The organism is Streptomyces sp. NPDC006261 (genome assembly GCF_040613515.1).
Classification (GTDB): domain Bacteria; phylum Actinomycetota; class Actinomycetes; order Streptomycetales; family Streptomycetaceae; genus Streptomyces.
Genome location: NZ_JBEXSI010000004.1, coordinates 1 through 57671, shown reverse-complemented (window position 1 = coordinate 57671; position 57671 = coordinate 1). Strand labels below are relative to the sequence as shown.

The window sequence follows — 57671 nt, the reverse complement described above, 5'->3', positions numbered from 1 at the left end:
GAAGCCGCTCCGAACGCGCGTAAGGGGCGCCCTCTCTCAAGGGCGCCCCTTACGCGTGTCCTGCTGTCGCCGGTCAGCCCATGAACTTCTTGAACTCGTCCGGCAGCTCGAAGTTCTTGTCCTCCTGCGCGGGCAGCCCGAACGCGCCACCCTGGGCGGCCGCCTGCTCGCGGCGCTCCGCGGCAGCGGCCTCCTCGGCCTTGCGCTTCATCGGGTTGCCGCTCTTGCGCTTGCCCTTGGCCTGCTTGATCTGCTTCTTCTGGCGGCCGGGGCCACCGCCCATGCCGGGCATACCCGGCATCCCGGGCATACCGCCACCCTGGGCCATCTTCGACATCATCTTGCGTGCCTCGAAGAAGCGCTCCACCAGGCTCTTGACCGCGGAGACCTCGACGCCCGACCCCTTGGCGATCCGGGCCCGGCGCGAGCCGTTGATGATCGTCGGCTCGTTGCGCTCCTTGGGGGTCATCGACTTGATGATCGCTGCGGTGCGGTCGATGTCACGCTCGTCGATGTTGTTGATCTGGTCCTTGATCTGCCCCATGCCGGGCAGCATCCCGAGCAGCTTGGAGATGGAGCCCATCTTGCGGACCTGCTCCATCTGGGCCAGGAAGTCGTCAAGGGTGAAGTCCTTGCCGCCCTTGCTCGACTGGAGCTTCGAGGCCATTTTGGCGGCCTCTTCCTGGCTGAACGTCTTCTCCGCCTGCTCGATCAGGGTGAGCAGGTCACCCATGTCGAGGATGCGGGAGGCCATCCGGTCCGGGTGGAACGCGTCGAAGTCCTCCAGCTTCTCGCCGTTCGACGCGAACATGACCTGCTTGCCCGTGACATGGGCGATCGAGAGGGCCGCACCACCGCGGGCGTCACCGTCGAGCTTGGAGAGGACCACGCCGTCGAAGCCGACACCGTCGCGGAACGCCTCCGCGGTGTTGACCGCGTCCTGACCGATCATCGCGTCGACGACGAAGAGGATCTCGTCGGGGCTGACGGCGTCGCGGATGTCCGCGGCCTGCCGCATCAGCTCCTGGTCGATACCGAGGCGGCCGGCGGTGTCGACGATCACGATGTCGTGGACCTTGGCCTTGGCGAACTCGATGGAGTCCTTGGCGACCTGGACCGGGTCGCCGACGCCGTTGCCCGGCTCGGGGGCGTACACCGCGACGCCGGCGCGCTCGGCGACGACGCTCAGCTGGTTGACGGCGTTGGGGCGCTGGAGGTCGCAGGCGACGAGCAGCGGGGAGTGGCCCTGGCCCTTGAGCCAGAGGCCGAGCTTTCCGGCCAGCGTCGTCTTACCGGCACCCTGGAGACCGGCGAGCATGATCACGGTGGGCGGGTTCTTGGCGAACCGCAGCCGCCGGGTCTCGCCGCCGAGGATGGAGACGAGCTCCTCGTTGACGATCTTGACGACCTGCTGGGCGGGGTTCAGCGCCTGGGAGACCTCGGAGCCGCGCGCGCGCTCCTTCACGTTGGCGATGAAGGCCCGGACCACGGGCAGGGCGACGTCGGCTTCCAGCAGGGCGATACGGATCTCGCGTGCCGTGGCGTCGATGTCCGCCTCGGACAAGCGGCCCTTGCCCCGGAGGTTCTTGAAAGTCGCGCTAAGGCGGTCGGAGAGAGTATCGAACACGGCGCTCGTCGGTCCTCAGGGTCGGGGGCGGGGCAGGTCAGTCGCCCTCCAGGGTATCCGTCCCCCGGAGAACGCCAAGCCCTCGCCCGGATCCGGTGCCGGGCGAGGGCTGTGCAGAAGCGCCCTACGCGTCAGCCGAGGGCCTTCTCGACCTCCCGGGCGACCTCGGCGGCCCGGATCTCCGGCAGCGGTTCGCCGTCGGTCCCGGTGACGTAGAAGGCGTCCACCGCGTTGGCGCCGAGGGTGGAGACATGGGCGCTGCGCACCCGTACCGCGCAGCCCTCCAGGGCGTTGCCGATCCGGTGCAGCAGCCCCGGGGCGTCCTGGGACCGGACCTCGATGACGGTGGCCCGGCGGGAGCCGGCCGCCGCCACGGTGACCCGGGGCGGCGGGGCCTGCACACCCCTGCGGCGCGGGTAGGCGGCCTCCCGCTCCGCGAGCCGGGCCCGGATGTCCAGGGAGCCGTCCAGGGCCCGTACGAGGTCGGCGCGGAGCCTGGCGGCCTGTGGGAGGGACCCGTACTCGGCCGCCACCCGCCAGCTGAGCAGCAGCAGGTCCGCCCTCTCCCCCACCTCGTTGGGGAGCTCCACCGCGCGGAGGTCGGCGGCGCGCACGGTGAGGCGGTGCAGGGCGAGGACCCCGGCGGCGGCCGGCAGGACGCCGGGGCGGTCGGGCAGGGCGATGAGCAGCTCGACGCCGACCGGTTCCACCTCCCCGTCCCCGGCGGGCTCCTCGGGGTGGGAATGCAGGGTGAGGGCGGGTTCGCCGGTGCGCAGGGCCTCGATCGCGAGGCGTTCGTGCTCGGCGCTGGGCGCGGCCTCCGCCGGCTCCTCGGGGGCCTCCCCCGCGAGGACGGCGGCGACGCGCTTGACGAGGTCGGTGACGAGGGAGGCCCGCCAGGTGGACCAGGCGGCGGGGCCGGTGGCGAGCGCGTCGGCCTCGGTGAGGGCGTGCAGCAGCTCCAGGGTGGAGGCGGTGGAGACGGCCTCGGCGACCGACCGCACGGTGGCGGGGTCGTCCAGGTCGCGCCGGGTGGCGGTGTCGACGAGCAGCAGATGGTGGCGTACGAGGGTGGCGATGACGCCCACGTCGTGCTTGTCGAAGCCGATCCGGGTGGCCATGTCGCGGGCGATGACCTCGCCGGCCACCGAGTGGTCGCCGGGCCAGCCCTTGCCGATGTCGTGGAGGAGGGCGGCGACCAGGAGGAGGTCGGGGCGGTGGACGCGGCGGGTGAGGGAGGCGGCGCGGACGGCGGTCTCCACCAGGTGCCGGTCGACGGTCCAGGTGTGGACGGGGTTGCGCTGGGGGCGGCAGTGGACGCGTTCCCAGTCGGGCAGCAGCCGGGTGATGATCCCTTCCGCTTCGAGCGCCTCCCAGACGCCGACCGTGGGCTCCCCCGCGCCGAGCAGCGTGACCAGCTCCTCGCGGGCGGCGGGCGGCCACGGGACCGGCAGCGGCCGGACCGTGGTGGCGAGGTGACGTACGAGGTGGCGGGAGAGCGGCAGTCCGGCCTCGGCGGCGGCCGCGGCGGCGCGCAGGGTGAGGACGGGATCGCGGTCGGGGCGGGCGGCGCGGGCGAGGACCACTTCGCCGTCGGCCTCCACCACGCCGTCGGCGAGCGGGGCGCGGTCGGGGGCGGGTTTGGCGGACACGCGGCCGCCGCCGAGCATGGCGCGGAGCCTTGGGCGGACCGAGCGGGCGCGCAGCACCCGGTTGACCTCGCGCCAGGTGACGTCGGTGGCGTACGAGACCGTCCGTGCGGCCTCGTACACCTGGCGCAGCAGCGCGTCCGCGTCCATGAGGCCGAGCGCGCCCGCGACCTGGTCCTGCTCCTGGAGGGCGAGGCGGTCGGTGGCGCGGCCCGTGGTGAGGTGGAGGGCGTCGCGGGCGTCCAGGAGGACACGGCGGGCCTCGGTGAGCCCTTCGCGGGGCGCGTCGGCGACCCAGGAGGCGGCCACCGCGCGCAGGGCGGTGGCGTCGCGGAGGCCGCCGCGGGCCTCCTTGAGGTCGGGTTCCAGGAGGAACTGGAGCTCGCCCATCCGCTCCGCGCGCTCCTGACAGAGCTCATGGAGGGCGGGGAGGCGCTTGGGGGCCTGGTTGCGCCAGTCGGCGAGGATCGCGGTGCGCAGGGAGGCGACCAGGCCGAGGTCGCCGGCGACCGGCCGGGCGTCCAGCAGGCCGAGCTGGACCTTGAGGTCATCGCCCGCCGTCTTCCGGGCCTCGCCGGGGGTGCGCACGGAGTGGTCCAGGGCCAGGCCCAGGTCCCAGACCGGGTACCAGATGGCGTCCGCGAGGGCGGAGATCGCCGCCGCGTCGGCGCTGCCGTCGTGCAGGAGCAGCAGGTCGAGGTCGCTGCGGGGGGAGAGTTCGCCGCGGCCGTAGCCGCCGACGGCGACGAGGGCGGCGCCGCGGACCCCGGCGTGTGTCGCCGCCGACGTGAACAGGCCGGTGAGCCAGTCGTCGGTGAGGCGGGCGAGGGCCGCACGGCGCGGCGGCCCGGACCGCGCCTCCTGCTGGAGGAGGCGCAGCCGGGCCGCCGCGTAGCCGCTGGGTCCCGAGTCTTCGCTTTCGGTGATCGCTTCGGTGCTCGTCACCCAGGTGCCTTCCGTTCGGTGGGGCCGTCGGTCAGAGGGCGTCCGGGCCGCGTTCGCCGGTCCGCACGCGGACGGCGGTCTCGACCGGGACGCTCCAGACCTTCCCGTCACCGATCTTGCCGGTACGGGCGGCCTTGACGACGACCTCGATGAGCTGTTCGGCGTCCTCGTCCTCGACGAGGACCTCGATGCGGATCTTGGGGACCAGGTCGACGGTGTACTCGGCGCCCCGGTAGACCTCGGTGTGGCCGCGCTGACGCCCGTAACCGCTGGCCTCGGTGACGGTGAGCCCCTGGACGCCGAAGGCCTGGAGGGCTTCCTTGATCTCGTCCAGCCGGTGGGGCTTCACGACCGCGGTGATGAGCTTCATGCGTCCACCTTCTTTGCCTTCGGTGCTGCCGTCGGGTCCGTCGCGGGGGCGGTGGTGCGGGAGACCGTGCCGCCGCCGGCGCCGCTGAAGTCGTATGCGGTCTCGGCGTGCTCGACCTGGTCGATGCCGGAGATCTCGTCGTCCTCGGAGACCCGCATCCCGATGGTCTTGTGGAGCACCAGGGCGATGAGGCCGGAGACGACCAGAGAGTACGCGAGGACCGCGACGACTCCGACGACCTGCTTGCCGAGCTGGTCGACACCGCCGCCGTAGAAGAGGCCCTTCGCGTCGGACTGGACGCCGCCGGTGGCGAAGAAGCCGACCAGGACGGAGCCGATGATGCCGCCGACGAGGTGGACGCCGACGACGTCCAGGGAGTCGTCGTAACCGAACTTGTACTTCAGGCCGACGGCCATGGCGCACAGGACACCGGCGATGGCACCGACCGCGATGGCACCGAGCGGGCTGACCGAGCCACCCGCGGGGGTGATGGCGACCAGGCCGGAGACAGCGCCGGAGGCGGCGCCGAGGGTGGTGAAGGAGCCGTGGCGCAGCTTCTCGTAGACGAGCCAGCCGAGGACGGCCGCGGCGGTGGCGACCTGGGTGTTCAGGAACATGACGGCGCCGACGCCGTCGTCGTTGCCGAGCCAGGATCCGGCGTTGAAGCCGAACCAGCCGAACCACAGGAGGGCCGCGCCGAGCATGACGAGCGGCAGGCTGTGCGGCCGCATCGGGTCCTTCTTGAAGCCGATGCGCTTGCCGATGACGAAGATGACGCCGAGGGCCGCGGCACCGGCGTTGATGTGGACGGCCGTACCGCCGGCGAAGTCGATGACGCCCATCTCGAAGAGCCAGCCGCCCGAGCCCCAGACCCAGTGGGCCACGGGGAAGTAGACGATGGTGACCCACAGGACGATGAACAGCGCCCACGCGGTGAACTTCACGCGGTCGGCGAGGGCACCGCTGATCAGGGCCGGGGTGAGGACGGCGAACATCAGCTGGAAGGCGGCGAAGACGTACACCGGGATGGTGGTGCCGTCCCAGAGCTCGTTGACTCCGATGTCACCGAGGCCCACGTAGTCGGAGCTCCAGCCGACGACCGAGCCGACGTCGGAGCCGAAGGCGAGGCTGAATCCGTAGAGCACCCACAGGATCGTGACGATCCCGAGGCTGATGAAGCTCATCATCAGCATGTTGAGGGTGCTCTTGACGCGGACCATGCCTCCGTAGAAAAAGGCCAGGCCGGGGGTCATGAGCATCACCAGGGCCGAGCAGATGAGCATGAACCCGGTGTTGGCGGCAGACAGCTCGGGGGCGTCTGCGGCAAGCGTCGTGATGCCTGGGGGCATCGGCGTCTCCTCGTCGTCGGAGCGGCCGCGGCGTGCGGGGGAAAGCTGCGGGACCACTGGGCAAAGGTGCGGGCCGGTCAGGGGGTGTCCGGCGGATCATGGCCGGAGACCGCCTGTGCGCCATGAGATTGACGGAGCGCCGTTTCCGGGGATGCCGCACGATGTTTCGCGAGCGTGACGAAGAGGTGGTGCGTGTTACGTCGGAATGAATCCCGGGTGGCGGGTCCGGTGCGCTGCCTACCATGCGGCCCACGCCGCATACGGTCCGGTTGAAACGCCGCGGGGGTACCCCTGAGGGCGGTACGACGCGAACCGGCCACGGCTCCCCTCCGGATGACCAGGCGATGGGGGAGCCGAGTCGGGGTGTACGGAGGCGTGCCGCGGCCGGGGCCGGTGGTGCCGGATCAGACCGTTTCGGCGGACTCCGGCAGCTGTTCGCTGAGCAGATCGGTGAGCCGGGCGACATCGGCCACGTCGCCGAAGTCCCTGGCAGCGGTGTCGACGGTCTTGCGCAGCCGGGTGTTGACCCGCTCGGAGCGGACCTTCTTGGCGATCTTCAGGGCCTGTCCGGCGAGCACGGTGGACTGCTCGGGCTCGCGCTGGAGCAGATGGACGGTGGCCATGCCGATCAGGTTGAGCGCGTAGGAGCGCTGGTGCTCGTCGTCCTCGCCGAACAGCTCGACGGCCTTCTCCATGACGGGCTCGGCGAGCGAGGCGTAGGTGGGGCTGCGGCCGGCGACATAGGCCAGATCACGGTAGGAGTGGGCGTTCTCCCCGTTGAGCTCGGCCTCGGAGAAGAAGCGGATCCAGTCGGGCTCGGGCTCGCCGTCCAGTCCCGCGTCGAGGAAGGTGTCCTCGGCCATCCGGACGGCGCGCTTGCACTTGCTGGGCTGGCCCATGTTGGCGTAGGCGCGGGCCTCCATCGCATACAGCATGGCCTGGGTGCGGGGGGTGGCGCAGTCGCGGCTGCCGTACTGCGCCAGGTGGATGAGCTCCAGGGCGTCGTCGGGGCGGCCCAGGTGGATCATCTGGCGGCTCATGCTGGAGAGCACGTAGCTGCCGAGCGGCTTGTCCCCGGCCTCCTTGGCGGCGTGCAGGGCGAGCACGAAGTACTTCTGGGCGGTGGGCTGGAGGCCTACGTCATAGCTCATCCAGCCCGCCAGCTCGGCCAGTTCGGCGGCGCAGCGGAAGAGGCGCTTGGCGGTGGCCGCCGGCTGCGGCTCCTGCAACAGGTCGGTGACCTCGTGGAGTTGCCCGACGACGGCCTTGCGGCGCAGCCCGCCGCCGCACTGGGCGTCCCACTGCCGGAACATCGCGGTGGTCGACTCCAGCAGGTCCAGCTCGGGTCCGGAGAGCCGGGAGGGCCTGCGGGCGGCGGCCTCCGTCTCCGGTTCGCCGGGGCCCTTGGCCGGGACGGGCACCAGCCAGCGCTGCATCGGCTCGATCAGGGCGGGCCCGGCGGCCAGCGCGAGCGAGCTGCCGAGGAAGCCCCGCCGGGCGAGCATCAGGTCGCTGCGGGAGAACTCGCTGAGCAGGGCGACGGTCTGCGGGCCCGCCCAGGGCAGGTCGACGCCGGCCACCGAGGGTGACTGGTGCGCGGTGCGCAGCCCGAGGCCCTCGACGGCGACGACCGCGCCGAAGCGCTCGGAGAACAGCTCGGACAGGATGCGCGGAATCGGCTCGCGCGGCTGCTCGCCGTCGAGCCAGCGCCGCACCCGGGAGGTGTCCGTGCTGATGTGGTGGGCGCCCATCTGCCGCGCCCGCCGGTTCACCTGGCGCGCCAGCTCGCCCTTCGACCAGCCACTGCGTACGAACCACGTCCCCAACTGCCCGTTGGGACGCTTACCGGCATCCGTATCGCCTGCGCCGCTGCCGCTCACCGGAACGCCCCCATTCCCCGTCATTCCCGCTGAATCCTTCATCGTGCGAACCACTATCAGAATGCCGTGCATCGGTGCTGTTCGTACGGGAGTTGCACGCGATCGAACAGGAAGCCGGGTTGCCCGAGGCATACCCGTGACCGCACATGCTCCCAGGGTTCGTGTACCGACGGTAATCCTACGATCACCCCTCTCGCGAGGGGGATTGCGGAAACGCCACCATTCGCCACCCCTTCGAATGAACCCGACTGCCGCTGGGAGCGCTTGACTTGAGGCATCGCGACCCATGACGAGCGTACGGAAGCACGTGGGGGCGCGCGCACCGCGCCGCACCACCTCGCGCACCACGGCGCACGCCACTCGATCGAGTTGCAGCGACGGAGGGTTACCCGAGCGCTCCGGGCCGTAACCACCGATGAGTCGGACCCGTTGGAGGGGGCATGGGCTTCACGATCGGCGGCATCCGCGAGAAACGTTCCGGTGTACGGCGGCGCGGCCGCGGTGCCGAGGCCACCGCGGTGGCCGAGTACACCGGGCTCTGGGGCTGGGCCGTGGCGCCCGGCACCCGTGCCCGCGACGGCGCCTGCTCGTGCGGGCAGCGGGCCTGCCCCGCCCCCGGCGCCCACCCGCTGGGCTTCGCCCGGGAGGTCCCGGCGGGCACGGGCCTGGACAGCGCGGCGGACGCCTGGGCCGAGACGCCGGGCGCCTCGATGCTGCTGCCGGTGGGCCGGACCTTCGACGTCCTGGACGTGGCGGAGCAGGCCGGGCGGCGGGCGCTGGTGCGGCTGGAGCGGATGGGGCTGCCGCTGGGGCCGGTGGCGGTGACGCCGACCGGCCGGGCGCAGTTCCTCGTCGCCCCCGGAGCCGCCGCGGAACTGCCCGGCCTGCTCTACCGCATGGGCTGGGACGACGCGGACCTGGACCTGCGGGCGCTGGGCCCGGGCGCGCACATCACCGCCCCACCGTCCGACCTCGGCGGCCTCGGCCCGGTCCGCTGGCTGCGCCCACCGGTGCTGGACACCGCCGCCGCTCCCCCACCGGCGCGGCTGCTGCTGGGGACACTGGCGTACACCTGCCACCGGTCGTGAGCAGGAAGCAGGAGTACGGAAACGGCGGACGGGCGGCAGGCTCCTCGGGGGAGCCGCCGCCCGTCCGCCGTACGGAGTGAGGCGCGTCAGTCGCCGATCAGGGCGTCCACGAAGGCACCGGGCTCGAACGGAGCCAGGTCGTCCGCCCCCTCGCCGAGCCCGATCAGCTTCACCGGTACGCCCAGCTCGCGCTGGACCGCGATGACGATGCCGCCCTTGGCGGTGCCGTCGAGCTTGGTGAGGACGATGCCGGTGATGTCCACGACCTCGGCGAAGACCCTGGCCTGGACGAGGCCGTTCTGCCCGGTGGTGGCGTCCAGGACGAGCAGGATCTCGTCCAGCGGACCGTGCTTCTCCACGACCCGCTTGACCTTGCCCAGCTCATCCATGAGACCGGTCTTGGTGTGCAGCCGGCCGGCGGTGTCGATGAGGACCACGTCGGCCCCCTCGGCGATGCCCTCCTTGACCGCGTCGTACGCGATCGACGCCGGGTCGCCGCCCTCGGGCCCGCGGACCGTACGGGCTCCGACGCGCTCGCCCCAGGTCTGGAGCTGGTCGGCGGCGGCGGCACGGAAGGTGTCGGCCGCGCCGAGGACCACGCTGCGGCCGTCGGCGACGAGCACCCGGGCCAGCTTGCCGGTGGTGGTGGTCTTGCCGGTGCCGTTGACGCCGACGACCATCACGACGCCCGGGGTCTCGGCGCCGCCCTCGGTCCTGACCTCACGGTCGAAGTCCGGGCCGAGCAGGGTGATCAGCTCTTCGCGCAGCAGGGCGCGGAGGTCCTCGGGGGTTCGGGTGCCGAGCACCCGGACCCGCTCGCGGAGCCGCTCGACCAGCTCCTGGGTGGGGGCGACACCGACGTCGGCGGTGAGGAGGGTGTCCTCGATCTCCTCCCAGGTGTCCTCGTCCAGGTTGTCCCGGGACAGCAGCGTGAGCAGCCCCTTGCCGAGCGAGTTCTGAGAACGGGCGAGCCGGGCCCGCAGCCGGACGAGCCGGCCCTCGGTGGGCTCGGGGATCTCCAGCGCGGGCGGCGCCGGAGCCCCGACGACCGGGACCTCCTCGACGGGCGCGGTGGCGTCCGGGAGGCCGACTTCGTCGATGGTGCGCCGCGCTTCGTCGCGCGGCGTCTCGGCCTCCTCGCCGACCTGCGGCTCGGCGGGAGGAGTGATGGTCGGCGTGGACGGCGGCGGGGGCGGCAGCTTCCGCTTCTTGCGGCTGCCGACGACGAGCCCGCCGACCAGGCCGACAGCGGCCAGGGCGATGATGACAGCGAGGATGACGATTTCGACGAGTTCCATAACCCGTCCAGTATCGGCCACGGCCGCCGCACGGGCACGGCCCCGCACGCCACCCGGCGATCCATCGAAGCCGTATACACCTTTTGGCGGTAATGCCCGCTACGGATCCCTACCCTTCTGACGATACGTCAGGTACGGTGCGCCCCGCCCTGCCCATCCGGCGAAAGGGACACGTGTCATGGCCTTCACCGTGGTCCGGTTCAATCTCGTCGACCCCGAAGCCACCCCCGCAACCCTCTCGGCCCGCTACCGCGCCGCCCTGGAGATGGCGGCGTACGCGGACGAGCACGGCGTCGACACCGTGCAGACCGAGGAGCACCACGGGGTGGCGAACTCCTGGCTGCCCTCCCCGTTCACCTTCGCCGGTGCGGTCTTCGGCGCCACCCGCCGGATCGCGGTGACGGTGTCGGCGATCATCGGGCCGCTGCACGACCCGCTGCGGCTCGCGGAGGACATCGCGGTGCTGGACCTGCTGAGCGCGGGGAGGCTGGTGACGGTCGCGGGGATCGGCTACCGCCCCGAGGAGTACGAGCGGGCGGGCGTGGAGTGGCGGCGGCGCGGCAGGCTCCAGGACGAGCTGCTGGAGACGCTGCTGACGGCGTGGACCGGGGAGCCGTTTCCGTACCGGGGGCGTACGGTACGCGTCACCCCGCGCCCGTACACGCGGCCGCATCCCCTGCTCCTGGTCGGCGGCAGTTCCGGAGCGGCGGCGCGGCGGGCGGCCCGACTGGGGCTGCCGCTCTTCCCCAGCGCGCACCTCCCGGAGCTGGAGGCGTACTACCACCAGCAGCGGGAGCGGTACGGGACGGAGGGGTTCTGCATGATGCCCGCGGCCCGGACGCCGCTGCTCCATGTGTCCGAGGACCCGGAGCGGACGTGGGCGCTGTACGGGGAGCACCTGCTGCACGAGGCCCGGACGTACGCCTCCTGGCAGTCCGAGGACATCCGCTCGGCGGTGCGCTCGGCCGCCACGACGGTGGCGGAGCTGCGTAAGGAGGGGGTGTATCGGATCGTCACGCCGGAGGAACTGACCGGGCTGGACGCGGACTCACTGGTGCTGCATCCGCTCTGCGGCGGAATGCCGGTGGAGGAGGGGTGGCGGAGTCTGCGGCTGTTCTGCGGAGCACCGAAAACGCGGGCCGCCCCGGCTCAGCAGTGAACCAGGGCAGCGCGTGAGCACAGAGGAGGGCTAGCCCATCTCCTCCAGCGCCTTGCCCTTGGTCTCCTTCACGAACTTGAGCACGAAGGGGATCGAGAGCACGGCGAAGCAGGCATAGATGATGTACGTCCCCGAGAGGTTCCAGTCGGCCAGGCTCGGGAAGCTGGCGGTGATCGCCCAGTTGGCCATCCACTGCGCGAAGACGGCGACGCCCAGAGCGGCCGCGCGCAGGCGGTTCGGGAACATCTCGCCCAGGAAGACCCAGACGACGACACCCCATGACAAGGCGAAGAAGAGCACGAAGGTGTGGGCGGCGACCAGGGCTACGACGCCCTGGGTCTCGGGCAGCTTCCCGTCGACCAGGTCGGCGGAGAAGGCCCACGCCTCGACGGCGAGCGCGAGCGCCATACCGACGGAGCCGATGAGGGCAAGCGGCCTGCGCCCCACCCGGTCCACCAGCACCATCGCGATCACCGTACCGATGATGTTGATGATCGAGGTGGTGAACGAGTAGAAGAACGAGTCCGTGGGGTCGATGCCGACGGACTGCCACAGCGTCGCCGAGTAGTAGAACGCGACGTTGATACCGACGAGCTGCTGGAACATCGACAGGCCGATACCGACCCAGACGATGGGCAGGAAGAAGAAGCGGTTGCCGAGCAGGTCCTTGAAGGAGGACTTGTGTTCACGGTGCATGGCGGTCTCGATCTCGGCCACGCGGGCGTCGAGGTCGATCTTGTTGCCCTCGACCTCTTCGAGGATCTTGCGGGCTTCGACCTTTTTGCCGACCGAGATGAGGAAGCGCGGGGACTCGGGAATGGCGAAGGAGAGGAGCCCGTAGAGGATGGCCGGGACGACCATCACGCCGAGCATCCACTGCCAGGCCTCCAGGCCGAGGATCTTGCCTCGCTGGTCACCGTCGGCGATCTGCAGGACCGCGTAGTTGACCAGCTGGGAGACGGCGATGCCGATGACGATCGCGGCCTGCTGGAAGGAGCCGAGCCGGCCGCGGTAGGCGGGCGGGGAGACCTCGGCGATGTAGGCCGGGCCGATGACGGAGGCCATGCCGATGGCGAAGCCGCCGATGATGCGCCACATCGCCAGGTCCCAGAGCGCGAACGGCAGTGCGGAGCCGATGGCGCTGGCGGTGAAGAGCACCGAGGCGATCTGCATGCAGCGGATGCGGCCGATCCGGTCCGCGATCCGGCCGGCGGTGGCGGCGCCGATCGCACAGCCGATCAGCGCGATGGCGATGACCTGGGCGAGGGTTCCGGAGCCGATGTCGTACCGGTCGCGGATCGCTTCGACGGCCCCGTTGATGACGGAACTGTCGTAGCCGAAGAGGAAGCCGCCCATCGCCGCGGCCGCCGTGATGAAGATGACATGGCCGAGGTGGTCCGGATGGGCCGTTCGGGCTCCGGACTCCGGTCCGTTCGCTGCGCTGGTCACATGAACTCCTGATGCCTGGCCGCAAGTCAGACGTGGGGGGTGAGCCTTCCCAGTGGGGCACACCATCGGGCTCGCCACCACTTGAAGGTGAAATCAACTTTGCAGAGGTTATGCGTTCAAGAAACGAAGTCAAACAGCGGGTCTCAGCGCGTGTACCCAGGCACGCACGGAAGGTGCGTCGAACCTCTGATGATTCGGTAAAAAGTCAGCGGATACGCCGACCGGGTCAGCGCAGCCGCTGACTGATCACCTTCGATACGCCGTCACCCTGCATGGAGACGCCGTACAGAGCGTCGGCGACCTCCATCGTCCGCTTCTGGTGGGTGATGACGATCAGCTGGGAACTCTCCTGGAGCTCTTCCATGATCCCGATCAGCCGCTGCAGGTTGGTGTCGTCGAGCGCCGCCTCGACCTCGTCCATCACATAGAAGGGACTCGGGCGGGCCTTGAAGATGGAGACCAGCAACGCCACGGCCGTCAGGGACCGTTCACCGCCCGAGAGCAGGGAGAGCCGCTTCACCTTCTTACCCGGCGGGCGGGCCTCGACGTCCACCCCGGTGGCGAGCATGTCGTCCGGGTCGGTCAGGATCAGCCGCCCCTCACCACCGGGGAAGAGCCGGGCGAAGACGCCCTCGAACTGACGGGCCGTGTCCCGGTACGCCTCCGTGAACACCTGCTCGACCCGCTCGTCGACCTCTTTGATCACCTGGAGGAGATCGGCCCGGGTCTTCTTCAGGTCTTCGAGCTGCTCGGACAGGAACTGATGCCGTTCCTCCAGCGCCGAGAACTCCTCGAGGGCGAGCGGATTCACCTTCCCGAGTTGCTGGTACGCCCGTTCGGCCGACCGCAGCCGCTTCTCCTGCTCGGAGCGGACGAAGGCCTTCGGCTGGTTGCGCGGGTGCTCCGGGTCCTCCGGCAGTTCCTCGCCCTCGGCCGCGGGCGACGGGGGCACGAGCTGGTCGGGACCGTACTCGGAGACGAGCCCCGCAGGCTCCACGCCGAGCTCCTCCAAGGCCTTCGTCTCCAGTTGCTCGATGCGCAGGCGCTTCTCGGCGCCCAGTACCTCGCCCCGGTGGACAGAGTCGGTGAGCTTGTCCAGCTCGCCCTTGAGGTCGCGGCCCCGGCCCCGTTCGGCGGCCAGCTCGCGCTCCCGCCCGCCCTTCGCGGCCTCCGCCGAGGCCCGCTCCCGATCGGCCCGTACGAGGGACACCTCGACGTGGGCCAGGAGTTGACGGGCGCCCGAGGCGACGGCGGAGGCCACGGCCGCCTCGTGCCGCAGGCGGGCCCGGCGCTGCTCGGCGCGGGCGCGGGCCTCGCGTTCGGTGCGGGCGGCCCGGTCCAGGCCGTCGGCACGTCCGGCCAGCGACTTGACGCGCTCCTCATGGGTACGCGCCTGAAGCCGGGCCTCCATCTCGGTCTGGCGGGCGTTGGCCCCGTCGGCGGCGAGCCGGTCCCGTACGGAGGTGTCGGGCTCCTCCTCCACGGGGGCCTCCTGAGCCACCAGCAGCCGCTCGGCCAGCTCCTCCGCCTCCTCCACCGCCCGCTCCAGGGCCTCCTGGGCGCGGGCGGCGGAGGAGGTCATCCGCTCGGCCTCGCCCGCCGCGGCCCTGGCCTGCCCGGAGAGCCGGCCGAGCTGCTGGGCGACGCCCGACTTCTCCCGCTCGGCCGCCCGCCGCCGCTCCCCCAGCTCCTCGACGAGCGCGGCGCCCTCCGTGCGGCGCTCCGCCGCCAGCCGCTGGGCCTGCGCCAGCTCCTCGCACCGCACGGCGAGGTCGGCCAGCTCGGCGGCGGCCTCGTCCACGGAGGCCCGCACCTCCAGGAGGCTGGGCGCCCCGGCGGAGCCGCCGTGCGCGAAGTGGGCGGAGAGCACGTCCCCTTCGCCGGTCACCGCGGTCAGCCCGGGGTGCGCGGCGACGAGGGCCTCGGCGTCCTCCAGGGCGGGGACGACGACGGTGTCCCGTACGAGACGGCGTACGGCGTCCATCAGGGGGGCGGGGCCGGTGACCAGGTCGGCGACGGCGGGGGCGGCGCCGGTGAGGGTGGTGACGCTCTCGGTGCGGAGCTGGGCGCCGGCTTCCGTATCACCGGAGGGCACGCTGCGGGCGGGCACCTGGGCGGCGGCACGGCCCTCATCCGGCGCGTGTTCGCCGCTCTGCCCCGGAACGTGAGGCGGCTCCGGGGCCGCGGCCCCGCCCTGCCCCGGTACGTGGCAGGGCCGGACGCCGTCCGCCGGCGCCCCCTCCCCCAGCAGCATCGCCGCCCGCCCCGCGTCCTGCTCGCGCAGCAGCCGGATCGCCTCGGCGGCCGTGGCCGGGTCCTTCACCGCCACCGCGTCCGCCGCGGCGCCGAGTGCGGCGGCGACCGGTACCTCGTATCCGGGCCGGACGGTGAGCAGTTCGGCGGCGGGGCCCAGCAAGCCCGCCAGCCGGTCCCGGGCGCCGAGCAGCGCGCCCGTTCCGTCCTTGCGGCGCAGCCCCAGGGCCAGCGCCTCGTGCCGGGCCGCGACCGCGGCCCGCCTGCGCTCGGCGGCCGTCGCCTCCTCGCGGGCGGCACTGTGGGCGGCCTGGGCCTCGGCGAGAGCATGCTTGGCCTCCTCGTGGCGGGCGGTCAGCTCCTGGTCGCCGGCGTCCAGGCCCTCGACCTCGGCCCTGAGCTGCTCGTACTCCTCCTGGGCGGTGTGCGCGCGGTCCTGGGCCTCGTCACGGGAGGCGGCCAGCCGGTCGATCTCGGCCTGCGCCGAAGCGGCCCGGCTGCGGGCCGCGTTGACCTGGCCGTTCAGCCGGGCCAGCCCTTCGCGGCGGTCCGCGATGGCGCGGGCTGCGTCCTTGAGCCGGCGCTCCTCGGCGGCCAGGTCGCGCTCCAGGTCGGCGCGGTGGGCGATGGTGTCCTCCAGCGCGTGTTCGGCCGCCTCCAGGGCCGCCGTCAGCTCCGCCTCCTGCTCGCGGATCCGGGCGGCCTCGCGCTCCATGTCCTCGGGGTCGCGGCCCCGGCGCTCCTCGGCGGGGGCCTCGGTGGCGCTCCTGACGCGGGCGTGGGCCAGTGAGACCGTGCCCCGGACCCGCTCGGCCAGCTGCGAGAGCTCGTACCAGGTCTGCTGAGCCCGCTGGAGCCGGGGCGCGAGGCGGCGCACCTCGCCCTCCAGCTCGGCCTCCCGGGCGAGGGCCGCCTTCAGATCGGCCTCCGCCACGTCCTTGCGCTTCTTCAGCTCGGCCTCGTCGGCGATCTCGTCGCGCAGCGCGTCCCGCAGGGTCACCAGGTCGTCGGCGAGGAGCCGGAGCCGGGCGTCGCGCAGGTCGGCCTGGATGACGGCGGCCCGTCGGGCGACGGCGGCCTGCCGGCCGAGCGGCTTGAGCTGGCGGCGCAGCTCGTCGGTGAGGTCCTGGACGCGGGCGAGATTGGCGCCCATCGCGTCCAGCTTCCGGAGCGCCTTCTCCTTCCGCTTGCGGTGCTTGAGGACTCCCGCAGCCTCCTCGATGAAGGCCCGGCGGCCCATCGGGTCGGCGTGCAGGACGGAGTCCAACTGGCCCTGGCCGACGATGACGTGCATCTCGCGGCCGATTCCGGAGTCGGAGAGGAGTTCCTGGATGTCCAGCAGCCGGCAGGTGTCACCATTGATCTGGTATTCGCTGCCGCCATTGCGGAACATGATCCGAGTGATCGTCACTTCGGCGTACTCGATGGGCAATGCGCCATCGGAATTGTCGATGGTCAGTGACACTTCGGCGCGGCCGAGCGGAGGCCGCCCGGTCGTCCCGGCGAAGATCACGTCTTCCATCTTGCCGCCGCGCAGGGATTTGGCTCCCTGTTCTCCCATGACCCAGGAAAGGGCGTCCACCACATTGGACTTTCCCGACCCATTGGGGCCGACGACACAGGTGATCCCCGGTTCGAACCGCAGGGTGGTGGCGGACGCGAACGATTTGAAACCACGCAGGGTCAGGGCCTTGAGGTGCACGCCGCCGGACTCTACCTTTCCCTCTCGGTTTCGGTCATGAAGGTGCAGGGCACATCAGACGGTAAGCGAGAGGGGGTCGGCGGGGGCCGGGGGGTTCGGGCAAAGAAAAAGGGACGCCGAGGCGTCCCTGTAGATCTTGGTGCGTAGCGCTTGGTGCTCTTGGTGCGTAGAGCGTGGTGCATAGAACTGCTCGATCCTGCACGGCGCGTCGCCATGGCAACCACCGGGTGGTGCGTTGCCGGTGTGCCGGACGCAGGGCGGCCCTGTCGGTCAGGGACCCGGTCGTCCGGGGACGGCGATCCGTGACGCAGGACGGATCAGATATGAAGAGATGTTCCGAGGCTGTTGAGACTGCTCAGCCCGACCGGCCCGACGGGGCCACCGGTCAGGTCAGCGCAGGCTCGCCCTGGGGTACGTCGATGTCGATGCTGTCGAGCAACGATTCCTGGTGCTGAGCGGCGGCGTTGAGCGCGTCGTTCTCGTCCTGGATCCGGTTGAGCTCGGATTCCAGGTCCTGGACGCGCTGCTGGAGCCGTCGCATCTCGGCGAGGAGTCGCGGGTCGGAACCGCCGACGTAACCGAGAAGCGCCTTTGCCATGAGGATGGTCCTCCACAATGAGTGACCGACCGATGCGGTGTGGGTCGTCAGGGGGTCGCACCCGCGGTGCTCGGCAGGGCTCTGTCATCACTGCGGTTCTGCTGCATACCAGCTCTACCGAACAGCTAAGGTGCGCGGGGTTTTCAGCGTCTCACCAAAAAGTTTGACGGTCAACACGATCACACCCCGTGGAGCCAGGTGTCCCGGGGGCGCGCGGCCCGACGTTCATGCGGCGCGACTCTCCTGCGGGACCCCGACGAGTGTGGGGATCTTCGTCAATGCCGCAGCCTTGCACGACATCCCGCATCTGGCAACCATCGGGCGCCGCGCGGTCCTTTCGCAGGTCATTTCGGGTGGAGGGCCCGACGGGGGCGGCTCGTGACCATTCGTTCCGGCACGTTCACCGAGCGGAACGGGGGCGCCCACGCGAGCCCGTATCAGCGGATGGCGAATCCGTCGTAACCGCCGCGCGGGGTGTCCCAGATCTCAGTCACTCCGTCCACGCGCCCGGGTGTGTCGTCGGAGCGCAGCCAATCCAGCAGACGGTGGCAATGGTCACGTGATCCTTCGGCGACCACCTGCACCCGACCGTCGTCGAGATTGAGTGCAAAGCCCACGAGTCCGCCGATCTCCAATGCGTTTGCCCTGGTGAACCAGCGGAAGCCTACTTGCTGTACTCGGCCGCGTACCCAGATGACCAGCCGTGCGTCTTCGCTCATGCCCGAACGCTAACCGGCCAATTGCTCCAAGAGCACGGCGGCCCCTTTGAGCCATGGCGTACAGTCCCGTCGCAATAGCCTCACTCGTTCGGGTGAGTACGGGGACCAAGATCGACCGGTATTCGGGTGACGTCGCTGTCGACGTCCGGAGCATCAGGAAGGCACAGCGCATGGGACGCCATCGACGATCCGCCGCAGGCCCCGCCGCTGAAGAACCCGCGGCCGGAGCGGCTTCGCGGCACCGGGGCACGCGCCGGAAGAAGAAGTCCGCGGTGCCCGTGCGCACCGGGCTCCTCGGAGCGTCGGCCGCGATGGCGGTCGGCGCGGTCGCCGTCGCCTCGGGCCTGATTCCCGGCGGCGACACCTACACCACGGGTGGCGGGACCGCCGCGGACCAGGTGCGCACCGGCGGCGCCCCCGACCTGCTGACCCAGCAGGGCGGCTCCAGTGCCCCGGCCGACCGGTCCGCCTCCCCCGCCAGCCGGGGCAGCGAGCGCCCCGAGGCTCCGTCGAAGGCCCCATCGAAGTCGCCGTCCACGACCCCGGCCAAGACGCCGTCGAAGTCGCCCTCCAGCAGCGCCTCGAAGACCCCGTCGAAGCCGGTCACCCCCTCCCGGAAGCCGGCCGCCACGCCGTCCAAGGAGTCGAAGGCGCCCATCACGGCACCGAAGAAGAGCACCGCCCCGGCGAGCAAGGCCCCGGCGCCGCCGAAGACCTCGGCCGCTCCGCCACCGCCCAGCAAGAAGCCCGCCCCCTCGCCCTCCGGCACCTCGGCCCGCGCCGAGGTGCTGGCCCTGGTGAACCAGGAGCGTGCGAAGGTCGGCTGTTCCCCGCTGACCACCAGCACCCCGCTCACCTCGCTCGCCCAGAACTTCAGCCAGGACATGGCGGCCCGCGGCTTCTTCGACCACACCGACCCGGACGGCGACACCCCCTGGGACCGGGCTGCCCAGGCCGGCGTGCAGGGGCTCGGCGCGGAGAACATCGCCCGCGGCCAGGCCGACGCCCAGGCCGTGATGGACGGCTGGATGAACAGCGAAGGCCACCGCGCGAACATTCTCAACTGCGATTTCACGACGATCGGTATCGGCATCCACGAGGGCTCCGGCGGCCCGTGGTGGGTCCAGAACTTCGGCTTCTGACCCGTAGGCGGCCCGGCCACTTACGCCCGCACAGCGCTCCCTTCAGATGAGCGCTGTGCGCGCGTAAGCTGGAGACATGGCCAGCGACACGGGCGACCTCGCCTTCGACGTCTTCTCCCGGCAGTGCCCCTCACGCTCCACGCTGGAGCACGCCACCGGCCGCTGGGGCAGCCTGACGCTGGGCGCACTGTACGAGGAGAGCCTCCGGTTCAACGAGCTGCGCCGCCGGGTCGACGGGGTCAGCGAGAAGATGCTCTCCCAGACGCTGCACGCCCTGGAGCGCGACGGGCTCGTCCTGCGGGAGGCCCAGCCGGTCAATCCGCCCCGGGTGGATTACGAGCTCACCCCGTTCGGCCGCGAGGTCGCGGAGCAGCTCCTCCGGCTCATCCATCTCGTCGAGGGGCGGATGGACGACGTACTCGCCGCCCGGACGCGTTACGACGCGACGCGCGGCGGCCGCTGACAGCGTGGGCAGAAGTAGCTGGACCGGTTCATCCAGGCACGGCGGCGCATCGGCGTCCCGCAGCGGCGGCACGGCTCGCCCTCCCTGCCGTACGCGTCGAGCGAGCGGTCGAAGTAGCCGGACTCACCGTTCACGTTGACGTACAGGCTGTCGAAGCTGGTGCCGCCCTGGGCGAGAGCCGCGTTCATCACGTCCCGGGCGTGGCCGAGCAGCTCGGCCGACCTCGGGCGGGTGAGGGTCGCGGTCGGCCGGTCGTAGTGCAGCCTGGCCCGCCAGAGCGCCTCGTCCGCGTAGATGTTGCCCACGCCGCTGATCAGCGACTGGTCCAGGAGCGCGCGCTTGACCGTCGTACGGCGCAGGCGCAGGGCGGTGTGGAACGCGGCGTCGTCGAAGAGCGGGTCCAGCGGGTCCCGGGCGATGTGCGCGATGGTGTCGGGCAGCCCGTCGGCGGTGGTGTCGTGGAGCGAGAGCCCGCCGAAGGTGCGCTGGTCGACGAAGCGCAGCTCGGTGCCGAGCGCGTCGTCGAACCGCATCCGGATCCGCAGGTGCTTCTCGTCGGGCGCTTCCGAGGGCTGCACCAGCAGCTGTCCGCTCATGCCGAGGTGGCCCAGCAGCGAGGAGGCGGCCTCGTCGATCGGCACCCAGAGGTACTTGCCGCGGCGCATCGCCGTACCGAACCGGACCCCGCGCAGCCGGGCGGCGAAGTCCGGGCCGCCCGCGAGGTGCCGGCGGACCGAGCGCGGGTGCAGGACCTCGACGTCGGTGACGGTGCGGCCGCTGACCCAGCGCTCCAGACCCCGGCGTACGACTTCGACCTCGGGCAGCTCGGGCACGGTGGACCACTCCAGACACGACGACGGTAGTACGGGGGCACGGGGCCGGCTCCCCGGGCGGGACACGGGCAACAGGTCTTCCGGAACCCGCCCCCGGGACAGGGAGAACCCCCCGGCGCACAAGGCACCGAGGGGTTCTCGTCCTGCTTCAGGCCGGAGCGGCGTCCGTCTTCGGCAACGGGTCGGCAGGGGTGTCGGCGGCCCCTCCGTCGGCCGCGGACTTCTCCGCGGCCTGCCGTGCCTCTGCGGCGGCGCTGATCTCGCGCCAGGCGGATTCCGCCGCCTGCTGCTCCGCTTCCTTCTTGCTACGGCCGGTGCCGGTGCCGTACGAGACACCACCGACGCGAGCAGCAGCAGTGAAGGTCTTCTCGTGGTCCGGGCCGGTCTCCGTGACGAGGTACTCGGGGACTCCGAGGCTCTCGCTCGCGGTGAGCTCCTGGAGGCTGGTCTTCCAGTCCAGGCCGGCACCGAGGTTCGAGGACCTGTCGATCAGCGGGTCGAAGAGCCGGTGGACCAGCTCCGAGGCCGCGCCGAGGCCCTGGTCGAGATAGACCGCGCCGATCACTGCTTCCAGTGTGTCGGCGAGGATGGAAGCCTTGTCCCGGCCACCCGTGCCCTCTTCACCGCGGCCGAGCCGGATGAAGGAGCCGAGTTCGAGGCCGCGGCCCACTTCCGCAAGTGCACGCGAGTTGACCACCGCGGCCCGCAACTTGGCCAGCTGGCCTTCGGGCAGGTCGGGGTGGGTGCGGTACAGCGTATCCGTGACCACCAGGCCGAGCACCGAATCCCCGAGGAATTCGAGCCGCTCGTTGGTGGGCAGACCGCCGTTCTCGTACGCGTACGAACGGTGGGTCAGCGCACGCACCAGAAGGGCGGACTCGAGGTGATACCCGAGCCGCCCTTCCAGAAGCGTGTGGGACGAGGCTGTGTTGACGTTGTCTGCCTGCTTCTTGGCACTGGACAACTCAGACATCGGGCCTCTCACCAGCCGCTCAGACCTCGAGGACCTGGCGCTTGTTGTAGGTGCCGCAGCTCGGGCACGCAATGTGCTGGAGCTTCGGCTCCTGGCAACGCTCGCACGAAACCAGGGTGGGGACCGCAGCCTTCCACTGCGACCGGCGGTGGCGCGTGTTGCTGCGCGACATCTTCCGCTTCGGAACAGCCACGGCTACTTCTCCTGCTTCTCGTCGACGCCCGGTTCGGCGCCGCCCATGTTGTCCTTCTCGCCGTCCTGAACGGTGTCGGCGAGTCCTTGCAGTGCCGCCCAACGAATGTCGACGGCGTCGTGGTGGTGGCCCGGGTTCTCGTCCAGTCTGATTCCGCATTCGGAACACAGACCGGCGCAGGTCTCCTTGCACACCGGCTGCATGGGCAGTGCGAGCACTACCGCGTCACGCAGCACTGACTCGAGGTCGAACAAGCCGTCCTCGAGGAAGAACCTGTCCTCGTCGTCCTCGGCGTCGTCGGCCGGGTCCGCCGCACTGCTGCGGCCCCGGTCATCGGCGTCAGGGTACGAGAACATCTCCTGGAAATCCGCGTCGACCTCAATGGTCAGCGGCTCCAGACACCTTACGCACTCCCCCTCGGCGCTCGCACGGGCGGTACCTGTGACAAGCACCCCTTCCATGACCGATTCGAGTCGGAGGTCCAGCTCCAGGGGCGCGCCTTCCGGCACACCGATGACGCCGTCGATACCGAGAACCGGTGAACCGGGTGCGTCCACCGAGCGGGTCAGCCGCTTCAGGGCACCTGGACGCCGACCCAGCTCGCGCGTATCGAACACGAGAGGGTTGCGGTGGTCGAGGTGGCCGTTCAGGGCGTTTCCTGCTTTCGAAATCATGGGGTGCGGTGCTGCGAGGGAAGTGGCCGTCTACGGTCCGGAGTCAAATCGTCCCGATTCGTAGACGAAACGGGCAGGCGAGATCGCGGACCTATGTGCGACCGAGGATTCAGGATACTGGACGGACCGCTCAGCACCCAATCGGCCCAGGGCCTCCCCCGGGCCCCTACGGTCAGCGGCCCTCTTCGTAGCGGCGCAGCTGCTCCAGGTCGATCATGCTGGTGTCGAAGAGGCTGGTCTCGTCCAGCGTGCCCTGGTTCTGCTGGGCGGGCACCTGGGGCTGCTGCTGCTGCTGCCAGTCGTACTCCGGCTGGGCCTGCGGCTGGGGCGGGTACTGGTTCGGGTCGTAGGCGGGCTGCTGGTAGGCCGCGTACGGGTCCGGCACCTGCTGGTAGCCGTACGGGTCCTGCCCCTGGTGCGGCTGCTGCTCCTGGTGCGGCGGCTGCTCCTGGTAGCCGTACGACGCCTGCGCGTACTCGGCCTGTCCGTACTCAGCCTGCGCGTAGCTCGGCTCGGCCTGCGGCGGCTGGGCCGGGTACTCGGGCTGCTGCTCCTGGTAGAGCGGCCGCTGGGGCGCCTCCTGCGGCGCCGGGGCGGCCAGCTCGGCGAGGCCCGCCAGGTAGTCGGCGTCGCTGGTGTGGCCCTGGGCGCCCGCCGCGTCCTGGGCGGCCATGTGGGCCCCGAGGTCGTCGGAGGCGACCCTGCCGTGCAGCTTCTGCCGGCCGCGGCCGACCGCCTCCAGGGTCTTGGCGAGCACCGCCTCGAAGGCGCCGAACTTGGCGTCCACGTACGCGTCGGCCCGCTGCCGCAGCGTCTCCGGGTCGGCGCTGCGCTCAGGAGCCTCGGCGAAGTCGGGGTCCTGGTAGCCCTGCTCGTCCAGGCCCTGGCCGCGGCCGAGGAGCTTCTCGCGGCCGCGGTCCACGGAGCCGATGGTCTTGGTGAGGACGACCTCGAAATTGGCGAGCTTGCTGTCGACGTAGTCGTCGGCCTCGGCCCGGACCTCCTCGGCCTCGCGACGGGCCTCGGCAAGGATCCGGTCGGCCTCGCTCTGCGACTGGCGGGCGATCTCGGTCTCGGCGATCAGTGACGAGCGCTGGGCATGGGCGGACCGGATGATCCGCTCGGCCTCCTGCCGGGCCTGCTCGGCGAACTGCTCCTGGCCGCCGATCAGCTCCTGGGCGTGGGCGAGCGAGCCGGGCAGGGCCTCGCGCACCTCTTCGAGCATGGCGAGCAGCTCGGCGCGGTTGACCACGCACGAGGCCGACATGGGCATGGATCGGGCGCTCCCGACCGCTTCGACGATCTCGTCGAGCTTCTTCTGCACGTCCACCGTGTGCTCGCCACTCTCTGCTGCTCTGTTGGAGACGGACGGGACGACTGTAAGGCCAGTCGACGGCCGCCCGACACCTGCTGACGGGCCGTCAGCCGATCAGCGCTCGTCCAGCCGCTTCGTGAGCGCCTCGTGGACCGTGGGCGGCAGCAGGTGGGAGACGTCGCCACCCCAGGTCGCGACCTCCTTGACCAGCGAGGACGACAGGAAGCTGTACGTCGGGTTGGTCGGCACGAAGAGCGTCTCGACGCCCGAGAGGCCGTTGTTCATCTGGGCCATCTGGAGCTCGTAGTCGAAGTCGCTGACGGCCCGCAGGCCCTTCACGATCGCCGGGATCTCCCGCTGCTTGCAGAAGTCGACCAGCAGGCCGTGGAAGGACTCCACCTCCACGTTGCCGAAGTCGGCGGTGACCTCGCGGATCAGTCCGATCCGCTCGTCCACGGTGAACAGCCCCTTCTTGGACTGGTTGATCATCACCGCCACGTGCACCACGTCGTACAGCTTCGAGGCTCGTTGGATGATGTCGAGATGTCCGTTGGTGATGGGGTCGAAAGACCCCGGACAGACGGCGCGGCGCACTGTGATTCCCTCGCTCTCCGGTCCGGTCATCGTGCGTCTTCGCACGTAGCGGCGGCGCGACCGTACCAAAGCGTTCCCTCGCCGTAGCGACGGGCCCGCAGTGGCTCGAATCCGGCGGGCCAGCCGAATTCTCCGCCCCGGGTGCTGCGTTCCACCGTGACGAGCGCATCGGCTGTGAGCCACCCCTGAGCACGGAGTGTGAGCAGGATCTCGCGAAGATCGTCGTCGGTGACGGCGTAGGGAGGGTCCAGGAAGACGATGTCGTACGGGTCCGAGGGCGCCGGTCCTGTCACGATCTGCCCGGCTTTGCCGGTACGGACCTCGGCGCCGGGCAGGCCGAGGGTGCGGACGTTGTCCCGGACGGTGCGCGCCGCCTTCTGGTCCGCCTCGACGAGCAGGGCGTGAACCGCGCCGCGGGAGAGCGCTTCGAGGCCGACGGCGCCGGATCCGGCGTACAGATCGGCGACGCGGAAGCCCTCCAGGGTGCCGAGCAGCGCTTCCCAGGTGGAGAAGAGGCCCTCCCGCGCACGGTCGGAGGTGGGGCGGGTGCCGGTGCCGGGCGGTACGGCCAGGCGGCGTCCGCCGGCCGATCCGGCGATCACGCGGGTCATGGGTGTCGGGTCCTCGGGGTCGTGGGTGGCTGCAGGGGCACGCGGCGGGCGCGCGGCCCTTCCGTCCACGATATGGCGTGCGGCCCGCAGCGGCCCGTCCGCCTCTCCCCCGGCGCCCCTGCGCGCTCAGCCCTTGTCGAGGTACTCCTCGCGGTCCTTGTCCAGCAGCGCGGCCAGCACCGTGCGCAGCTCCGGCAGGTGCTCGAGCTCCGGGTCGGCGGCGACGACCGCGACGGCCTCCTCGCGGGCGGCGGCGATGACCTCCTCGTCGTCGATGACGGTGAGCATCCGCAGCGAGGAGCGCACCCCGGACTGGGCCTGGCCCAGCACATCGCCCTCGCGGCGCTGCTCCAGGTCGATGCGGGAGAGCTCGAAGCCGTCGAGGGTGGCGGCGACGGCGGAGAGGCGGGCGCGGGCGGGGCTCGCCTCGTGTGCCTCGCTGACCAGCAGGCAGAGCCCGGGGGCCGAGCCCCGGCCCACGCGGCCGCGGAGCTGGTGGAGCTGGGAGACGCCGAACCGGTCGGCGTCCATGATCACCATGGCGGTGGCGTTGGGGACGTTGACGCCGACCTCGATGACGGTGGTGGCGACCAGGACGTCGACGTCCCCGGCGGCGAACCGGCGCATCACGTCGTCCTTCTCGTCCGGGTGCATCCTCCCGTGCAGCACCTCGACGCTCAGCCCGGCCAGCACGCCCTCGCGGAGCTCTTCGGCGATCTCCAGGACGGCGAGCGGCGGCCGCTTCTCCGGGTCCTCCTCGGAAGCCTCGGCGGGGGCCTTCTTCGCGGCCTTCCCCTTCTTCCCGTCCGCCTCCTCCGCGTCGTCGCCGATGCGGGGGCAGACCACGTACGCCTGGTGGCCGTTCTCCACCTCCTCGCGGACCCGCTCCCAGGCACGGGCGAGGAAGTGCGGCTTGTCCTTGGCGGGGACGACGTGGCTGGCGATCGGGGAGCGGCCGGCCGGGAGCTGGTCCAGGACGGAGGTCTCCAGGTCGCCGAAGACGGTCATCGCGACCGTACGGGGGATGGGGGTGGCGGTCATGACGAGGAGGTGGGGCGGCTGCTTCCCCTTGGAGCGCAGGGCGTCGCGCTGTTCCACGCCGAAGCGGTGCTGCTCGTCGACGACCACGAGGCCGAGATCGTGGAACTGCACCTTGTCCTCGATCAGGGCGTGGGTCCCGATGACGATGCCGGCCTCGCCGGTGACCAGGTCCAGCAGGGCCTGCCGACGGGCAGCCATGCCCATGGAGCCGGTGAGCAGCACGACCTTCGTCCCCCGGTCCGAGCCGCCGAGCATGCCGCCCTCAGCAAGCTCACCCATCATCTCGGTGATGGAGCGGTGGTGCTGCTGGGCGAGGACCTCGGTGGGGGCGAGCATCGCGGCCTGGCCGCCCGCGTCGACGACGGTGAGCATGGCGCGCAGGGCCACCATGGTCTTGCCGGAGCCGACCTCTCCCTGGAGGAGGCGGTGCATGGGGTGCTCGGTGGCCAGGTCGTCGAAGATCTCCCTGCTGACCTTCTCCTGGCCCTCGGTGAGGGTGAACGGGAGCTTGGCGTCGAAGGCGTCCAGCAGGCCGTCGGCGACGGGTCGGCGGGCGACGGCGGGGAGCTGGGTGTCGGCGTACCGGCGGCGGGCCAGGGCGACCTGGAGGACGAACGCCTCGTCCCACTTGAGCCGGGCCCTGGCGTCCTCCACATCCGCCTTCGTCTTCGGCCGGTGCACCTTGAGCAGGGCCTCGGGCAGCGGGGTGAAGCCGCGCCCCTCGCGCAGGGAGGCGGGCAGCGGGTCCACCGCGTCCTGTGCGCTGGGCAGCACTGCGTCGACGGCCTTGGCGATCCGCCAGGAGTCGAGCTGCTTGCAGGCGGGGTAGATCGGCAGCAGCCGTCCGGCGAAGGCGTCCACGGCCTCGGTCGCCTCGTCGGCGCCGGAGGCGTCGAGCAGTTGGTACGTGGGGTGGGCGAGCTGCATCTTGCGGTTGAAGACGGAGACCTTGCCCGCGAACATCGCCTGGCGGCCCGGGAGCAGCTCCTTGTGCGGCTTGTGGACGCCGTGGCCGAAGAAGACCAGCTGGAGACGGCCGCTGCCGTCGGTGAGCGTGACCTCCAGGCGCTTGCCCCGGCCGTTGTTGAACATCAGGATGCGGGCGTCGGCGACCTGGGCGAGCACCGTGACGTGCTCGTCCAGCGGGAGGTCGGCCAGCGCGGTCAGCTTGCCGCGCTCCTCGTACCGCCGCGGGTAGTGGTGCAGCAGATCACCGACCGTGTGCAGGTCGAGGTGTTCGGCCATCACCTTCGCGGTGGCTCCGCCGAGCAGCGTCTTGAGAGGTTCATCGAACGAGGACACGCGATCCATTGCACACCACGGCACTGACAAGTGTCCGCCGGGCGCGACGACACGCCCCCGGCTGCGGCTACTCGACGCCGATCAGCAGCGGTGCGCGCTGATGCCCGCCGCGGTAGACCACGGTGTCCACGGCGAGATAACCCTCGCGTACGTGCTCCTCCAGCGCGTCGGCGAGCGCGTCGGGGACGTCCTCGCCGAGGACGAGGGTGACCAGTTCGCCGCCGGCCGCCAGCATCCGGTCCAGGACGGTGCGGGCGGTGGCCGGGACGTCGGCGCCGATGACGGCCACATCCCCGTCGATCAGGCCGAGGATGTCCCCGGCCTGGCAGATGCCCGCCATGGTCCACGACTGACGCTCGGCTACGGCGAGTTCGGCGTAGCGGGTGGCGCCGGCGGCGGCCGTCATGGCGACGACGTCCTCGTCGAAGCCCCGGTCCGGTTCGTGGACGGCGAGGGCGGCGATGCCCTGGACGGCGGCGCGGGTGGGGACGAGGGCGACCCTGACCCCCTCGGTCCTGGCCTGCTCGGCGGCGGCGGCCGCGGTGTGGCGCAGGGCCGCGTCGTTGGGCAGCAGCACCACCTCGCGGGCATGGGCGCGGCGGATGGCGTCGACCAGTTCGCCGCTGGCGGGGGGTTCGCCGGGGCGGGCGATCACGGTGGTGGCGCCGGCCTCGGTACAGAGCCCGGCCAGGCCGTCGCCGGGGACCACGACGACGACGGCGCGCTGGGCGGGTTCGGCCTGGACGCGGACGTCGTGGCCGCTCTCGGTGGCGAAATGGGTGATCCGGATCCGGTAGGGCCGCCCGGCCTCGACGCCCGCCTCCACAGCGGCCCCGGCGTCGTCGACATGGACGTGGACGTGCCAGAGCCCGTCGCCGCCCACCACGACCAGGGAGTCACCGAGCGCGTCGAGCCGGGTGCGCAGCCGGTCCACCTGCGCGTCGCGGGCCTCCAGGAGGTAGATCACCTCGAAGGCGGGCCCGCCGCCGTCCGCGTCCTCGGGGCATTCGGGGGGGCCCTCCACCACGGCAAGGCCGTCCGCCGGAACGCCCCCCGCCGGCGGCCCCACCACCGGCCCCCCGTCCACAGGAGCCGCGGCCTTCCCGGACCCGGTACGAGACCCCCGTACCGGAGGTTGCCCGGTCACCGCCTCCACCAGCGCCCCCAGGACCGCCACCAGCCCCCGCCCCCCGGCATCCACCACTCCGGCCCGGCCGAGTACGGCGAGCTGCTCCGGGGTCCTCGCCAGGGCGGCGCGCGCCCCCTCGTACGCGCTGCTCACCACGGCGTACAGGTCCGGCTCCTCGCCCTGCGCGGCTTCGGCGGCCGCGGTGGCGACGGTCAGCACCGTGCCCTCCACCGGGTGGGCGACGGCCTGCCGGGCGGCCGCCGCGGCCCGGGTCAGGGCGAGGCGCAGGTGGGCCGCGTCACCGCCGTCGGCCAGCACCCCGGCCATGCCGCGCAGGAGCTGGGCCAGGATCGTGCCGGAGTTCCCTCGGGCACCGATCAGGGCGCCGTGCGCCATGGCGCGTACGGCGTCGGCGGTGGCGGGTGCGGTGGTGCCGGTCTCATGGGCGGCGAAGACCGCTTCGACGGCCGCGGCGGCGGACTCGAGGGTCAGATAGAGGTTGGTGCCCGTGTCCCCGTCGGCGATGGGATAGACGTTGATCGCGTCGATCTCCGCGCGCTCGCGGCCGAGGGCCTCCAGGGCCAGTGAGCACCAGGTGCGCACCGCGACGGCGTCCAGATCGTCGGGGAGCTGCGGCACCGATGGTCCTCCTTGAAGCGGCCGTGGCAAACGGGCTGCACCGCAGGTTAGCCCGCTTGCGGGGGTCCCGTTCGGGACAGGGGGCGGGAGGGCGGTGGGCCAACCCGTGGTAGTTTCGTATCTCCGAAGCAGGCGTTGTATGCTGCTTCGGTTGCCCGATGAGAGTCGGGCCATTCCTCCGGTACCGCCACTTCATTCAATGATTCCGGCGCGCCGGAATTCACTGTAAGTGCATCTGAAGTCTTTGGAGTGACCCGTGGCTGCCAACTGCGACGTCTGCGGCAAGGGGCCGGGCTTCGGCAACAGCATTTCGCACTCGCACCGCCGTACGTCCCGTCGCTGGAATCCCAACATCCAGCGCGTGCGTGCCGTGGTCGGTCGAACGCCGAAGCGGCTCAACGTCTGCACCTCGTGCATCAAGGCCGGCAAGGTCGCGCGCTGACGTATCCGTCGTAGCGCAGCCTTCCGGTTGCCCGAAAAGCCGGTCCACCTCGGTGGACCGGCTTTTTGCTGTGCTCATCCGGCGATGAACATCCGGCTGCGCTCATCCCGCGGTGATCATTCAGCGAGGCGGGTCCGCCAGCCGTGGTCGACCGGGCCGATGCCGCCGCCGAGCGCGAATCCGCCCCGGATCGCGCCGGTGACGTATGCCTTCGCGCCCTCCACCGCCGTGGGCACGTCCTGACCGAGCGCGAGCCCGGAGGCGATGGCGGAGGCGAGGGTGCAGCCGGTGCCGTGGGTGTGCCGGTTGTCGTAGCGGGGGGCGCGCAGCCAGTGTTCCGCGCTCCCGTCGGTGAGCAGGTCGACCGCCTCGCCGGGCAGGTGGCCGCCCTTGATGAGCGCCCAGCGCGGTCCGAACGCGAGGATCTCCTCGGCTGCCCGGCGCATTCCGTCCTCGTCGGTGACCGTGACGCCCGTGAGCTGGGCCACTTCGTCGAGGTTCGGGGTGGCCACCGTGGCGACGGGCAGCAGCTTCGTCCGTACGGAATCGAGGGCCTCGGCGGCGAGCAGCGCGTCCCCGTGCTTGGAGACCCCGACCGGGTCGACGACTACGGGGGCGTCCGTCCCGGCGAGGAGGTCGGCGACGGTCTCGACGAGCGCGGCCGAGGAGAGCATCCCGGTCTTCACCGCCTGGACGCCGATGTCGTCGGCGACACTGCGGTACTGGGCGCGTACGGCGTCCACCGGGAGCTCCCACGCGCCCTGGACGCCGAGGGAGTTCTGCGCGGTGACGGCGGTGATCACGCTCATGCCGTGCACACCGAGGGCGAGCATGGTCTTCAGATCGGCCTGGATCCCCGCACCGCCGCCGGAGTCGGATCCGGCGACGGTGAGGACGCGTGGTGGTACAGCGGTACGTATGGGCATGCGCAGCAATCTAGTACGCGCACGCGCGCGCCAAGGGTTCACGCGTGAGCCCTGCGCTCGGCCGCGCTAGTAGCTGTCCTCGATCGCGCCGAAGTGGTCCCAGCCGCCCTTGCTGGTCCAGGGCGCCCCGTCGACGGTGACCTGGGGCAGGGCGGACGGGTTGAGGACCTCGCCGATCACCTTCCAGCGGGCGGGGAGCTTCACGTCGGGCGGGAAGGTCGCCACGATCGCGTGGTCCTCTCCCCCGGTCAGCACCCACTGGAGCGGGTCGACGCCGACGGCCTGGCCGATGTCGGACATCTGCGAGGGGATGTCGATGAGGCCGGAGCGCAGGTCGATCCGGACCTTGCTGGCCTCGGCGATGTGCCCCAGGTCCGCGACCAGCCCGTCGCTGACGTCGGTCATCGCGGTGGCGCCGAGGCCGGCGGCCGCGGGGCCCGCGTGGTACGGCGGTTCGGGGCGGCGGTGGGCCTCCACGAAGGCGCGGGGCGAGCGGAAACCGCGGGAGAGCACGGCGTATCCGGCGGCGGACCAGCCGAGCCAGCCGGTGACGGCGACGACGTCGCCGGGCCGGGCGCCGGAGCGGGTGACCGGTTCGTGGTTACGCAGGTCGCCGAGGGCGGTGATGGCGACGGTGATGGTGTCGCCGCCGACCACATCCCCGCCGACGACGGCCGCCCCCGCCACCTGGCACTCGTCGCGCAGCCCGTCCATCAGCTCGGCGGCCCAGGTGACCGGGAGGTCGGCGGGGACGACGAGGCCGAGGAGCAGCGCGGTGGGCACGGCGCCCATGGCGGCGATGTCGGCGAGGTTCTGCGCCGCCGCCTTGCGGCCGACGTCGTACGCCGTCGACCAGTCGCGGCGGAAGTGCCGCCCTTCCAGCAGGATGTCCGTACTGGCCACGACCCTGCGGTCGGGAGCGGCCACGACCGCGGCGTCGTCGCCGGGCCCCAGCCGTACCGCCGGAGTGGTGGTGAGCCGGGACGTGAGCTCTCTGATGAGCCCGAACTCCCCCAACTCGCCCACGGTTCCCTTCACCGAGTCTCACCTCTCATTTATCGCCCCGGACACCCGTCCGGGCCCCCGGTCGCGAGCCGTCACTGCTGTCGGTACCGTCGAAAGAGCTGTCGGCACCGCCAAGGGATACGTCAACTTCCGCACTCCGCACGCCACGCTGTGGACGTCACACGGCCCGTAGGTCTCCCCGTCACCCTCGGCGACGCGATAACGTGGCGTCCCTTTCCCCCACATGATCCTCGTGGCCGCCCTGGAGGTTCCGTGGTACAGGCGTACATCCTCATTCAGACCGAGGTGGGCAAGGCGTCGATCGTCGCCGAGACCATTTCCAAGATTCCGGGAGTCATCCAGGCAGAGGACGTCACCGGTCCGTACGACGTGATCGTGCGGGCCCAGGCCGACACGGTCGATGCACTCGGCCGCATGGTGGTCGCCAAAGTGCAGCAGGTGGACGGCATCACGCGCACCCTGACCTGTCCGGTCGTCCACCTCTGACCCCCGTCCGGTGCCGCGCGTGGGACGCGCGGTCTTCGACCACGGTTCTCCGCCCCGGCACCGTGATCCTCCGCGCGCTGACGGGGCGATCGTACTGCGCCGCGCCGCCCCGCGGTCCACGAAGACGGATGCCCCACGCCAGGAAGGCCGGGACGGCCCTCGCCGTCCCGGCCTTCCTGGTCTCTCAGCGCAGTCCGGTGGAGCGGGTCAACGCGGCCTGGATCAGCCGGTCGACCAGCTCCGGGTAGCTCACGCCGCTCTCCTGCCACATGCGCGGGTACATGGAGATCGGGGTGAAGCCCGGCAGGGTGTTGATCTCGTTGATGACGAAGGTGCCGTCCTCGGTGAGGAAGAAGTCGGCGCGCACCAGGCCCTCGCAGGAGGTGGCGTCGAAGGCGGCGACGGCGAGCCGCTGGACCTCGGCGGTCTCCTCCGCGGTGAGCGGGGCGGGCACCAGACCGGCGGCCGAGTCGATGTACTTCGCCTCGAAGTCGTAGAACTCGTGCGCGGTGACCGGCGGGATCTCGGCGGGCACGCTGGCGCGCGGTCCGTCCTCGAACTCCAGCACCCCGCACTCGATCTCGCGGCCGCGCAGCAGCGACTCCACGAGGAACTTGGGGTCGTGGCGGCGGGCCTCCTCGATCGCCGCGTCGAGGCCGGAGAGCTCGTCGACCTTGGTGATGCCCATGGAGGAGCCGCCGCGGGCGGGCTTGATGAAGAGCGGCCAGCCGTGCTCACCGGCGAAGTCCACGATCCGCTTGCGTACGGCGGAGGGGTCGCGGTCCCACTCGCGCGGGCGGACGACCTCGTACGGTCCGACCGGCAGCCCGAAGGAGATGAAGACGCGCTTCATGTACTCCTTGTCCTGGCCGACCGCCGAGGCGAGGACGCCCGCGCCGACGTAGGGCACACCGGAGAGTTCGAGCAGCCCCTGAAGGGTGCCGTCCTCCCCGTACGGGCCGTGCAGCACGGGGAAGACGACGTCGACCTCGCCGAGCGCCTTGGGCACCGAGCCGGGTTCGGTGTAGACGACCTCGCGGCTGCCGGGGTCCACAGAGAGCACGACGCTGCCCTCGGCGGACTCGGTGAGCCGGTCCACGTCGGGGACCTTGCGGTCGGTGATGGCCATGCGTTCGGGATCGTCCGCGGTGAGCGCCCAGCGGCCGTCCGTCGTGATGCCGATCGGCAGGACGTCGTACTTCGTCCGGTCGATGGCCTTCATGACGGCGCCGGCCGTGACGACCGAGATGCCGTGTTCGGAGCTGCGGCCGCCGAACACGACGGCCACACGCGGCTTGCGGCGCTGCTGCTCAGGGCTCTCGGGGCGCTCAGGGCTCTGGGGGAGGTTCTCGCTGCTCATATCGCGATGAGCGTACCTGCTGGTAAGGGAGACGTCAGCGTCGCTCGGCCTTGGCGCTCCGCGACATCAGCTCCTTGACGGCGACGACCGGGGACTTGCCCTCGTGGACGATGGAGACGACGGTCTCCGTGATCGGCATGTCGACCCCGTGCCGGCGCGCCAGATCGAGGACCGATTCGCAGGACTTGACGCCCTCGGCGGTCTGCTTGGTGACGGCGATCGTCTCCTGGAGCGTCATGCCGCGGCCGAGGTTGGTGCCGAAGGTGTGGTTGCGCGAGAGCGGCGAGGAGCAGGTGGCCACCAGGTCGCCCAGGCCCGCGAGTCCGGAGAACGTCAGCGGGTCGGCGCCCATGGCCACGCCCAGGCGGGTGGTCTCGGCGAGGCCGCGGGTGATGAGGGAGCCCTTGGTGTTGTCGCCGAGGCCCATGCCGTCCGCGATGCCGACGGCGAGGCCGATGACGTTCTTCACGGCGCCGCCGAGCTCGCAGCCGACGACGTCGGTGTTGGTGTAGGGCCGGAAGTACGGGGTGTGGCAGGCGGCCTGGAGGCGCTGGGCGACGGACTCGTCGGCGCAGGCGACGACGGCGGCGGCGGGCCGGCGCTCGGCGATCTCCTTGGCGAGGTTGGGTCCGGAGACGACGGCGATGCGGTCGGCGGTCACCTTGGTGACGTCCGCGATGACCTCGCTCATGAGCTTGGCGGTGCCCAGCTCGACGCCCTTCATCAGGGAGACCAGGACGGTGTCCTGGTCCAGGTGCGGGGCCCAGTCGGCGAGGTTGGCGCGCAGCGTCTGGGAGGGCACGACGAGGAAGGCGAACTCGGCTCCGCGCAGAGCCTCGGCGGGGTCGGTGGTGGCGCGGATCGACTCGGGGAGCTCGATACCCGGCAGGTAGTCCGGGTTGGTGCGGGTGGTGTTGACGGTCTCGGCGACCTCGGCGCGGCGTCCCCAGAGGGTGACCTCGCAGCCCGCGTCGGCGAGGATCACGGCGAACGCCGTACCCCATGAGCCGGTTCCGAAGACGGCTGCTTTTACGGGGTGCGTCACGTGGATCCCTTTCCCTGCGCCCTGCGCCGTTGTTCAGCACGGGCTTTGCGGTGATCGTAGAGCTCGGCGGGGGCCTTCTCCCCGCGTACGTCCTCCAGCTGGCGGGTGATCGCGGCCATGATGACCTCGGTCGCCTGGCGCAGCACCTCGGGCGTCGGCTCGACATCGTAGAAGCGGCTGAGGTCGATGGGGGGGCCTGCCTGGACCGTCAGCGTCTTGCGGGGGAACAACCGGAGCTTGTTCTCCTTGGCGTACGGCGGCATCGCGAGGTTGGCGCCCCACTGGGCGACCGGGATGACGGGGGCCCGGGTCATCAGCGCCACCCGGGCGGCACCGGTCTTGCCGGCCATCGGCCACATGCCGGGGTCACGGGTGAGGGTGCCCTCGGGGTAGAAGGCGACGCACTCGCCGCGCTCGATGGCGTCGACGGCGGCCCGGAAGGCGTCCAGGGCGTTGGCCGTCTCACGGTAGACGGGGATCTGGCCGGTGCCGCGCAGCATCATCCCGACGAAGGGGGTGCGGAAGAGGCCCGCCTTCGCCAGGAGCCGGGGCACGCGTCCGGTGTTGTACTGGAAGTGGCCGTAGGAGAGCGGGTCCAGATAGGAGTTGTGATTGACGGCGGTGATGAATCCGCCGTCTGCCGGAATGTGTTCCATCCCCCGCCAGTCGCGCTTGAACAGAACCACCAATGGCGGCTTGGCGATAACCGCCGCCAGGCGGTACCAGAAGCCGATTCTGCGGCGGGACACTCGGACACCTTCCTCTAGGGACCTCATCGGAACTTTCGACCTGTTGCCGGCTACCGACGGTCAAGTCTCGCCCCAGGCCCCTCCTCTGTCGAGAACACCGTACGCCTCACCCTCCGGCCCGGCGCTCCGGGTTGTCGTACCGGCAGGCGAGAATAAGTCCTCATGGTCACGGAGGGGGAGATCACCACGAACACCGATCCGGCGGAGCGCTGGTCCCTCGTCGTTCCGCTGAAGCCACTCGCGCGGGCCAAGAGCCGCCTGGGGCGGGCCGCGGGCGAGCTCGCCCGGCCACGCCTGGCCCTGGCCTTCGCCCAGGACACGGTGGCCGCGGCGCTCTCCTGTTCCCGGGTGCGGGATGTGGTGGTCGTCACGGACGACGCGGCGGCCGGGGCCGCCCTTTCGGCGCTCGGCGCGCGGATCGTGCCGGACGTCCCGGCGGCCGGGCTCAACGCCGCGCTGGCGTACGGGGCGCGCTCGGTTCGTGCCCTCGCGCCCGCCCTCCCGGTGGCCGCCCTCAACGCGGATCTGCCGGCCCTGCGCGCCCAGGAATTGGCTCGGGTGCTCGATTTTGCCTCCGCTTTTCCCCGGGCATTTCTCCGGGACGCGGCGGGAATCGGAACGACATTTCTGGCCTGCGCCGGGGAAACGGAATTGCGCCCGGCTTTCGGCGGCCTCTCCGCCGCCCGCCATCTGGCTTCGGGCGCGGTGGAAATAACGCTGCCCGCGGTCGACTCGGTGCGCCGGGACGTGGATACGGGGGAGGACCTGGAGGTGGCCCTGGCCCTCGGAGTGGGGACGTACACGGAGCGGCTCGGAGCCGCGCTCCCCCTCACCCCGGACCGATAGGCTGCCGCCCATGCAGGCGACCTCGTACACGTACGACCCCGAGACCCGCACCGGCAGCGTGCTGCTGGACGACGGCACCCCGGTGGAGTTCGACGCCCCGGCCTTCGACGCGGGGGGTCTGCTGCTGCTGCGCCCGGGGCAGCGGGTGCGGATCGAGGGCGAGGGCGAAGGCGCCGCCCTGCGGATCACGCTGGTGACGCTGCAGACGTTCTAGGGGATGCCGCCCGGGCCCGAACGGGCCTCGGACAGCCCGCGGGCCGGGCTCCCCTCAGGGGGAGCCCGGCCCGGCGCGTGTGAGGAGCGAGCGGGTGCCCGGTCTCACTTCTTGCGTGCGGTGGCCTTCTTGGCCGTGGTCGTGCGCGCCGTGGTCTTCTTCGCGGGCGCCTTCTTCGCCGTGGCCTTCTTGGCGGGCGCGGTCTTGCTGGGCGAGGCCTTCTTGGCGGTCGCGGTGGCCTTCTTCGCCGGGGTCGCCTTCTGCGCGGCCGGCGTGGACTTCTTCGCCGTGGCGGTCGCCTTCTTGGCGGTGGCCTTCTTGGCGGTGGCCTTCTTGGCGGTGGCGGTGGTCTTCTTCGCCGGTGCCACGGCCTTCGTGGCGGTGGCCTTCTTCGCCGTGGCCTTCTTCGCGGCCGACTTCTTGGCGGCGGCGGCCTTGACCGTCGTGCGGGCGGCGGAAGATCCGCCCGAGAGGCTGCCCTTGGGAGCCTTCTTCACGGCCACGTCGTTCTTGGGGAGCTTCTTGGAGCCGCTCACCAGGTCCTTGAACCCCTGACCCGCGCGGAAGCGGGGCACCGAGGTCTTCTTGACCCGGACGCGCTCACCCGTCTGCGGGTTGCGGGCGTACCGGGCGGGGCGGTCGACCTTCTCGAACGAGCCGAAACCGGTGACCGAGACACGGTCCCCGGCGACAACGGCACGGACGATCGCGTCGAGTACCGCGTCGACAGCGTCTGCGGCCTGCTGGCGGCCGCCGACCTTGTCGGCAATCGCTTCTACGAGCTGCGCCTTGTTCACGTCTTCCCCTTCGGAGACATTGCCAGAACGAAAGTGTTCAGGCTTTTTCGCACGTTAGGCAGATATATACCGCAAATCAAACACGAAACGGGCTAATCACCCTAGTGCCGCAACGAAGTCGACCGATGCGCAGTTCCACGTGTCAGTCACCTTCGGGGAATCGGCCCTCATCGAGGTCCTTCATCAACCGGTCCAGACGCCTTGCCGCGTCCGGGAGATCGTGCTTCGCCGCGGCCGTGACGACCAGCAGCTTCCGGGACAGCGCCATCCGTACGCTCTCCGGGACTTGCAGTGCACGCACCTTCGCGTGCGCTTCCTTCAATCGGTCGGCGACTTGGCCATAGAGCTTGAGTTGGCTGTCGCGTTCCATGCACCGATTGTGCCATCTGGGGCGAGTTGTCGCCCGAGGGGGGCTCAACAAGCGACTGCGCCCCCTGCCCGGAGGCAGGGGGCGCAGTCATGGAAAAGCGCTGCTCAGGCGTCAATTGTACGCGGTTTGTGGGACGGCCTGGCCGCCTCGTGAGCCGTGATGTCCGCTTCGTTCTGAAGGGTGAGACTGATGTCGTCGAGGCCGTTGAGCAGTCGCCAGCGGGCGTTCTCGTCCAGCTCGAAGTCGGCGGTGATGCCCTCGGCGCGGACCTGGCGGGTCTCCAGGTCGACGGTGACCTCGGCGGTCGGGTCGGCCTCGGTCAGCTCCCAGAGGGAGTCGACGGCCTTCTGCTCCAGGACCACGGTCAGCAGGCCGTTCTTCAGCGAGTTGCCCCGGAAGATGTCGGCGAAGCGGGAGGAGATGACGGTCTTGAAGCCGAAGTTCTGCAGGGCCCAGACCGCGTGTTCGCGAGAGGAGCCCGTGCCGAAGTCGGGGCCGGCCACCAGGACCGAGGCACCCTGGCGCTCGGGGCGGTTGAGGACGAAGTCGGCGTCCTTGCGCCACGCTTCGAAGAGCCCGTCCTCGAACCCGTCGCGGGTGACCTTCTTCAGCCAGTGGGCGGGGATGATCTGGTCGGTGTCGACGTTGCTGCGGCGCAGCGGGACGGCCCGGCCGGTGTGTGTGGTGAAGGCTTCCATGGCTATCGGACTCCGGCGGGGGTACGGGTGTCGGACAGGTCGGCGGGCGAGGCCAGATGGCCCAGTACGGCGGTGGCGGCGGCGACCTGGGGCGAGACCAGGTGGGTACGGCCGCCCTTGCCCTGCCGGCCCTCGAAGTTCCGGTTCGAGGTGGAGGCGGAGCGCTCGCCGGGGGCCAGCTGGTCCGGGTTCATACCGAGGCACATCGAGCAGCCCGCGTGCCGCCATTCGGCGCCGGCTCCGGTGAAGACCTTGTCCAGGCCCTCGGATACGGCCTGGAGCGCCACCCGCACGGAGCCGGGAACGACCAGCATCCGTACCCCGTCGGCGACTTTGCGGCCGTCCAGGATCGCCGCGGCGTTACGCAGGTCCTCGATGCGGCCGTTGGTGCACGAACCTACGAAGACGGTGTCCACGCTGATCTCGCGCAGCGGCTGCCCGGCGGTCAACCCCATGTATTCCAGGGCCTTTTCGGCGGCGTTGCGCTCCGATGCGTCCTCGTACGAAGCGGGGTCGGGGACGTTCGCGGAGAGCGGCGCGCCCTGGCCGGGGTTGGTGCCCCAGGTGACGAACGGGGCCAGTTCGGTGGCGTCGATGACGACCTCGGCGTCGAACACGGCGCCGTCGTCCGAGCGCAGCGTCTTCCAGTACGCGAGGGCCGCGTCCCACTCCTCGCCCTCGGGGGCGCAGTCACGGCCCTCCAGGTAGGCGAAGGTGGTCTCGTCCGGGGCGATCATGCCCGCCCGGGCGCCGGCCTCGATCGACATGTTGCAGATGGTCATCCGGGCCTCCATCGAGAGCTTCTCGATGGCGGAGCCGCGGTATTCGAGGATGTAGCCCTGGCCGCCGCCGGTGCCGATCCTGGTGATGATCGCCAGGATGAGGTCCTTGGCGGTGACGTCCTCGGGCAGCTCGCCGTCGACCGTGATGGCCATGGTCTTCGGGCGGGCCAGCGGCAGCGTCTGGGTGGCCAGGACGTGCTCCACCTGGCTGGTGCCGATGCCGAACGCCAGCGCGCCGAACGCCCCGTGCGTGGAGGTGTGGGAGTCGCCGCAGACCACGGTGGTGCCGGGCTGGGTCAGGCCCAGCTGGGGGCCGACGACGTGCACGACGCCCTGCTCGACGTCGCCGAGCGGGTGCAGCCGTACGCCGAAGTCCGCGCAGTTCTTGCGCAGGGTCTCCAGCTGGGCGCGGGAGACCGGGTCGGCGATCGGCTTGTCGATGTCGAGGGTCGGGGTGTTGTGGTCCTCGGTGGCGATGGTGAGGTCGAGGCGTCGCACCGGACGTCCGGCCTGGCGCAGACCGTCGAAGGCCTGCGGGCTGGTCACCTCGTGCAGCAGGTGCAGATCGATGTAGAGAAGGTCGGGCTCGCCCTCCGCGCGCCGGACAACATGGTCGTCCCAGACCTTCTCCGCGAGTGTCCTACCCATCGCTTTCCCTCCGGCCGGCGTCTTCGCCGGCCCAACTAGAGATTCGGTGCGCCGCCGTCCGGATCCCCTGCGGGGCGGTGGCTGCGGGCCGTTGTGGGGCCGCCCGTACAGGTTCGCAACTTCCGCCGAAAATTGAACTTGCGTTTCACAGAGTGAGACGGGAGTATCGTCGTATGGACAACTCTAGCGGCGTCGGCGTTCTCGACAAGGCAGCTCTGGTATTGAGCGCCCTGGAGTCCGGTCCGGCCACCCTCGCCGGGCTGGTCGCGGCGACCGGGCTCGCACGGCCCACGGCTCATCGACTGGCCGTGGCACTGGAACACCACCGGATGGTGGCGAGGGATATGCAGGGCCGGTTCATTCTTGGCCCCCGGCTGTCGGAACTGGCGGCCGCGGCGGGCGAGGACCGCCTGCTGGCCACGGCCGGACCGGTACTCACCCACCTGCGGGACATCACCGGCGAGAGCGCACAGCTCTACCGCCGGCAGGGCGACATGCGCATCTGCGTGGCAGCGGCGGAACGGCTGTCCGGACTCCGGGACACGGTGCCGGTCGGCTCGACGCTCACCATGAAGGCGGGCTCCTCCGCCCAGATCCTGATGGCCTGGGAGGAGCCGGAGCGTCTGCACCGCGGCCTCCAGGGCGCCAGGTTCACGGCGACGGCGCTCTCCGGCGTACGGCGGCGGGGCTGGGCACAGTCGATCGGCGAGCGGGAGCCGGGCGTCGCCTCGGTCTCGGCCCCGGTGCGCGGCCCCTCGAACCGGGTGGTCGCCGCGGTCTCGGTCTCCGGGCCGATCGAGCGACTGACCCGCCACCCGGGCCGGATGCACGCCCAGGCGGTCATCGACTCGGCAGCGCGGCTGAGCGAGGCCCTGCGCCGCACGGGCTGACCGTCCCAGCCCCGCACACGTCTCCCCCTGTTCCGGAAGGCCGCTCCAGCGCCGTGGCGGCCCTTTTTCCCTTCTCCGAGGTCAACAGCGTTGCGACGTGGACGGCTTGACCCGGGGCACCGGCTGCCGGACAGAGGAAAAGGCCCTCCACCGAAGCGAAGGGCCTTTCCGTACCGCTCTGTTGTACCCCCGACCGGATTCGAACCGGCGCTACTGCCGTGAGAGGGCAGCGTGCTAGGCCGCTACACAACGGGGGCGTGATTACTGCTGACTTGCGCTGGGCTACCAGGACTCGAACCTAGAATGACGGTACCAGAAACCGTAGTGTTGCCAATTACACCATAGCCCATGGTGTGACAAGTACCCCCGACCGGATTCGAACCGGCGCTACTGCCGTGAGAGGGCAGCGTGCTAGGCCGCTACACAACGGGGGCCCTAGCGATCCTGCATCGAAAACGTGGGTGCGACCCAGTTGTTCTCGCGGGAAGGATCTGTACCCCCGACCGGATTCGAACCGGCGCTACTGCCGTGAGAGGGCAGCGTGCTAGGCCGCTACACAACGGGGGCTTGTCCTGCTGGTCTTGCTCGTACTGCTTGGTCTTGCGCTGGGCTACCAGGACTCGAACCTAGAATGACGGTACCAGAAACCGTAGTGTTGCCAATTACACCATAGCCCACTGAAACGCAACCCCTGTAGGGGTTTCATCTCTGTCTGCGCTTCCCGACCGGATCTTTCGGCCCGCTCGGGCGGCGCAGAAAGAACATTACCCGAAGGTGTCCGGCGCTCCAAAACGGGTATTGCCCGCCAGCAGGCCGGGGAGCTGGTCCAGCCCGGTGATCCGGACGAGATCGGAGCGGCCGCCCCTGCCCCGACGGTCGAGCCAGATGCCGGTCAGCCCGGCGGCGACGGCCCCGCTCGCGTCGATGTCCGGCTCGTCACCGACGTACGCCACCTCGTGCGGGTCCAGCGCGAGCGCCTCGCAGGCCGCGTGGAAGGCGCCGGCCTCGGGCTTGGAGATGCCGAGCTCGACGGCGCAGACCATCGCCTCGAACCGGTCCCGCACACCGAGCGCCGTCAGCTTGTGGTGCTGGTGGTGGGTGTTGGCATTGGACAGGATCCCGTGCCGGTAGTCGGGGTCCAGCAGGTCGAGGACCGGCAGCACGTCCGGGAAGAGCGTCCAGGCGGCCTCGTAGTGGGCGGCGTGGCGCCCGAACCACGCCTCGGCCTCGGCGTCCTCCAGCTCCCTCGAGAGGAACTCCCGCACCCGGTCCCGCCGCTGCCCGGCGAAGTCCGTCTCCCCGGCGGTCATGCGCGCCCAGTGCCGGACGCTCAGCGCCCGCCAGGCGTCGAGGGCCACGTCCACCGAGGCGTACGCCTCGGGCAGGCCTTCGCCCTCCAGGTGCCGGCGCATCCCGATGCGGTCGGCGCCCGTGTAGTCGAAGATCGTGTCATCGATGTCCCAGAGCACGGCTCGGATCGGCATGGATCTCACGGTAGCCGCATGCCGATGGCCGTGGAGGCGTAAATACCGAGGAGGGCCACAGCCGGTCGGCCGTGGCCCTCCTCGGGGGTGCGCTGTCGCTTACGCCGTCAGCTTCGCCAGCGCCGCGTCCACGCGGGCCAGGCTCTTCTCCCGGCCCAGGATCTCCAGGGACTCGAAGAGCGGCAGGCCGATGGTGCGGCCGGTCACGGCGACCCGGACCGGGGCCTGCGCCTTGCCGAGCTTGAGGCCGTGCGCCTCGCCGGCGGCCAGGACCGCGTTCTTCAGGGACTCCGGGTCACTCCAGTCCGCCGCCTCCAGGTTGGCGCGGGCCGTGGTCAGGAGGGCGGCCGGGTCGCCCTTCATCGCCTTGGCCCAGGATGCCTCGTCCTCCACCGGCTCGTCGAGGAAGAGGAAGTCGACGTTGTCGGTGATGTCGGAGAGCACCGTGACCCGGGTCTGGGCGTACGGGGCGATCCGCGTCCACTTGTCCGCGTCGAAGGCCTCCGGCGCCCAGGGCGCGAAGGGGGCCTTCAGCCAGGGGCCGCAGGCTTCGGTGAAGGCCTTCACGTCGAGCATGCGGATGTGCTCGGCGTTGATGTGCTCGCACTTCTTGAGGTCGAAACGGGCCGGGTTGGCGTTGACGTCCTCGATGTCGAACGCCGCGATCAGCTCGTCCGTCGAGAAGATGTCGCGGTCCTCGGCGATGGACCAGCCGAGCAGCGACAGGTAGTTCAGCAGCCCCTCGGGGAGGAAGCCGCGCTCCCGGTAGAGGTTGAGGGAGGCCTGCGGGTCGCGCTTGGAGAGCTTCTTGTTGCCCTCGCCCATGACGTACGGCAGGTGACCGAAGGCGGGGGTCTCCTTGGCGATGCCCAGCTCGATGAGCGCCCGGTACAGGGCGATCTGGCGCGGGGTGGAGGAGAGCAGGTCCTCGCCGCGCAGGACGTGGGTGATCTCCATCAGCGCGTCGTCGACCGGGTTGACCAGCGTGTAGAGCGGGGCCCCGTTGGCGCGGACGATGCCGTAGTCCGGGACGTTCTCCGGCTGGACGGTGATGTCGCCGCGGACCAGGTCGGTGAAGGTGATGGCCTCGTCGGGCATCCGGAAGCGGACGATCGAGCTGCGGCCCTCGGCCTCGTAGGCGTCCTTCTGCTCGGTGGTGAGGTCGCGGCAGTGGCCGTCGTAGCCGGAGGGCCGGCCTGCGGCGCGGGCGGCGTCGCGGCGGGTGTCCAGCTCCTCGGTGGTGCAGTAGCAGGCGTACGCGTACCCGGCGGCGAGCAGCTTCTCGGCGACGTCCTTGTACAGGTCCATCCGCTGCGACTGGCGGTAGGGGGCGTGCGGGCCGCCGATCTCGGGGCCCTCGTCCCAGTCCAGGCCCAGCCAGCGCATCGAGTCGAGCAGCTGCCGGTAGGAGTCCTCGGAGTCGCGCGCGGCGTCGGTGTCCTCGATGCGGAAGACCAGGGTGCCCTGGTGGTGCCGGGCGAAGGCCCAGTTGAACAGGGCCGTCCGGACCAGGCCCACGTGGGGGTTGCCGGTCGGGGAGGGACAGAAACGTACGCGGACGGGTGCCGCTGGTGCGTTAACCACGCTTGATCACCTTGTTGGTGAGAGTGCCGATGCCTTCGATGGTGACGGCGACCTCGTCGCCGACGCGCAGGGGGCCGACCCCTGCGGGGGTGCCCGTGAGGATGACATCGCCCGGGAGGAGGGTCATTGCCTCCGTGATGTGGACGATCAGGTCCTCGATGGAGCGGACCATGTCGCTCGTGCGGCCGAGTTGCCGCTGCTCGCCGTTGACCGTCGCCTGGATGGTGAGGTCGTGGGGGTCCAGGTCGGTCTCCACCCAGGGGCCCAGCGGGCAGGAGGTGTCGAAGCCCTTGGCGCGGGCCCACTGCTTCTCGCGCTGCTGCACGTCGCGGGCGGTGACGTCGTTGGCGCAGGTGTAGCCGAGGATGACGTCCTTGACGCGTTCGCGGGGGACTTCGCGGCACATGCGGCCGATGACCACGGCCAGCTCGGCTTCGTGGTGGAGGTCGTTCGAGAAGGAGGGGTACTCGATCGCGTCGCCGGAGCCGATCACCGAGGTGGTGGGCTTGAAGAAGGTGATCGGCGCGTCGGGGACCTCGTTGCCGAGCTCGGCGGCGTGCTCCGCGTAGTTGCGGCCGATGGCCACGACCTTGTTGGGGAGCACGGGGGGCAGCAGCCGGACCTTGTTCAGCGGGACCTTGGTGCCCGAGAGCTCGAAGTCGGCGTACGGGATGCCCTTGATGATGTCGAGGACGAGGTCACCGGATTCCACGGTGCCCTGTCCCTCGACGGCGCCGAAGGCGACATTGCCGTCGATGGAGAACCTGGCGATGCGCACGGGATGCTGTCGCCCCTCACTTGCTGGCTGGCTGAAGACTGACGCTCCAGGCTAACGCGGTGAGGGGGCGCAGCCTCGCCCATCACGGGGCCGCTACCGGGCGGCCGCGACCGGGGCGTCCATCAGGATGGTGCGGCGCGGGTTGGCTGTGACGGTGGGCAGTTCGGCGGCGTGCTCCGGCAGGAAGGGCGTCTGCAGGGCCTCGGCGTCCTTGAGGTGCGCCAGCGTGGTGCGCCGGGGGTTGGCAATGTTGCGGAACGTCGTCGTCGTCTTCATCTGCCGTCAGGACCCTGTCGGTAGGGGCGCCGCCTCGGCGGCGCCTGCTTGTCGGATTCACCATCCCTGTAAAGCGACAGGCTAAACATCCGATTCCCCACCGGAGCCGGGATGAGGCGGCGATCATCATGTGAGTTTGCTCACGAAGTAATCGACAATTGTCCCATTACGGACAGGAGGGCGAGGTGCAGAAAACGGGCATTACCTCCCTGAATCCATCATTCCGCTCCTGATCATCGCGACTGGGACACCCCCCACCCCTAAGCGACTCATCCCCGAAAGTCCGTTTTACCCACGATCACTCTGCACTGCTTGTTACTAGTTCGTCACAACGTGTCACCCAGGTCACAGCCCGGTACATGGCCCTTGTTGGAGATCCTGCACTGTGCTGGAATTCCACGCACCGCCGCGGGTTTCAGACCGGCGCACCGGGGCGCAACGCAGCGCCGAGCGGCGGCGGGAGGGGGAAGTACGCCGGTCACTCAACGACCACCATGGGGCGCGTCCAGCGCCCCACGACGCCGACACCGTTCTGTCCTTATCCGGACGGAACGCCTGGTCCAGAGGTTGCGACGCTAGTGCAGGGACGTTTCAAGAGGGATGGCAGCGCTCCGGCGGAACAGGAGCCGCGCGGCGGGACCGACCGCGGTTCCTCGCCCCAGCACGCCCAGAACCCCGGGCCGGCCGCTGCCGGCGACAACAGCGACCGTGCGCAGCGCCCGGGCTCCACAGCGAGCAGCGGAGCCGAGCCGAGCACACCTCCCGCTTCCCGCGGCCCGGTCGACACGGGTTCGCGAATAGCGCTCCGTAACTGGCGCATCAGTACGCGACTGGTCTCGCTCCTCGCCCTCCCGGTGGTCGCAGCGACCAGCCTGGGCGGTCTGAGGATCAACGAGTCCATGACCGACATGCAGCAGCTGGAGCACATGCAGCTGCTGACGCAGATGACCAAGCAGGCGACCTCGCTCGCGCAGGCCCTCCAGGTGGAGCGCGACCAGTCCGCCGGTCCGCTCTCCAACGGCTCCAAGGCGACCGACTACAAGGTCTCCCAGCCCCGGGAGAAGACCGACCGGGCCAAGGACGCGTTCCTGGACGCGACCAACGAGATCGGCGACTTCGAGAACGACGACGCGCTGGAGAGCATCCACGCGAGCGTCGCCCAGATCGCCTCCCAGCTCGGTGACATCCGGTCGATCCGCAAGTCGGCGTACGAGGACGGCGCGCCGTCCCTCAACACCATCGACCAGTACAGCCAGCTGATCACCTCGCTGCTCAGCCTGTCCCAGGACATGGCCCAGGCGACCAGCAACCCGGACATGATCAAGCGGACCCGGGCCCTGGCGGCGTTCTCCTCCGCCAAGGAGTACGCCTCGATCCAGCGCGCGGTCATCGCGGCGGCGCTGCCCGGAGGCTCGGTCAAGGAACCGCACCTCAACGAGAACGACAAGCAGTTCGGCTCCAACGCCCTCGACAAGGAAACCCGCGCGATCAGCTCGTTCAAGTCGATCTACGGGTCGACCGGCGAGAGCGCGGTGGACCTGATGGCTCCGCTGGACAACGGCAACAACCCCGAGATCAACGCGGCGAACATGTACGCCAAGCACATCCTCGACACCCCGAACGGGATCGACGGGGCGAAGGTGCGCTCGTACATGGACTGGTACGACCAGTCCTCCACGAAGATCGACGCGATGAAGACGATCGAGACCACCCTCCTCAGCGACATGGAGGCCAAGGCGCGCGAGCTGCGCGAGGCCTCCCAGCGCGAGGCGATCATCAACGGTGCGGTCATCCTCCTCGTCCTCGGTGTCTCGCTGGTCGGCGCCTTCGTGGTGGCCCGGTCCATGATCCGCTCACTGCGGCGCCTCCAGGACACCGCCACCCGCGTCGCCCAGGACCGGCTGCCCGAGCTCGTCAAGCAGCTCTCCGAGACCGACCCGCAGGACGTGGACACCTCCGTCGAGTCGGTCGGTGTGCACTCCCGGGACGAGATCGGCCAGGTGGCCGCGGCCTTCGACGACGTGCACCGCGAGGCCGTCCGCCTCGCCGCCGAGCAGGCCCTTCTGCGAGGCAACGTCAACGCGATGTTCACCAACCTCTCGCGGCGTTCGCAGGGCCTCATCCAGCGCCAGCTCTCGCTCATCTCCGAGCTGGAGTCCCGCGAGGCCGACCCGGACCAGCTCTCCTCGCTCTTCAAGCTCGACCACCTCGCGACCCGTATGCGCCGTAACGGCGAGAACCTCCTCGTCCTCGCGGGCGAGGAGCCGGGCCGCCGGTGGACCCGCCCCGTCCCGCTGGTCGACGTGCTCCGTGCCGCCGCCTCCGAGGTGGAGCAGTACGAGCGCATCGAGCTGTCGGCGGTGCCCGCCACCGAGGTCGCGGGCCGGGTCGTCAACGACCTCGTGCACCTCCTCGCCGAGCTGCTGGAGAACGCCACGTCGTTCTCCTCGCCGCAGACGAAGGTCCGGGTCACCGGTCACGCGCTGCCCGACGGCCGGGTGCTCGTCGAGATCCACGACACCGGCATCGGTCTCTCCCCCGAGGACCTCGCCGCGATCAACGAGCGGCTCGCGCAGCCGCCCACCGTGGACGTCTCGGTCTCCCGCCGCATGGGTCTGTTCGTGGTCGGCCGGCTGTCGCTGCGTCACGGCATCCGCATCCAGCTGCGCCCCTCCGACTCCGGCGGCACGACCGCGCTGGTCATGCTGCCCGTCGACGTCGCCCACGGCGGCAAGCAGCCCCCGTCCAAGCAGGGCCCCGGCCAGCAGCCCGGCGGCGCCCCCGGCGGCCTGCTCGCCGGCAGCGGCAACGGTGCGGGCGCCGGCCAGCGTCCCGGTGTCGGCGGCGGACCGGGCGCCAAGAGCCTCGGCTCGGCCCCCGGCGGCCAGCGCGGCCAGGTCGGTGCGGGCTCCGGTCCGCGTGCCGCCCTCCCTGCCCGGGACAACGGCCCCGGTGGCCGCCCGCAGGGCCAGCAGAACAACGGGTCCCAGAACAACGGCCCGCAGAACCCCGGCAACCCGAACCAGGGCGGCCAGCCCTCCCCGGGCCAGGAGCCGCAGCGCCAGGGCGGTGGCGGCCTCTCCGGCGCCTTCGGCAACGGCGCCCGGCTCGGCGCGCGCGGTCAGGGCGATGCTCCCGGCCGTACGGAGCCGGGTCAGCCCAACCTGTTCGGTCACGGCGCTCCGGCCTCCCCCGGCCAGAACGGCCGCTCGAACGCGTTCGCCCCGCAGAACCAGCAGGGCCAGCAGGGCCCGGGCCAGCCCGGTCAGCACCAGCAGGGCCCCGGCGCGCCGCAGGCCCGGCACGAGCAGAACGGCCCCGGCCAGGGAGGCTTCCAGCAGCCCGGCGGCCCCGGCCGTCAGCTGCCGCCCACCGGCGGTCCGCGGGCCGAGCTGCCCGGCGGCAACGCGCAGCAGCGCCCGCAGGCCGCGGGCTGGGGCGCCGACGCCCCGCGCGGCCACGAGGAGCACGACGCGACCGGGCAGTTCGCCCGGCCGACGGGCCACGGCCAGGACCAGGCGTACAACGCCCCGCTGAACCAGGATCCGGGCGCGACCTCGCAGTTCGCCCGGCCGGACTTCAACGCGCCGCTCCAGCAGAACCAGGGCCAGGGGTACGGCCAGCAGGCCCAGGACCCGGCGTCCACCGCCCAGTTCGCGCGGCCCGACTTCAACGCGCCGCTCCAGCAGAACCAGGGCCAGCAGCTGCCCGCGCCGCGTCAGCGCGGCCCGGAGGGCAGCGGCTTCGGTGCCCCGCGTCCCTCGGCATCCCCGGCGGGTGAGGCCCCCTACCGTCCTGCGCTCCCCCAGCAGCCGGAGGCCCTGCCGCCGGCCGGTCCCGGGGACGGCCGTACGCCGCTGTACGACACCCTGGAGACCAATTGGTTCCACGGTCCGGGCCAGGGTGGCCAGCAGGCCCCCGAGCCGCAGGCACCGGCCGTTCCGGAGCCCACCGGCGTGCCCGTTCCGCCCATGCCCCAGCGTGGTGCGGCCGAGGCTCCGGTCACCAGCTCCTGGCGCGCCTCGCCCAACGACGAGCTCGTACGTCAGGCCGAGCGGGTCAAGAAGCCGGCCGCCGGCGGGGTCACCACTTCCGGGCTGCCCCGCCGTGTTCCCCGCGCCAATTTGGTTCCGGGGACCGCTCAGCAGCAGAATCACCAGTCCGGACCTCAGGTTTCGCGTGCGCCCGATGACGTACGCGGTCGTCTGACCAATCTCCGCCGGGGCATCCAGCAGGGACGGCAGGCCAACAACGGCCCGTCGACCGGCAGTATCCATCTCGGCCCCACTCACCAGCAGGAGCGTTAGTTGAGCCCCATGAGTCAGGCCGCGCAGAATCTGAACTGGCTGATCACCAACTTCGTGGACAACACCCCAGGGGTGTCCCACACGGTGGTGGTCTCCGCGGATGGCCTGCTGCTGGCGATGTCCGAAGGTTTCCCGCGCGACCGCGCCGATCAGCTGGCGGCCGTGGCCTCCGGTCTGACGTCGCTCACCGCAGGTGCCTCGCGGATCTTCGAGGGCGGCGCCGTCAGCCAGACCGTTGTGGAGATGGAGCGCGGGTTCCTCTTCCTGATGTCCATCTCCGACGGATCCTCACTCGCCGTCCTCGCCCACCCGGACGCCGACATCGGTCTGGTCGGTTACGAGATGGCCCTCCTGGTCGACCGTGCGGGCACCGTCCTCACGCCCGACCTCCGCGCCGAGCTCCAGGGCAGTCTGCTCCATTAGGCGGCCGTCCTGCGGATTCACGACACGATCCCCCCAGGTAATGCCCACAACCCTCACCCGCCAGGCCGCCTTAGTCCCCTCACCGGCCCCTTGCAGACGGCAAGCCGAGAACCTGCTGTCACGCCCGGAGGATTCATGACCCCGCCACCCGCCTCACCCGATCCGTACGGCGCACTGCACCACGCGTCGTACGACGAGGGAGGCGACCAGCCGCTGGTTCGTCCTTACGCCATGACCGGCGGCCGGACCCGGCCGCGTTACCAGCTCGCGATAGAGGCACTGGTCAGCACCACCGCGGACCCGGCGCATCTGGGGACGCTGCTCCCCGAGCATCAGCGGATCTGCCACCTCTGCCGCGAGGTCAAGTCGGTGGCCGAGGTCTCCGCGCTGCTGTCGATGCCGCTCGGCGTCGCCCGCATCCTCGTGGCGGACCTGGCGGAAGCCGGCATGGTGGCCATCCACCAGCCGGGCAATGGAGAGGCCGGCGGCGCGCCGGATGTGACACTGCTCGAAAGGGTGCTCAGTGGACTTCGCAAGCTCTAGCGGCGGTACGGCCCGCGCCACTACCTCCGCGAAGATCGTGGTGGCGGGCGGCTTCGGCGTGGGCAAGACCACGTTCGTCGGTGCCGTTTCGGAGATCAACCCGCTGCGCACCGAGGCCGTGATGACGTCCGCGTCCGCGGGCATCGACGACCTGACCCACACCGGGGACAAGACCACCACGACGGTGGCCATGGACTTCGGACGTATCACCCTGGACCAGGACCTGATCCTGTACCTCTTCGGTACACCCGGGCAGGACCGCTTCTGGTTCATGTGGGACGACCTGGTCCGCGGCGCCATCGGCGCCGTCGTCCTCGTCGACACCCGCCGCCTCGCCGACTGCTTCCCCGCCGTCGACTACTTCGAGAACAGCGGCCTCCCCTTCGTCATCGCCCTCAACGGCTTCGACGGACACCAGCCCTACACCCCCGACGAGGTACGCGAAGCGCTCCAGATCGGACCGGACGCACCCATCATCACGACGGACGCGCGGCATCGCGCGGATGCCAAGAGCGGCCTGATCACCCTGGTCGAGCACGCGCTGATGGCACGCTTGAAGTAGTCCCGACAAGTAGGCGTAAGTCGTTTTTGCCATACGGAAGTTGTTGTAGTCACGCGGGGGCGGCCTGTGTCGTTTGACACGATCCGCCCCCGCGTTCATAACGTTTCGACAGAGAATTGGCCCCGCGCCACCACCCGATGCATCCATATGGTGCCACTGCGCTCACATGAGCCCCGCCTTTTGCCGGGGCTCGCTCTTTATGCCCGTTTTATCTGAGGCGTGGACCACTCGGAATGATCGATTCCGAGTGTTTGGAAGGGGGCCCGTACCCGTGCTGCAATTCGTCGAACTCCCGAGTAGTTACGGCCCTGAACGAATAATCCGGCACAACGTAGGTGCCGACGCCGAGAGGTTGTTGGTCGAGTGAGGCGAAGCAACGAGGGCTCCGCGGTGCAGCCCGAGCGGGGCAACTTCACCCCGCCGTCGCACGCTGCGGCGTCCCCTGCACAGGCGCCCGAGCCGGAGCCGGCCGGTGGCAGCACCAGTCGGTTCTCCCCGCGCAACTGGCGGGTGGCCACCCGGCTGAACGCGATCCTCCTGATCCCGGTCATCGTCGGCCTGATCATGGGCGGCTTCCAGGTGAAGGGATCCATCGACACCTGGAGCGAGGCCCAGGAGGCCGAGAAGACCGCGCTCGTCGTGCGCGCCGCCTCCGACTACGGTCAGGCGCTCCTGGACGAACGGGACCTCACGGCCCAGCCGCTGCTCTCCGGTGACCGGGAGGCCGACATCGTCGAGCAGTCCCGGGCCGCCACCGACGAGGCGCGGGTCGCCTTCGAGAACGCGGTGAAGGAGATGCCGGCCAAGCCGGGCCTGGAGCGTCGTCTCAAGCTCTTCAAGGGCGAGGAGCCCAAGCTCCCCGAGCTCCGCAAGGCCGCCTACTCGCAGGCGCTGGACCCGGTGAAGACCGAAGAGGGCTACACCCAGGTCCAGCACTCGCTGATGGAGTTCTCCAACGAGCTCGGTCTCGGCACCGGCAACATCACCAGCTACGGCCGTACCGTCTACGCGATCGAGCTGGCCAAGGCTGCAGAATCGCTTCAGCGCTCGATCGGCATGCACCTGCTGGTGCGCCCGAGCAAGAAGCCCGGCGTCTACAACGACCAGGTCAAGGCCTTCGGCTCGTACAACTACATGGAGCAGATCGCCCTCGCCGAGTTCAACTCCGGTGGTACCCAGGCCGACGTCGACCGCCTCAAGCAGGTCATGGCGGGCAAGGCCGCCGAGGGCGCCAGGCAGCTCAAGGCCGCCCGCGAGCAGGCCGAGGCCGCAGGCCAGCCCTTCGTGTCGCCGCCGAGCATCGACGGTTCGGTCTTCGACGGCATGGCCCAGCAGATCGGCCAGGGCCAGGACCCCGCGGACCTGGCGAAGAAGGGCATCACGCCCGAGACCTGGATGGCCGCCGCCACAGCCAAGTTCGAGGGGTACGCCACCGTCGAGGACGAGCTCGTCACCAAGGCGGTGAACGAGGCCGCGAAGATATCCTCCGACGCCAAGCGGGACGCCATCATCAACGGCCTGGCCGTCGTCATCGCCCTGCTGGCCGCCTTCTTCGTGGCCGGGCTCATGGCCCGCCAGATGAGCCGCTCGATGCGCCAGCTGCGTACCGCCGCGTTCTCCATCGCCGAGCAGCGGCTGCCCTCCCTGGTCGACCAGCTCTCCCGCACCGACCCGGGCCGGGTCGACACCCGGGTGCAGCCGATCCCGATCACCACGCAGGACGAGATCGGCGAGGTCGCCCGCGCCTTCGACCAGGTGCACCGCGAGGCCGTCCGGCTCGCCGCCGAGCAGGCCATGCTGCGGGGCAACGTCAACGCGATCTTCACCAACCTCTCGCGCCGCAACCAGTCGCTCATCGAGGGCCAGCTGACCCTCATCACCGACCTGGAGAACAACGAGGCGGACCCGGACCAGCTGGAGAGCCTCTTCAAGCTGGACCACCTGGCCACCCGAATGCGGCGCAACGGCGAGAACCTGCTCGTCCTCTCCGGCGAGGAGCCCGGCCGCCGCTGGGACCAGCCGGTGCCGCTGGTCGACGTCCTGCGCGCCGCCTCCTCCGAGGTGGAGTCCTACGAGCGCATCGAGCTGTCCGGCGTCCCCGAGGCCGAGATCCACGGCCGGGCCGTCACCGACCTCGTGCACCTGCTCGCCGAGCTGCTGGAGAACGCCACCACGTTCTCCTCGCCGCAGACCAAGGTCAAGGTCACCGCGACCCGGCTGCCCGACGGCCGCGTCATGGTCGAGATCCACGACAAGGGCATCGGCCTCACCGCCGAGGACTTCGCCGACATCAACCACAAGCTGGCCAACCCGCCGACGGTGGACGCCGCGGTCTCCCAGCGCATGGGCCTGTTCGTGGTCGGCCGACTCGCCGACCGGCACGGCATCCGGGTCCAGCTGCGCCCCTCGGGCGAGCAGGCCGGCACGACGTCGCTGGTCATGCTCCCGGACGCCATCACCCACGGTGGCAGTGGCGATACCCTGCAGGGGCAGGACGACTTCACCGTCTCCTCGATCATCCCCGAGCAGCGGGACGCCTTCGAGCCGGCCCCGCAGCACGGCCAGATGCGTACGGCGGCGGAGCTCGGCTTCGACGACTCGCGCTACGAACTTGCGGCGGACCCGGGTGAGCTGGACCCGGTCAACCGTTCGCTGATGCGCGAGGAGCGCCGGACGGCGCTGGAGGCCCAGACCGGCCCCGGCGGCCCGTTCCCCAACGGCTCCCAGGAGCAGCAGGGATACGGCCAGCAGGCCTACACGCAGGACCAGTACGCCGGGCAGGACCAGTACGACAACGGTTCGCAGGGGTACGCACCGGAGTCCTACGGCCAGGACCAGTACGCCCAGCAGGCCCAGCAGCAGGACCCGTACGCCGGCTCCTACGAGCAGCAGGGTTACGGCACCGGGGACGGCTACCCGCAGCAGCAGGAGCAGAACGCGCCTCAGGCGCAGCCGCAGCAGGGCTATGCGGAAGCGGCATATGCCGCTCCGGAGAACCCGCAGGACCCCTACGCCGCCGACCGGTACGCTGCCCCGACCGACCAGTCCCACCAGGACGACTGGCCTGTACAGAACGGTTCGCAGAACACTTTTGAGCCGGTTCGGCAGACTGAAGCGGAATCTGTTCCGAGCGTTCCCGCACCGTCGCAGGAGCGCGTAGGCTTCGAACGTCCGGGGTCCACCACGAGCGTCGGCCCCGAGCTGACCGAAGCCGGTCTGCCTCGCCGCGGCGGTGCGCAGCACTGGCAGCCGAGCGGCCGCGGCAACGACCAGCCCGCTCCGGCTCCGCCGCGGCAGCCGCAGCAGGAAGAGCGGCAGGCCCCGCAGACGGACGGGGACGGCACCGACGACTGGCGTTCGACGAATGACGAGCGCTGGGAGCGGGCCGAGAAGCTCCGTGAGCCGAAGGCGGGCGGAATCACCCCCTCCGGTCTCCCCCGGCGCGTGCCCAAGGCCAACCTGGTCGAAGGCACGGCGGAGCAGACCCAGCAGGGCGGCCCACAGGTCTCCCGCGCCCCCGAGGACGTCCGCGGCAGGCTGAGCAAACTGCGGCGCGGTGTCCAGCGGGGACGCAACGCGGGGCCGGACACCAGTACCACCTACAACCAGGAGCGTTAGTGTGAGCCCGATGAGCCAGGCGGCGCAGAATCTCAACTGGTTGATCACCAACTTCGTGGACAACACCCCCGGGGTGTCGCACACGGTGGTGGTCTCCGCCGACGGACTCCTGCTGGCCATGTCCGAAGGATTCCCGCGCGACCGCGCCGACCAGCTGGCGGCCGTCGCCTCCGGTCTGACGTCGCTGACCGCGGGCGCCTCGCGGATCTTCGAGGGCGGGGCGGTGAACCAGACCGTTGTGGAGATGGAGCGGGGATTCCTCTTCATCATGTCCATCTCGGACGGTTCGTCACTCGCCGTTCTCGCCCACCCGGATGCCGATATCGGTCTGGTCGGGTACGAAATGGCACTTCTGGTCGACCGCGCGGGGAGTGTTCTGACCCCGGATCTCCGTGCCGAACTTCAGGGAAGCCTTCTTAACTAGTAGACAGACAGTGCGTTTCTCGCCACCGCGCCATAAGGTGCGGTGGCGCGGCCCCACTGGGATCGGCGACCGGCAGTCGGAGGAGGAAACGTGGCAGCACCCACAGGCGGACACCCCTACGAGGGTGAACAGAGGGTTCCGGGTGAGCACGGTGACAACCGTTTCGGCTTCCCCACCGCATCCGGAGGCCAGGGCCCCGGCAACTCATATCAGCCATACCAGCAGCCGCAGCAGCCGCAGGGCGCCCATGGCGCGCAGGGGTCCGAGTGGCCCCAGCAGCAGCCGGGTTCGCCGTGGCCGCAGCAGCAGCCCCAGCAGCGGTACGACGCGCCGCAGCAGCAGCGTATCCAGCCGGTGCAGCACCGGCGGGCCCCCGAGCCCGCCAAGCCCGCCGCGCACAACCCGCTGGTCCGTCCGTACGCCATGACCGGCGGCCGGACCCGGCCGCGGTACCAGCTCGCCATCGAGGCGCTGGTCAGCACGACGGCCGATCCGTCCCGGCTGCAAGGGCAGTTGCCCGAGCACCAGCGGATCTGCCGGCTCTGCATCGAGATCAAGTCGGTCGCCGAGGTTTCGGCCCTTCTCTCGATCCCCCTCGGCGTTGCCCGGATCCTCGTCGCCGACCTGGCCGAGGCCGGACTCGTCGCTATCCATCAGCCCGGCGGCGACGAGGCCGCCGGCGGCCAGCCAGATGTGACACTGCTCGAAAGGGTGCTCAGTGGACTTCGCAAGCTCTAGCGGCGGAGCGGCCCGCTCCACTACCTCGGCGAAGATCGTGGTGGCAGGGGGCTTCGGCGTGGGTAAGACCACGTTTGTCGGTGCCGTTTCGGAGATCAATCCGCTGCGCACCGAAGCCGTGATGACGTCCGCGTCCGCGGGCATCGACGACCTGACCCACACCGGGGACAAGACCACCACGACGGTGGCCATGGACTTCGGACGTATCACCCTGGACCAGGACCTGATCCTGTACCTCTTCGGTACACCCGGGCAGGACCGCTTCTGGTTCATGTGGGACGACCTGGTCCGCGGCGCCATCGGCGCCGTCGTCCTCGTCGACACCCGCCGCCTCGCCGACTGCTTCCCCGCCGTCGACTACTTCGAGAACAGCGGCCTCCCCTTCGTCATCGCCCTCAACGGCTTCGACGGTCACCAGCCCTACACCCCCGACGAGGTACGCGAAGCGCTCCAGATCGGACCGGACACCCCGATCCTGACGACGGACGCCCGGCACCGCGCCGACGCCAAGAGCGCGCTCATCACGCTGGTCGAGCACGCCCTGATGGCCCGCCTGCGCTAGGCCTCCCGCCCGTACGAGAAGGGCCCCGCACTCCTTGGACGGGTTCTAGCGATCCTCGCAGCACCCTGTTTTCCAGGGAGTTGCGGGGATCGTGGATTCCGGGGACTTGCAGGCAAGGTTCTTCGAAGCGCTGGATCGGGAGAACGGCAGTATCTCGGGTGCGGCTCGGGCGGTCGGGGCGAACCCTCACACGGCGGCTGCGTGGGCGCGGAAGGCCGGTGTCCGTGGTCGTGGGAAGCCTGGTACGGGCGGGCGTCCGGGGCGGGTGGAGCCGAGCTGCACTCATGGTTCCTGACGGTGACCGAGCGGAAGTCAATCGCCGACGTGCGTCGTGAGGGCCGGTCGCTACGGGCGATCGGGCGGGCGTTGGGCCGGCCGGCGTCCACCGTCGAGCGGGAGATCGACGCACGCGCGGTCGGCGGTGCCTATCGACGAGATGGTGATGATCTCCGAGCGTCCTGCCGAGGTCGAGGACCGGGCGGTTCCCGGCCACTGGGAAGGCGATCTGATCGTCGGCCCCCGCAGCGAGAGCGCGATCGTGACCTTGGTCGAGCGCTCCACCCGCTATGTCCTGCTCGGACACCTGCCCGGCGGGCACACCGCCGAGGAGGTGTCCGCGACGTGCTGGTGCCCCTGATCCAGACCCTGCCCGAGCACCTGCGCGGCTCGCTGACCTGGGACCAGGGCTGCGAGATGGCCGCGCACAGCCCCGAAGACCTCGAACACGTGGCCCAGCAACTCAACGGCCGACCACGCAAAACGCTCGGCTGGAGAACTCCAGCCGAGCGCCTGCGTGATCCACTGACGACCGCGTAAGCCATCAGGTGTTGCGAGGACCACCAGAACCCGCCCTTGAGGAGTTCGGGGCCCTTCTCGTGACGCTGAACGGGGGGTGTCAGCCCTGCCAGCTGTGCGGCGCGCGGAAGCCCGGCGTGCGCTCCAGGCGGCGCCAGCCGGCCGTGTCGCGGCCGCGGTGGGCGGGGGCGGACGGCTGGGCGGCCGCGCGGGCCATCAGCACGGCGGTGATGGCCGCCAGTTCCTCGGGGGCGGCGTGCCCCTTCTCGACGCGCAGGACGGACTCGGTGGAAGTCAGGCTCATGGTGGGGGTGTCTCCGTCTTCTCGGCAGGGTGTCGTGGACCGTGCGGCGGATCGCGCCGCCGCGGAGGGCGACTACTGCGGGGGGTTGCCGTGCTTGCGGGACGGCAGGTCGGCGTGCTTGTTGCGGAGCATGGCGAGCGAGGCGATGAGTACCTCGCGGGTCTCGGCGGGGTCGATGACGTCGTCGACCAGGCCGCGCTCGGCCGCGTAGTAGGGGTGCATCAGCTCGGCCTTGTACTCCTTGACCATGCGGGCGCGCATGGCCTCGGGGTCCTCGGCCTCGGCGATCTGGCGGCGGAAGATGACGTTGGCGGCGCCCTCGGCGCCCATGACCGCGATCTCGTTGGTGGGCCAGGCGTAGGTGAGGTCGGCCCCGATGGACTGGCTGTCCATGACGATGTACGCGCCTCCGTAGGCCTTCCGCAGAATCAGCGAGATCCGGGGCACGGTGGCGTTGCAGTAGGCGTACAGCAGCTTGGCGCCGTGCCGGATGATTCCACCGTGCTCCTGGTCCACGCCCGGCAGGAAGCCGGGGACGTCCAGAAGGGTGATGATCGGGATGTTGAAGGCGTCGCACATCTGGACGAACCGTGCGGCCTTCTCGGACGCCTCGATGTCCAGCACCCCGGCCAGCGCCTGCGGCTGGTTGGCGACGATGCCGACGACCTGGCCGTCCAGGCGGGCCAGCGCGCAGATGATGTTGCGGGCCCAGCGCTCGTGGATCTCCAGGTAGTCGCCGTCGTCGACGAGCTCCTCGATCACCTGGTGCATGTCGTACGGACGGTTGCCGTCGGCCGGAACGAGGTCCAGGAGGACGTCGCCGCGCCGGTCGGCGGGGTCGTCGCTCTCGACGGTCGGCGGGTTCTCGCGGTTGTTGGAGGGCAGCATCCCGATGAGGTAGCGGACCTCGGCGATGCAGGTCTCCTCGTCGTCGTACGCGAAGTGCGCCACACCGCTCGTCTCGGCGTGCACGTCCGCGCCGCCCAGGCCGTTCTGGGT

At 70.6% G+C, this 57671-nt stretch carries 51 protein-coding genes, 5 tRNA genes and 2 pseudogenes; 19 read left to right on the top strand and 39 right to left on the bottom strand.

Annotated features, from left to right (window positions below; genetic code table 11):
- Positions 1–73 precede the first annotated feature (73 nt).
- From ffh to ABZ154_RS03390, 5 genes are all read right to left on the bottom strand, one after another.
- Positions 74–1627: a signal recognition particle protein gene (gene ffh, locus ABZ154_RS03410; protein WP_356828586.1), complete on the bottom strand. Its 1554-nt coding sequence runs from the start codon at positions 1625–1627 to the stop codon at positions 74–76.
- A gap of 131 nt (positions 1628–1758) precedes the next feature.
- Complete coding sequence (locus ABZ154_RS03405; RefSeq protein WP_356828584.1) at positions 1759–4221, bottom strand: [protein-PII] uridylyltransferase; 2463 nt, start codon at positions 4219–4221, stop codon at positions 1759–1761.
- Between the two features lie 31 nt (positions 4222–4252).
- Positions 4253–4591 (bottom strand): P-II family nitrogen regulator, encoded by a 339-nt coding sequence (locus ABZ154_RS03400; protein ID WP_003965965.1) that lies wholly within the window; start codon positions 4589–4591, stop codon positions 4253–4255.
- A complete protein-coding gene (locus tag ABZ154_RS03395) occupies positions 4588–5940 on the bottom strand; it encodes an ammonium transporter (protein ID WP_356828582.1) in 1353 nt (450 codons plus the stop codon). Before ABZ154_RS03395 ends, ABZ154_RS03400 begins: the two co-directional genes overlap by 4 nt.
- Before the next feature lie 404 nt (positions 5941–6344).
- Positions 6345–7820, bottom strand: a complete 1476-nt coding sequence (locus ABZ154_RS03390; RefSeq protein ID WP_356828825.1) for a hypothetical protein — start codon at positions 7818–7820, stop codon at positions 6345–6347.
- A 440-nt stretch (positions 7821–8260) separates the two neighbouring features.
- Between ABZ154_RS03390 and ABZ154_RS03385 the strand changes: the two genes are divergently transcribed.
- Positions 8261–8908 (top strand): bifunctional DNA primase/polymerase, encoded by a 648-nt coding sequence (locus ABZ154_RS03385; protein WP_356828580.1) that lies wholly within the window; start codon positions 8261–8263, stop codon positions 8906–8908.
- 86 nt (positions 8909–8994) lie between these two features.
- Here ABZ154_RS03385 and ftsY read toward each other — a convergent pair whose 3' ends face one another.
- Positions 8995–10206 carry a signal recognition particle-docking protein FtsY gene (gene ftsY / locus ABZ154_RS03380; RefSeq protein WP_356828578.1) on the bottom strand — a complete coding sequence of 404 codons (1212 nt, stop codon included), beginning with the start codon at positions 10204–10206 and terminating at the stop codon, positions 8995–8997.
- 178 nt (positions 10207–10384) lie between these two features.
- Between ftsY and ABZ154_RS03375 the strand changes: the two genes are divergently transcribed.
- Entirely contained in the window at positions 10385–11365 is a 981-nt protein-coding gene (locus ABZ154_RS03375; protein ID WP_356828576.1) for an LLM class flavin-dependent oxidoreductase, read from the top strand.
- 30 nt (positions 11366–11395) lie between these two features.
- Here ABZ154_RS03375 and ABZ154_RS03370 read toward each other — a convergent pair whose 3' ends face one another.
- From ABZ154_RS03370 to ABZ154_RS03355, 4 genes are all read right to left on the bottom strand, one after another.
- Positions 11396–12814: a sugar porter family MFS transporter gene (locus tag ABZ154_RS03370; protein WP_356828574.1), complete on the bottom strand. Its 1419-nt coding sequence runs from the start codon at positions 12812–12814 to the stop codon at positions 11396–11398.
- 226 nt (positions 12815–13040) lie between these two features.
- Positions 13041–16769, bottom strand: a complete 3729-nt coding sequence (locus tag ABZ154_RS03365) for an AAA family ATPase (protein WP_356828572.1) — start codon at positions 16767–16769, stop codon at positions 13041–13043.
- 385 nt (positions 16770–17154) lie between these two features.
- On the bottom strand, positions 17155–17367 hold the full coding sequence (locus tag ABZ154_RS03360) for a hypothetical protein (RefSeq protein ID WP_003965973.1): 213 nt from the start codon (positions 17365–17367) through the stop codon (positions 17155–17157).
- A 437-nt stretch (positions 17368–17804) separates the two neighbouring features.
- A complete protein-coding gene (locus ABZ154_RS03355; RefSeq protein WP_356828570.1) occupies positions 17805–18086 on the bottom strand; it encodes an acylphosphatase in 282 nt (93 codons plus the stop codon).
- Between the two features lie 170 nt (positions 18087–18256).
- Here ABZ154_RS03355 and ABZ154_RS03350 point away from each other — a divergent pair, with 170 nt between their 5' ends.
- Together ABZ154_RS03350 and ABZ154_RS03345 are read left to right on the top strand one after the other, a co-directional pair.
- Entirely contained in the window at positions 18257–19228 is a 972-nt protein-coding gene (locus ABZ154_RS03350) for a CAP domain-containing protein (protein ID WP_356828568.1), read from the top strand.
- A 76-nt stretch (positions 19229–19304) separates the two neighbouring features.
- Entirely contained in the window at positions 19305–19691 is a 387-nt protein-coding gene (locus ABZ154_RS03345; RefSeq protein WP_356828566.1) for a helix-turn-helix domain-containing protein, read from the top strand.
- Here ABZ154_RS03345 and mutM read toward each other — a convergent pair.
- From mutM to ABZ154_RS03300, 9 genes are all read right to left on the bottom strand, one after another.
- Positions 19664–20524 (bottom strand): bifunctional DNA-formamidopyrimidine glycosylase/DNA-(apurinic or apyrimidinic site) lyase, encoded by an 861-nt coding sequence (gene mutM, locus ABZ154_RS03340; RefSeq protein ID WP_356828564.1) that lies wholly within the window; start codon positions 20522–20524, stop codon positions 19664–19666. The genes ABZ154_RS03345 and mutM overlap by 28 nt on opposite strands.
- Positions 20525–20672: 148 nt before the next feature.
- Entirely contained in the window at positions 20673–21497 is an 825-nt protein-coding gene (rnc, locus tag ABZ154_RS03335) for a ribonuclease III (protein WP_356828562.1), read from the bottom strand.
- 19 nt (positions 21498–21516) lie between these two features.
- Positions 21517–21690 (bottom strand): 50S ribosomal protein L32, encoded by a 174-nt coding sequence (gene rpmF / locus ABZ154_RS03330; RefSeq protein ID WP_003965982.1) that lies wholly within the window; start codon positions 21688–21690, stop codon positions 21517–21519.
- A 2-nt stretch (positions 21691–21692) separates the two neighbouring features.
- A complete protein-coding gene (locus tag ABZ154_RS03325) occupies positions 21693–22364 on the bottom strand; it encodes a DUF177 domain-containing protein (protein ID WP_356828560.1) in 672 nt (223 codons plus the stop codon).
- Positions 22365–22536: 172 nt separating this feature from the next.
- Positions 22537–23694 (bottom strand): ATP synthase F0 subunit B, encoded by a 1158-nt coding sequence (locus ABZ154_RS03320; protein WP_356828558.1) that lies wholly within the window; start codon positions 23692–23694, stop codon positions 22537–22539.
- 99 nt (positions 23695–23793) lie between these two features.
- Complete coding sequence (gene coaD / locus ABZ154_RS03315) at positions 23794–24273, bottom strand: pantetheine-phosphate adenylyltransferase (protein WP_356828823.1); 480 nt, start codon at positions 24271–24273, stop codon at positions 23794–23796.
- Positions 24274–24299: 26 nt separating this feature from the next.
- On the bottom strand, positions 24300–24884 hold the full coding sequence (gene rsmD / locus ABZ154_RS03310; RefSeq protein ID WP_356828556.1) for a 16S rRNA (guanine(966)-N(2))-methyltransferase RsmD: 585 nt from the start codon (positions 24882–24884) through the stop codon (positions 24300–24302).
- A gap of 126 nt (positions 24885–25010) precedes the next feature.
- Positions 25011–27236 carry an ATP-dependent DNA helicase RecG gene (gene recG / locus ABZ154_RS03305; protein WP_356828554.1) on the bottom strand — a complete coding sequence of 742 codons (2226 nt, stop codon included), beginning with the start codon at positions 27234–27236 and terminating at the stop codon, positions 25011–25013.
- Between the two features lie 58 nt (positions 27237–27294).
- On the bottom strand, positions 27295–28995 hold the full coding sequence (locus ABZ154_RS03300) for a DAK2 domain-containing protein (protein ID WP_356828552.1): 1701 nt from the start codon (positions 28993–28995) through the stop codon (positions 27295–27297).
- Between the two features lie 256 nt (positions 28996–29251).
- Between ABZ154_RS03300 and rpmB the strand changes: the two genes are divergently transcribed.
- On the top strand, positions 29252–29437 hold the full coding sequence (rpmB, locus tag ABZ154_RS03295) for a 50S ribosomal protein L28 (protein WP_019762972.1): 186 nt from the start codon (positions 29252–29254) through the stop codon (positions 29435–29437).
- A gap of 116 nt (positions 29438–29553) precedes the next feature.
- On the opposite strand, the gene thiD is transcribed toward rpmB, so the two are convergent.
- Both thiD and ABZ154_RS03285 read right to left on the bottom strand, forming a co-directional pair.
- A complete protein-coding gene (gene thiD / locus ABZ154_RS03290) occupies positions 29554–30363 on the bottom strand; it encodes a bifunctional hydroxymethylpyrimidine kinase/phosphomethylpyrimidine kinase (protein WP_356828549.1) in 810 nt (269 codons plus the stop codon).
- Between the two features lie 66 nt (positions 30364–30429).
- Positions 30430–31401, bottom strand: coding sequence for a thiamine-phosphate kinase (locus ABZ154_RS03285; RefSeq protein WP_356828547.1), 972 nt, complete (start codon positions 31399–31401; stop codon positions 30430–30432).
- 240 nt (positions 31402–31641) lie between these two features.
- Here ABZ154_RS03285 and ABZ154_RS03280 point away from each other — a divergent pair, with 240 nt between their 5' ends.
- The gene (locus ABZ154_RS03280) at positions 31642–31875 is read left to right on the top strand and encodes an Lrp/AsnC ligand binding domain-containing protein (protein ID WP_015611652.1); all 234 of its coding nucleotides are present in this window, start codon (positions 31642–31644) and stop codon (positions 31873–31875) included.
- A gap of 184 nt (positions 31876–32059) precedes the next feature.
- Here ABZ154_RS03280 and ABZ154_RS03275 read toward each other — a convergent pair whose 3' ends face one another.
- From ABZ154_RS03275 to ABZ154_RS03265, 3 genes are read right to left on the bottom strand one after another with little or no spacing between them, the layout of a single operon-like run.
- Positions 32060–33235 carry a D-alanine--D-alanine ligase family protein gene (locus ABZ154_RS03275; protein WP_356828545.1) on the bottom strand — a complete coding sequence of 392 codons (1176 nt, stop codon included), beginning with the start codon at positions 33233–33235 and terminating at the stop codon, positions 32060–32062.
- A gap of 34 nt (positions 33236–33269) precedes the next feature.
- A complete protein-coding gene (locus tag ABZ154_RS03270; RefSeq protein WP_356828543.1) occupies positions 33270–34280 on the bottom strand; it encodes an NAD(P)H-dependent glycerol-3-phosphate dehydrogenase in 1011 nt (336 codons plus the stop codon).
- A complete protein-coding gene (locus ABZ154_RS03265; protein ID WP_356828541.1) occupies positions 34277–35029 on the bottom strand; it encodes a lysophospholipid acyltransferase family protein in 753 nt (250 codons plus the stop codon). Before ABZ154_RS03265 ends, ABZ154_RS03270 begins: the two co-directional genes overlap by 4 nt.
- 162 nt (positions 35030–35191) lie before the next feature.
- On the opposite strand from ABZ154_RS03265, the gene cofC reads away from it, so the two are divergent.
- Positions 35192–35875, top strand: a complete 684-nt coding sequence (gene cofC / locus ABZ154_RS03260; RefSeq protein WP_356828539.1) for a 2-phospho-L-lactate guanylyltransferase — start codon at positions 35192–35194, stop codon at positions 35873–35875.
- 10 nt (positions 35876–35885) lie between these two features.
- Positions 35886–36089, top strand: a complete 204-nt coding sequence (locus ABZ154_RS03255) for a hypothetical protein (protein WP_018509660.1) — start codon at positions 35886–35888, stop codon at positions 36087–36089.
- Between the two features lie 104 nt (positions 36090–36193).
- Here the strand turns inward: ABZ154_RS03255 and ABZ154_RS03250 are convergent, their stop codons facing one another.
- From ABZ154_RS03250 to leuC, 4 genes are all read right to left on the bottom strand, one after another.
- The gene (locus ABZ154_RS03250; RefSeq protein WP_356828537.1) at positions 36194–36886 is read right to left on the bottom strand and encodes an HU family DNA-binding protein; all 693 of its coding nucleotides are present in this window, start codon (positions 36884–36886) and stop codon (positions 36194–36196) included.
- A gap of 142 nt (positions 36887–37028) precedes the next feature.
- A complete protein-coding gene (locus tag ABZ154_RS03245) occupies positions 37029–37256 on the bottom strand; it encodes a hypothetical protein (protein WP_015611645.1) in 228 nt (75 codons plus the stop codon).
- A gap of 104 nt (positions 37257–37360) precedes the next feature.
- A complete protein-coding gene (leuD, locus tag ABZ154_RS03240) occupies positions 37361–37954 on the bottom strand; it encodes a 3-isopropylmalate dehydratase small subunit (protein ID WP_356828535.1) in 594 nt (197 codons plus the stop codon).
- A gap of 2 nt (positions 37955–37956) precedes the next feature.
- A complete protein-coding gene (gene leuC / locus ABZ154_RS03235; RefSeq protein ID WP_356828533.1) occupies positions 37957–39384 on the bottom strand; it encodes a 3-isopropylmalate dehydratase large subunit in 1428 nt (475 codons plus the stop codon).
- Positions 39385–39557: 173 nt separating this feature from the next.
- Between leuC and ndgR the strand changes: the two genes are divergently transcribed.
- Positions 39558–40274 (top strand): IclR family transcriptional regulator NdgR, encoded by a 717-nt coding sequence (gene ndgR, locus ABZ154_RS03230; RefSeq protein WP_003966003.1) that lies wholly within the window; start codon positions 39558–39560, stop codon positions 40272–40274.
- A gap of 184 nt (positions 40275–40458) precedes the next feature.
- Here ndgR and ABZ154_RS03225 read toward each other — a convergent pair.
- From ABZ154_RS03225 to ABZ154_RS03185, 9 genes are all read right to left on the bottom strand, one after another.
- Positions 40459–40531, bottom strand: a tRNA-Glu gene (locus ABZ154_RS03225).
- A gap of 20 nt (positions 40532–40551) precedes the next feature.
- A tRNA-Gln gene (locus ABZ154_RS03220) sits at positions 40552–40623 on the bottom strand.
- A gap of 12 nt (positions 40624–40635) precedes the next feature.
- A tRNA-Glu gene (locus tag ABZ154_RS03215) sits at positions 40636–40708 on the bottom strand.
- 60 nt (positions 40709–40768) lie between these two features.
- Positions 40769–40841, bottom strand: a tRNA-Glu gene (locus ABZ154_RS03210).
- 38 nt (positions 40842–40879) lie between these two features.
- Positions 40880–40951, bottom strand: a tRNA-Gln gene (locus tag ABZ154_RS03205).
- Between the two features lie 87 nt (positions 40952–41038).
- Positions 41039–41758 carry an HAD family hydrolase gene (locus ABZ154_RS03200; protein WP_356828531.1) on the bottom strand — a complete coding sequence of 240 codons (720 nt, stop codon included), beginning with the start codon at positions 41756–41758 and terminating at the stop codon, positions 41039–41041.
- A gap of 99 nt (positions 41759–41857) precedes the next feature.
- The gene (gene gltX, locus ABZ154_RS03195) at positions 41858–43342 is read right to left on the bottom strand and encodes a glutamate--tRNA ligase (protein ID WP_356828529.1); all 1485 of its coding nucleotides are present in this window, start codon (positions 43340–43342) and stop codon (positions 41858–41860) included.
- A complete protein-coding gene (locus ABZ154_RS03190; RefSeq protein ID WP_356828527.1) occupies positions 43335–44120 on the bottom strand; it encodes a fumarylacetoacetate hydrolase family protein in 786 nt (261 codons plus the stop codon). The genes gltX and ABZ154_RS03190 overlap by 8 nt, the downstream gene beginning before the upstream one ends.
- Positions 44121–44213: 93 nt before the next feature.
- On the bottom strand, positions 44214–44396 hold the full coding sequence (locus tag ABZ154_RS03185) for a hypothetical protein (protein ID WP_356828525.1): 183 nt from the start codon (positions 44394–44396) through the stop codon (positions 44214–44216).
- 578 nt (positions 44397–44974) lie between these two features.
- On the opposite strand from ABZ154_RS03185, the gene ABZ154_RS03180 reads away from it, so the two are divergent.
- From ABZ154_RS03180 to ABZ154_RS03135, 10 genes and pseudogenes are all read left to right on the top strand, one after another.
- On the top strand, positions 44975–48703 hold the full coding sequence (locus tag ABZ154_RS03180; protein ID WP_356828523.1) for a nitrate- and nitrite sensing domain-containing protein: 3729 nt from the start codon (positions 44975–44977) through the stop codon (positions 48701–48703).
- The gene (locus ABZ154_RS03175) at positions 48704–49126 is read left to right on the top strand and encodes a roadblock/LC7 domain-containing protein (RefSeq protein ID WP_003966009.1); all 423 of its coding nucleotides are present in this window, start codon (positions 48704–48706) and stop codon (positions 49124–49126) included.
- 135 nt (positions 49127–49261) lie between these two features.
- Positions 49262–49669, top strand: coding sequence for a DUF742 domain-containing protein (locus ABZ154_RS03170; protein WP_015611637.1), 408 nt, complete (start codon positions 49262–49264; stop codon positions 49667–49669).
- Positions 49650–50231 carry an ATP/GTP-binding protein gene (locus ABZ154_RS03165; RefSeq protein WP_015611636.1) on the top strand — a complete coding sequence of 194 codons (582 nt, stop codon included), beginning with the start codon at positions 49650–49652 and terminating at the stop codon, positions 50229–50231. The genes ABZ154_RS03170 and ABZ154_RS03165 overlap by 20 nt, the downstream gene beginning before the upstream one ends.
- 363 nt (positions 50232–50594) lie before the next feature.
- Complete coding sequence (locus ABZ154_RS03160; RefSeq protein WP_356828521.1) at positions 50595–53849, top strand: nitrate- and nitrite sensing domain-containing protein; 3255 nt, start codon at positions 50595–50597, stop codon at positions 53847–53849.
- Between the two features lie 10 nt (positions 53850–53859).
- Positions 53860–54273: a roadblock/LC7 domain-containing protein gene (locus ABZ154_RS03155; protein WP_006127847.1), complete on the top strand. Its 414-nt coding sequence runs from the start codon at positions 53860–53862 to the stop codon at positions 54271–54273.
- Positions 54274–54363: 90 nt separating this feature from the next.
- The gene (locus ABZ154_RS03150; RefSeq protein WP_356828519.1) at positions 54364–55011 is read left to right on the top strand and encodes a DUF742 domain-containing protein; all 648 of its coding nucleotides are present in this window, start codon (positions 54364–54366) and stop codon (positions 55009–55011) included.
- Positions 54992–55573, top strand: a complete 582-nt coding sequence (locus tag ABZ154_RS03145; protein ID WP_014048542.1) for an ATP/GTP-binding protein — start codon at positions 54992–54994, stop codon at positions 55571–55573. Before ABZ154_RS03150 ends, ABZ154_RS03145 begins: the two co-directional genes overlap by 20 nt.
- 201 nt (positions 55574–55774) lie before the next feature.
- A pseudogene (locus ABZ154_RS03140) lies at positions 55775–55924 on the top strand (hypothetical protein); the annotation flags it as partial.
- 88 nt (positions 55925–56012) lie between these two features.
- Positions 56013–56389 (top strand): annotated as a pseudogene (locus ABZ154_RS03135) (IS30 family transposase); the annotation flags it as partial.
- A gap of 79 nt (positions 56390–56468) precedes the next feature.
- Here ABZ154_RS03135 and ABZ154_RS03130 read toward each other — a convergent pair.
- Positions 56469–56672 (bottom strand): acyl-CoA carboxylase subunit epsilon, encoded by a 204-nt coding sequence (locus tag ABZ154_RS03130; RefSeq protein ID WP_356828517.1) that lies wholly within the window; start codon positions 56670–56672, stop codon positions 56469–56471.
- A gap of 72 nt (positions 56673–56744) precedes the next feature.
- Positions 56745–57671 (bottom strand): carboxyl transferase domain-containing protein (locus ABZ154_RS03125; protein WP_356828515.1); only part of this gene is annotated, 927 nt, incomplete at its 5' end.

Bases quoted from the DNA above. Each gene is read 5' to 3' on its own strand.
- ABZ154_RS03400 (WP_003965965.1), bottom strand. From the start codon at position 4,591: ATGAAGCTCATCACCGCGGTCGTGAAGCCCCACCGGCTGGACGAGATC.
- ABZ154_RS03395 (WP_356828582.1), bottom strand. From the start codon at position 5,940: ATGCCCCCAGGCATCACGACGCTTGCCGCAGACGCCCCCGAGCTGTCT.
- ABZ154_RS03385 (WP_356828580.1), top strand. From the start codon at position 8,261: ATGGGCTTCACGATCGGCGGCATCCGCGAGAAACGTTCCGGTGTACGG.
- ftsY (WP_356828578.1), bottom strand. From the start codon at position 10,206: ATGGAACTCGTCGAAATCGTCATCCTCGCTGTCATCATCGCCCTGGCC.
- ABZ154_RS03375 (WP_356828576.1), top strand. From the start codon at position 10,385: ATGGCCTTCACCGTGGTCCGGTTCAATCTCGTCGACCCCGAAGCCACC.
- ABZ154_RS03360 (WP_003965973.1), bottom strand. From the start codon at position 17,367: ATGGCAAAGGCGCTTCTCGGTTACGTCGGCGGTTCCGACCCGCGACTC.
- ABZ154_RS03355 (WP_356828570.1), bottom strand. From the start codon at position 18,086: ATGAGCGAAGACGCACGGCTGGTCATCTGGGTACGCGGCCGAGTACAG.
- ABZ154_RS03350 (WP_356828568.1), top strand. From the start codon at position 18,257: ATGGGACGCCATCGACGATCCGCCGCAGGCCCCGCCGCTGAAGAACCC.
- ABZ154_RS03345 (WP_356828566.1), top strand. From the start codon at position 19,305: ATGGCCAGCGACACGGGCGACCTCGCCTTCGACGTCTTCTCCCGGCAG.
- rnc (WP_356828562.1), bottom strand. From the start codon at position 21,497: ATGTCTGAGTTGTCCAGTGCCAAGAAGCAGGCAGACAACGTCAACACA.
- ABZ154_RS03325 (WP_356828560.1), bottom strand. From the start codon at position 22,364: ATGATTTCGAAAGCAGGAAACGCCCTGAACGGCCACCTCGACCACCGC.
- rsmD (WP_356828556.1), bottom strand. From the start codon at position 24,884: ATGACCCGCGTGATCGCCGGATCGGCCGGCGGACGCCGCCTGGCCGTA.
- recG (WP_356828554.1), bottom strand. From the start codon at position 27,236: ATGGATCGCGTGTCCTCGTTCGATGAACCTCTCAAGACGCTGCTCGGC.
- thiD (WP_356828549.1), bottom strand. From the start codon at position 30,363: ATGCCCATACGTACCGCTGTACCACCACGCGTCCTCACCGTCGCCGGA.
- ABZ154_RS03275 (WP_356828545.1), bottom strand. From the start codon at position 33,235: ATGAGCAGCGAGAACCTCCCCCAGAGCCCTGAGCGCCCCGAGAGCCCT.
- cofC (WP_356828539.1), top strand. From the start codon at position 35,192: ATGGTCACGGAGGGGGAGATCACCACGAACACCGATCCGGCGGAGCGC.
- ABZ154_RS03255 (WP_018509660.1), top strand. From the start codon at position 35,886: ATGCAGGCGACCTCGTACACGTACGACCCCGAGACCCGCACCGGCAGC.
- ABZ154_RS03245 (WP_015611645.1), bottom strand. From the start codon at position 37,256: ATGGAACGCGACAGCCAACTCAAGCTCTATGGCCAAGTCGCCGACCGA.
- leuD (WP_356828535.1), bottom strand. From the start codon at position 37,954: ATGGAAGCCTTCACCACACACACCGGCCGGGCCGTCCCGCTGCGCCGC.
- leuC (WP_356828533.1), bottom strand. From the start codon at position 39,384: ATGGGTAGGACACTCGCGGAGAAGGTCTGGGACGACCATGTTGTCCGG.
- ndgR (WP_003966003.1), top strand. From the start codon at position 39,558: ATGGACAACTCTAGCGGCGTCGGCGTTCTCGACAAGGCAGCTCTGGTA.
- ABZ154_RS03200 (WP_356828531.1), bottom strand. From the start codon at position 41,758: ATGCCGATCCGAGCCGTGCTCTGGGACATCGATGACACGATCTTCGAC.
- ABZ154_RS03185 (WP_356828525.1), bottom strand. From the start codon at position 44,396: ATGAAGACGACGACGACGTTCCGCAACATTGCCAACCCCCGGCGCACC.
- ABZ154_RS03170 (WP_015611637.1), top strand. From the start codon at position 49,262: ATGACCCCGCCACCCGCCTCACCCGATCCGTACGGCGCACTGCACCAC.
- ABZ154_RS03155 (WP_006127847.1), top strand. From the start codon at position 53,860: ATGAGCCAGGCGGCGCAGAATCTCAACTGGTTGATCACCAACTTCGTG.
- ABZ154_RS03130 (WP_356828517.1), bottom strand. From the start codon at position 56,672: ATGAGCCTGACTTCCACCGAGTCCGTCCTGCGCGTCGAGAAGGGGCAC.